Consider the following 50,751-nt stretch of genomic DNA (forward strand, 5'->3'; position numbering starts at 1 on the left):
GTTTAAACATGTCATTAGTAATGTTTGCTAATATTATTTTCTTTACAAATAACTGAATACCTATATTCGAAACTCTTGTATACTATTACATATTATCAATTCATATTTCATTCATATTGTTTCATTGTCTTAAAATATCTGATACTTGAAGTTTCAGATATTTTAATCACTAACCATAATACAACAAATAAAACGAGTGTCTGATAATTAAATGCACCCAACGACCTCTCTGTAAGAGAATACACTGCAAAGTACAAAATATATATACAAATAAAAAATCGTTCTGGTGATGATGACATATTGCGAGTATGTGCACATATTTTGTAGATCATTAATAAAAAAACAACTACACCTACTATTCCAATACTCATCCATAATTCTATTAAACCATTATGACTTCCAACTGGAATTCCACCCAATACCAAATTATATTGCCTGCAAATTTTGAGAAAAATATCATTATTAACATCCCATGCCGTTCCATATCCATAACCAAACCATTTATTTCCTAACATCATTTCACTTGTTATTATATTCCATATTGGTAATCTTCCTGTTAACGTAATATTTCTTCCAAAAGTTTGTAAAACACCATTAAATATACTCAAACAATACACTACAATAGACCCAAACACTACATTAATTAGTAGATACATTTTTCCTAAACTTACTGTTGAATTTCTATGATCAATTACTATCATAATTACAAATGGCAATATCATACAAACAATGGCGCCTACCGCTTTACATAAAATAATTAAATAAAACTGAATTATTATAAACAATACATACTTAAGAATTCCTTTTTGTTTATTAGTCATTAACCAACGAATTTTTGATAATGTTATTAATATGCTAAAAGTTAATTCCCCCGCCATATTATTCTTTGTTGAGAAAATTCCTACTAATGCACCTGAGTTATCATACGCCACCCCTTTAAATGCCAACATCATAATAAATATCAAAATCAATATTATGAATTGTGCATTAATAGTATAATCGAGCAATTTATTAAGGGATAGTTTATTTGCTAAATAATTTGCATATAAAATCGTCACCAATAATTCAAAGCAATTCTTAACTGTAGTTGTATAATCGGATGTAACAGTCAAAGATATAGCCAATAATGCAGAATAAAATATAGCAATATATATAGATTTAGAATATACTTTGTATATAGATTTAGAATATACTTTCAAATTTTCAAACTTATATTGTACCAGAAGTTCAATACCTATAATTGAGTATACAATGATACTAAAGATAGTTTCAGCATGAGCACCCAAAACCACATCTCCAAATCGTCCTACCCCTCCCATAAACTTTACAAGAACTACAATATTCAAAATAGATATGGCATTTAGTTTTGATAAGTTTTTTTTGCAATAATACTCCATAATAATCTATTAACCGCCCCTTTTCTTCAATTTTATTTTTTATCTAGTAACGATTGATATAATACATGATATTGCTGCTTAATAATATCTGGTGCATATTTCTTCATTACATAATTATTTACTTTCTCGCCAATTGAATCAAATCTCTCACGGTCATATAAAAACAGATTATATACATCTTGAATTTTTTGAATTATCATTTTTAAATGTTCCTCATCGTTTTGGTAGTCGTAACCATAAAACAATGACTTATCAGAAATGTCATTAAGTGTTCCTATATTAGGACAAATTACAGTATGTTTATACGAAAATGCCAGAATTGCAACTCCTGAATTTAACGAGGTCTTAACATTATATGGTATTAACAATATATTTGAACTTTTAATTAAAGAAAACATTTCTTCATTTTCAATAAACCTCAAAACTAATTTTATATTATCTAGTTCCTTGCAATCTCTTCTGATGCTATCAAGATATTCTTTCTTACCTCCACCAGCAATTACAAATACAATTTTTTTATCTTTAAAATACTTTGCTGCTTCAATGATTAATTCTATATTTTTATAAGGTCTAATAGCTCCCACAAATAAAATTACAAATGTATCTTTATTAATATTTAATTGCATTCTAAAATCAACTTTTTTATCAATGTATGAACCTTTATAAGTTACATGAGGTATGATATGAAGTTTGTTCTTTAATTCATTATCATTTACATATTCAGATAACACTTGATACGTATCACTAGATAGTCCAACTATAGCGTCACTTTTTTTACAAAGAAATCGAATAAAAAATTTCATTAATCGTTCATTTTTCACTTCATGTGGCATTTTATTGTGACAGGTAAAAATAATTTTAATATGAAGTAATTTTAATAACATTATAAGCATCGTTCTTTTTACAAACATCATATATGGTTCATTATCCAAATTTTCATACCAATTTAAATTTACAACTTTAAGTGCCAACATTGATTTTATCGATTTTAAAGCATCTTGTAAATCGCATACATCATACCCCGCATCTTCAATACACTTTGCAACAATTTTTATATACAAATTTGAATCATTTCTAAGAGGAAATATAGCAGTTTTCATTGCATTCACGCCTTTCCAGAATATTGGTTCACTTATCCTCTCACACAGTTGTTATCTAAGAAATGTTTTTCTGTTTTACTTATATCATTAAACATTTCAATATATTTATCTACTATACTATCCCAGTTAAATTCATCAAAAATCTTCTTATTAGCTAGCTCACCCATATCTTCATTATCTTCTTTCATAATTCTATTAACCCATGTACTACACTCTAAGTTATCTATAATTATGCCATTTACATTATTATCTATAATAAAATTTGGTCCAGGTGCTTTTACTGCAATAACTTTACACTTATTATACATAGCTTCTAGTATACTCATTCCAAATATCTCTCTAGTATTAAAATTTAAAAATATATCACTTGCCCTGTAATAATTATGAATTTTATTGTTTTCTATTTTGTCTATAATCTTTATATTACTAGTTAAATTATATTTGTCTATTCGTTTTATAACTATATCTTTCATTGAGCCTGTTCCAACCATAATTAAATAGTAGTTAGTTGATTTATTATTTAATTCTTTCATGATTTTTATCGCTTGCAGTGGATTTTTATACTCTTCTAGTCTACCTACAAATATTAGTATTTTTTTATCCCTAGGTAACTTTAATTCTTCCCTTAACTCATTTTTATTTTTCTTAATATCTGGTATTATATTCAAATCAAGTCCAACGGAAATTACTCGAACTTTTTCTATACCTTTACTTTTCAAAACATTTTTTACTTCTACAGTTTTAGCTACAACTATATTTCTTTTTAAATATCTTATATTACGTTCTGATATAAGATCTATAATTCTCCTCTTAAATTTATTATTTGTATCACTATATATAGTCCCTACATAATTATATATAGGAATACTTTTTCTTTTACAAAATTTAAGAAAACTTGGAACCATAAACTGATTATCACTTAGCAAATGAACAACATCTATATTATAATCTAATATAAACTTAGGATTTATAATTCCATGATTTCCAAGCTTTATTGCTGGAATATATATAATTCTAATCCCATCACTAATATTATTAATAATAACTTTCTTATTTTTTGACGTATTTAAGAAGAATATATCCGTTTCTATTCCTTTCTTAAGTAACGCCTTTGCCAACCCTAACTCTTGAATATTATAGTATCCTATTTTTCCTGAGTTACCAACATATAATCTAATAATACCCAACTTCATAAAATTACCCCATCTTATAATTTATTTATAAATTTTTGTATATCTTTTCTAACATCCTATAATTTTTATTTACGCTATACTTTCTTTCATATTCATTTAAGGCATTATTAATATACATGTTTAATTTATCTATGTTCTGAAAAGACTTCAGAACTTCTTTTATACTACTATTAGTAAAATCATGAACTATTCCATAAGTTTTATCTTTAAGCAATCCCCCTACATTACCTATATTGCTCCCAATTATAGGAACACCTTGTGATAATGCTTCAATAATTACCATTGGAAATCCCTCATACCATTGTGATGGAATTATCAAAGCTTTTGCCTTTGAAAGAATTTTCATTGCATCTTCTTTCTTCCTTGTTCCTAAGAATTCAATATTACTGATATTGTTATTAGTTATAAACTCTCTTAAATACCCTTCTTCTGTTCCAGCTCCAACAATAACTAGTGTCTCATCTTTTATCTCTTTCCAAGTATTTAACAACAAATGAATTCCTTTAATACTTTCTATTCTACCAAGAAACATAAAATATTCTCTATCTTTTACTGGAATAATGTCTAAATTAGTTTTTTCAGTAAAATTAGACTTAATAACTATTTTATTTTTAGGTATTAACGCTTCAAGTTTTCTCTTATTAAACTTTGTTAAAGCTATATACGTATCCACTTTGTCATAACTACCAATAATCCTATTTATCTTCAACATAAGCACAACTGCTAATGTTTGAATTTTGGAATTTCTATAGCACTTATTTTTAATAGCACACTTAAGACCCTTACTTATACACTCCTCACATATCTTACCATTACAAGTAAAGGTGGCTCCTGGACAAAGTAATCTAAAATTATGAACAGTTTGCACTATTTTGCAACCACAATCTTTTGCTGCTTTATAAACTGAAGGACTTATTAAAGGTAAAGTATTATGCACATGAACTATATCTATCTCATTCTCCCTAATTACTTTTTTTACTTCCCTAACAGTCTTAAAAGAATATATAGTTTCAAATGGTAACTTTATCTTTTCCAAAATCCCACTTTTCTTTATTTCCTCATTATGTCTTGTATACATAAATACTTCATGCCCATTATCCTCAAGCATCTTCTTTTCATTAGCAACTACAGTATCCTCTCCTCCAGAAACTTGATAATAATTATGGACTATTAATACTCTTTCTTTATCCATTATCCATGTAGTCCTTTCACCAAAACTTATTTATTGAACATAGTTAAATAAATAAACTTAATATTTGTAGTAACATACCTTTTTAATAATCTCTTAGGATCTTGCATTAATCTATATAACCATTCTAGGCTACACTTTTGCATCCACATTGGAGCTCTTGCTATTTTTTCAGCATAGTAATCAAATCCAGCTCCCACTCCAACCATTATTGCATTAACCTTTCCTTTATGAGTAAACATCCACTTTTCCTGTTTAGGTGCACCTAAGCCAATCCATAAGAAATCCACATTGCTATTATTTATTTCATTTAAAACCTTATCACTTTCTAAAGATACTTCTGACTTAAATGGAGGTGAATACATTCCTGCTATACTTAATTTGGGATACTTATTCTTAAGCTTATTTTTAAGCAATTCTAGTGTTTCTTTTGTACTACCATAAAAATAATGTTTATATCCTTTCTCCTCTGATTCTTTAAACAACTTACCCATCAAATCTGGACCAGTTACCCTTTCAGCATTTTTTAATCCTCGTTTCTTACTTAAAATAGAAAGTGGTTTTCCATCTGGAAGTGATAATGCACCACTATTTTGTATTTTCCTATATTCCTCATCCTCATAAGCCATTATAGTAGTATGAACATTAGAGATACAGACATAATTCCCTTTAAGCTTCTCTAAATTTTTCTCAATATAATTAACTATCTCATTAAGATTAGTAACGGCTACATTAACACCAAATATATTACAAATTTCCATTACTAAATTCCTTTCTGATTATTGATATAGTTTTCTACAAACCACTTGTAGGTCTTTTTAATTCCTTCTTTAAGTTCAATCTTATAAGTCCATCCTGCTGCCTCAAGTCTGCTTACATCAAGAAGCTTTCTAGGGGTTCCATCTGGTTTACTAAAATCAAATACTAATCTTCCTTCATATCCAATAATTTTCTTAATTAATTCTGCAAGTCCTCTTATACTAATTTCTTTACCTGTACCAATGTTAAAGAACTCATTTTCCTTATAGGTTTCCATTAAGTAAATACAAGCATCTGCCATATCTTCAGAATATAAGAATTCCCTAAGTGGTGTTCCACTTCCCCATACTACAACTTCTGGAACATTGCTATCCTTAGCTTCATGAAATCTTCTAATTAACGCTGGCATTACATGAGAATTTTCTGGATGAAAGTTATCATAAGGTCCATATAAGTTTGTAGGCATTACACTTATATATTTTGTACCATATTGTTTATTAAAGAATTGACACATTTTGAGTCCAGATATTTTAGCTAATGCATAGGCTTCATTTGTTTCTTCTAAATATCCTGAAAGTAAATACTCCTCCTTTATAGGTTGTGGACACATTTTAGGATAAATACATGAACTTCCAAGAAACATTAACTTTTTTACTTCATACTTATAGGCCATTCCTATAACATTATTTTGTATTTGCAAATTTTTATATATAAAATCTGCAGGATAAGTGCTATTTGCAAGTATTCCTCCTACCTTAGCTGCTGCCAAGAATACATACTCAGGTTTTTCTTTTTTAAAAAATTCTTCAACTTCCAGTAAATTCGTTAAGTCAAGTTCACTATGAGTTTTTCCAATTATATTTGTATAATTCTTTTCTTTTAACTTTCTAACTATAGCAGATCCAACTAATCCTCTATGTCCTGCTACATATATTTTGCTGTCATTTTTCACTTTTTTCACCCCTTAAGATTAAAAGCAAACACTTATATTTTTACATTTAGTTAACAATGAATGAATTAATATATTTCTTGGTGCATGTCCAAAATCATGATTAAATACATAAAACACTATCTTCTTCTTCATTGTTTTGTTATTGCTGCTTCATTTTGTATCAAAAATTCTTCAGTACTTAATCCAGTAATTTCTCTCATATCTCCATCCACCATCATCTTCACTAACTCGGGAAAATTAATTTTTCTTTCCCATCCAAGTTCTCTTTCAGCCTTTCTACAATCTCCCCATAGAAGTTCAACTTCTGCAAGTCTAAAATACCTTGGATTTACATCTACAAGAAGTTTGCCAGTATCCTTGTCATATCCTTTTTCTTCTACTCCAGTGCCTTTCCATTCTATCTCAATCCCAACTTCCTTAAAGGATAACTCCACAAACTCTCTTACTGTATGAGTTTCATTTGTAGCTATAACAAAATCCTGTGGCTTTTCTTGCTGTAGTATAAGCCACATTGCCTCTACATAATCTCCTGCAAATCCCCAATCTCTTTTGGCATCTAAATTTCCAAGTGATAGCTTTTCTTGCTTCCCTGCCATCATACTAGCTACAGCCCTTGTAATTTTTCTTGTAACAAAAGTTTCACCTCTTCTTGGAGATTCATGATTGAATAGTATTCCGTTACAAGCATATATCCCATAAGATTCCCTATAATTTACTGTAATCCAATATGCATAGAGCTTTGCTGCTCCATATGGACTCTTTGGATAAAAAGCTGTCTTTTCACTTTGTGGAGCAGTCCGTGGTATCCCTCCAAATAATTCTGAAGTTGATGCCTGATAAAATTTGCAGTTTATCTCATTTTCTCTTATGGCATCTAATATTCTTAACGTACCTATGGCATCGGATTCTGCAGTATATTCTGGTACCTCAAAGGATACCTGAACATGACTTTGGGCTCCAAGATTATAAATTTCCTGTGGTTGTATTTTTGATATCAATCTGTTCAAATTACTTGAATCGCTTAGATCTCCATAATGCAAAAATAATTTTTTGTTTCCTACTTCAGGATTATCATAAAGGTGGTCAATTCTTTTTGTATTTATGGTACTATGTCTTCTTATAATACCGTGTACATCATATCCTTTTTCCAGCAACAATTCTGCTAAATAAGATCCATCTTGTCCAGTTATGCCTGTAATTAATGCCTTTTTATTCATATAAACTCTCCTAACTTATAAACTCTTTAATATTTTTTAGTTATTGATCTTATCCTTATTGATAAAGGCAAAAATCTTGATCTTTTATCTCCCACCATTATCAGAGCACACAACATCGTTAGCAACCTCCAATAAATCAATAAAATAGTACAAATTTGATTTCAACTTGCTTACAGATTGTAAATCACCTACACTTTTTCTACCAATGGAATAATATTCAACCCCTGCTTCCTCAGCTTCCTCAATACTATAGCAATTACGTCCATCAAAAATTACTGGATTTCTCATTAACTCTCTGAACCTTTTAAGTTTAACTGAGGTTATCTCCTTCCATTCAGTAAATATAAAAGCCAAATCTGCATTTTCAAGAGCTATTTCTGAAGATTCTACATATTCTATTCCTTCAGAAAACAACTTTTTGAAATTATTTGTTCCTATAGGATCATAAGCGTATACACTTGCTCCTTCTTCCAAAAGCATTTTTACGTTAGGTTTTGATGGAGCCTCTCTTAAATCATCTGTTCCTGGCTTAAAGGTTAAACCTAATACAGCTACCTTAAGACCCTCAAAACTTTTGAACTTTTTCTTAGCTTTTCTAATAAGTTTAAATTTCTGGTTTTCATTTATTTCAATAGCGGCTTTTACTGTCTTAAATTCATAACCATTATCTGATGCTAGCCAGTGTAGAGCTTTAGTATCTTTTGGGAAACATGAACCTCCATAACCTATTCCTGCCTTTAGAAACTTGTCTCCAATTCTCCTATCATAGCTCATTCCCTTCGCTACATCCTCTACATTCGCCCCAACTATTTCGCAAAGATTTGCAATTTCATTTATAAAAGATATCTTAAGTGCAAGGAAATCATTTGAAGCATATTTTATCATTTCAGCAGACTTCCTATTTGTAATTACAATTGGGATATTAAATCTTTCATAAATATCTCTTAATTTCTTTTCAGCCTGTTTTGACTCAACTCCAATTACAATTCTACTTGCATATAAAGTGTCTTTAACAGCAGTACCTTGAGATAAAAACTCTGGATTTGAAGCTATCTCTATATTTATTTTATGTTTAATTTTTTTCTTTATAAAGAGTTCAACTTCCTCATTTGTACCAATTGGTACTGTAGATTTTATTACTATAAGACAATCCTTTTCTGCAAAATGTGCTATCTGTTCTGCAACTTTATATATATAATTTAGATTTACAGAACCATCTGCCCTCTCAGGTGTGCCTACTCCTATAAATATAATATCTGCATCTTTGTAGGCCTCTTTATATTCGGTTGTAAAGTGAAGCCTACCTGAACTACAGCCTTCTCCCATAATTTCTTCAAGACCTGGCTCATATATAGGCGAAACACCTTGCATCATCAATTCCACTTTATTTTTATCAATATCTACACAAGTTACATTATGTCTCAAGTGTGCAAGACAGGCTCCCGTTACAAGCCCAACATATCCAGTGCCTGCAACTACAATTTTCATCATAAATCTCATCTCCTATATTTCAGAGTTAAAAACTAATTCACCTAGGCACTAGTACTAGTCTTATCATTAATTGCTACTTTATTTTTTCGATTTGTATATTCAATACCAATAAGGTTATTAAATTCCTTATCAAAAATTTTTGTTGTTGTTTTTTCTTTATTTAACACACAACCTAACATCCTGCATCCCATAGTGTCTATATTGTCTTTAATTGATGCAGCTTCTGTTACTTCATTAACACCTTCTTTTAAAACAAATAAACACGCATCGGCAGAACCTGTGATAACTTGTGTATAACTTAAATTAGTAAAAGAAGGTGTATCAATAATTATATAGTCAAATTTTTTCTTTAGAAATTCCATAATAATTTTAAGATATTCTGTTTTAACTATAAAATTATAACCATCTAAATTATAGTTACCTATTGATGCTACTGATAAATATTCACAAGATGTTCTTTTTATACAACCTCTTAATGATATTTCACTAATTTTTTCTCTATCTAACTGTTGATCTTTTAACTTATCAATATCTTTTAATATATCAATTAATTCTCTAGCAGTACCTAAATCAAAACTTTGAATTTTTGAAATTCTACTTAAAGTACAATCAATAAACAATGTTTTTTTACCATATACAGCTAGTGACATTGCTAAATTTTTAGCTATAGTTTCTTTTCCTTCAGTGTCACTATTGCTGATAATGCTTATACATTTAAAACCAATTTTGTTGTAATTTTCCACGAAATTACGTAATAATCTATATTTTTCCACAACATCATTTCTTTTATTAATCTTTTTCACTTTTTTACCACCTTGCTTTTCTATAGTAACTACTACAGGAATATTTAATATGTCTTTAACTTGTTTTTCATTTCTTATCTTTAGACTATTTACATAACTCCTAAAAAGTACTACACCAACTGACAATAATAATCCAAATAATAATCCCCCAACAATGTTCTTAGCTTTATTTGTTGGCATTGGACTAATTGGTGTCTCTGCTTGATCTAGTACCTCAATTTTTCCCACTGGCAATATTCTCATGCTTTGTTCAATAAAATTTTTACTGTATGCATTTGCAATTTTTGCAACCTCATCCCTGTTGCTGCTTACTACATTTAATTGAATTATTTGTGTGTTATCTATACCACCTGTTAAGGAGGACTTTGCCAAAGATATTGGAACAGCTGTTATCATTTCTTTTAATTGTGAGGACGAATAATTTTTCAATTCTTTTGCAGTTTTATCTATGACTAAGTTTGATTGTGCTATTTGCACATAAGTATCTACTACTTTTTCATATAATAAAATGTCATTTTGTGTATACTGTGCTTCACCCTTTGAATTTTGCACAATACTTTTATCACCCTTAACTATTATCGCAGTGGCATGCGCTCCATATATTGGTTTTGATAAAACTAAGACCTTTACTGCCATAATACCTGTACACAATATTGTTATTAATAAAATAAATAATATTCTTTCTTTTAAGATTCTAATAATATCTATTAATGATAGATATTCATAACCGTTTATATTTTCCATATTAATTATTCCTCCTGCTTATTTAACACCCCATATTTATTCCAATAAAGTGCCGCTTCTGTTCTGTCTTTTACATTTAATTTTTTAAATATATGATTAATATGCTTTTTTACTGTATGATCTGTTATAAACAACTCCTCAGAGATTCTTTGATTACTTAATCCTTTTGCAACCTCTTCCAATATTTCTTTTTCTCTATTAGTTAATGTCTCCAGTTTATTCGGTAAATCTTTATTTTCATTTATCATTGAATCAACAAAATAAGAATCAAAATATTTTTTTCCTCTATACACATGATCCATTGCATATAGTATTTCATCTTCACTTGATTTACCTAATATATATCCTTGAACTCCACTTTTTAATGCCTTTATAAAGAAATCTTTATTGCCATAAAAATCTACCACTATAGTTTTCATGGATACTCCCAAGGTCATTAATCGATTAATAGAGTTTAATTCTTCTTCGTTGTCTTTGTTTATATCCAACAATACAATATCAGCTATGTTGCTTTTTATTAAGAACATAGCATCTTTTATCGTTTCACCAACAAACTGTATAGATATGTTCTCATACTTACATATAAGAGATACTATACCTTCTCTTATAACAGAATAATTAGATATAACTATAATTTTCATAACACTTCTCAATTCCTCATTCTACATTAGTCTAATCATATTGAAAATTGATAATCCATCTCAAGTAATTTATCAAAAGTTCATTATGTTTATATACTACCATATGATGTATTGAATTACATTATACTCCAGTTTAATATTTTATTACCATTTTTTTGTACAGTATAATACACCTATAACACCTTAGTTGAATAAAATTCTAATTTAATTAATCATTTTTAGAAACTTAAAATAACGTTTTTTACATTAATAATGCTTAATAAATTAAGATATTAGTTCTTTCGCCAGTTTTATTTCCTGCTCATTATCCTTGGAAGATATAAGTAAATAATCTTCTGTTTCAACAATTATTAAATTTTTAACATTATTTAATAACGTCTTCTTTTTAGTTAACACAATATTACTTGTAGATTTGTAAGTCATACTATTTATACTTTTTACATTCCCTTCTTTGTCCTTAGTATTATATCTTTCAACACTTCTCCAATTTCCTATATCATCCCATCCAAAATCATTAGGAATAACATAAGCACTATTAACCTTCTCCATTATTGCATAGTCAACAGAAACACTTTCTATCTCTCTATACTTTTTATCTAATACACTTTGAAGATCTTCATCTTTAGAAGCGACAATTTCGCTTAATACATCATATGTAGCTTTAATGTACTTCTTTGTAAGCTCCAGTATATAATCCGCTTTCCAAATAAACATTCCACCATTCCATAGATAATTTCCGCTTTTTAAGTAACCTTCTGCTTTTTTTAAATCAGGCTTTTCTACAAAGGATTCCACTTTAACAACATTAAAACCATTCATCTCCCTACCACTGCCAATACACTTTATGTATCCATACCCAGTTTCAGGTCTATTAGGTTTCATTCCAAGAGTTACTACTGATTGTTTATTATTGTTAACAAACTGCTCTGCAGTACTCAATATACTCAAAAATTTGTCTACATCCTTTATCAAATGATCCGAAGGTAACACGGCAATTGTAGCATCCTCGTAATATTTACGTATTATAAAAGCTGAAAGTGCAATACACGGTGCTGTATTCTTTCCTATAGGCTCCACTATTATATTTTTTTCAGGTATATAGGATAATTGCTCCTTTACTAAGGAAACATACTGCTTTGCTGTTACTATAAATATCCTTTCCCTTGGTATTATTTTTTCAATTCTTTTTACTGTCATCTGGATCATTGTGTCTTTATCCAGTAATGTCAAAAATTGTTTAGGCTTTTTTTCTGTTGATAATGGCCAAAACCTTGTCCCTTTGCCACCAGCCATAATTAATGCACATAGCATAAATATCCCTCCTATCTTGCGTTCTTATCTCCAAATAAAACAAAAAATGTTTTTATTATAAGCTTTATATCAATCCACAAATTTCTTTCTTTTAAATATTTAATATCTAATTCCATCCATTCTTCAAATCCGATCTCATTTCTTCCCATAACCTGCCAATAACAAGTTAACCCTGGTTTAACCAACAATTTTTTTCTATGGTAAGGTGAGAATTCAGCAACTTCGTTTGGTAAATTAGGCCTTGGCCCAACTAAAGACATATCTCCTTTTAAAACATTGAAAAGCTGAGGTAACTCATCAATACTAGTTTTTCTGATTGTTTTACCAATTTTTGTAATTCTAGGATCTTCCTTTATTTTAAACATTGGCCCAGACATTTCATTCTTATCTTTTAATTTATCTAACATCTCTTCTGCATTAGCAACCATTGAACGAAACTTGTACATTTTAAATATTTGTCCATTCCTACCAACTCTTTCTTGTGAAAATATTATCAATCCTTTGGAGTCAATTTTTATTAACACCGCTACAATAATCATTAAAGGACTAAGGCATAATATTCCTAATAGTGATGCTAAAATATCTATTAGCCGTTTCACTACTATATAGACTTTGCTTTTTTTATATTCTACCCACTGTTCCTTATACTCTTGTGTCAATTGAAAATTATAATCTTCCATAAATCCCCTCCCAAATCTTTACCATGCAAAACTTTACCTAAATAAGTTTTTATATGACAAAGCAAATTGAATAATAAATCTTACATGTTTATTTTACTGTTTTATTACTTTTTTACCATCATACCCCAGTTTAATTTTTTTTATATTATGTTTAATAACCAATATGATCTACTTGTTCCATTTGAGTATTATAAAAGCTTATTATTCTAGTAGTACAAATCATTCAAATCATAAAAAAAGAACTATAGTTAATAAACAATTTTATGCTTGTTTACCACTATAGTTCTATTGAAAGAGTCAATTATGACTCTAAAACCACTTTAAAAACCAGTATTACATTGTATTTATAACATATATATTTAAGATACATTGGTCTCACTATCTATCATACCCCACTTATTAACATACAAAGCTAATTGAGTTCGATCTCTTATATTGAGTTTGTCAAATATATGATTATTATGTTTTTTTACTGTATTTTCAGAAATGCAAAACTTTTCTGATATCTCACGATTGCTCATACCCTTTCCAATTTCACACAAAATCTCTTTTTCTCTTACAGTAAGTTGTTCTACCATTTTAGGTTCAACGGTATTTTCTCTAACCATACAATCTACAAAGTAGGAGTCAAAATATTTTTTTCCTTTATAAATTTGTTCTATTATATATATAATTTCCTTTTCATCTGATTTTCCCAATATATATCCTTCTACACCACATCTAATTGCTTTAACAAAAATATCTTTATCCTTATTAAAATCTAGTATTATAAATTTACTTTTAACACCACATTCCTTTAATTGTTTAATTAAGAACAATTCATCTTTATTTTGTTCATGTAAATCAATCAATATAATATCGATTTTACTTGATTTAATTAAAGAAATTGATTGTTTGATTGTTTCTGTAACAAGCATTATATCAACGCGATTATATCTTGACATAATTGAATATATACCTTCTCTTATTAAAGCGTAATTTGATATAATAATAATCTTCAAATATATCCCCCCAAAAAACTTAATTTTAATAAATTAATTAGATACCTTTTCGCCTATGCTTTTTATTACCTCTATTACTTTAATAATGTAGTTCCTAATTTTTTACCATTACCTCCTCTTTATATTTAAAAAAAGTAAAATAAATTATTATTGCTATAGTTCAAGTTAATTATAAATTTAAATTTTTATAATTTAATATATAAAAAACCCAATTAAATCGTACAAACGATAAAATCAGGTCGGTTGCATCAATGACTCAGTATACTTTAAGATGCCCAAATATAAATATACTTCATTGTCTCCTTTTTCCATAATTCCTTTAAGCAATTACATATATAAATTATTTATTTTCTTATTTTATTATACAATATATATATATATTGTAAATATAAAGCAATAATATTGCCACATTTTCATAGAAATAGTTTACACCTTTGCAATCAAAATAAAACTAGCTATCCTGATTTTCATTATAATAAATATGTCATAAACCATTATTAAAGAACATTAAAAATTTTTCATTTACAACTTCTGATTATAATATATAAATTATTATTTTCATATACGCTTTTTGAGGTATTTTTTTGTTAAAATGAAAAAAATTTCTAATAAACTTATTAAAGGTTTATATGATATATCTTTTATAGCAACAAAGATATATGATATAATGAAAAAATAATTTCATATTAAGAAATGGGGGCTATTCTATGACAGAAAAAAATTACTACCAAAACTTATATTTAAGTTCAGGAAGCTTACTTATATACAGGAACCTTTTAAATAATCCTGTTATAAGTAAATTAAGAAATCTTTTAAAAGAATTTTCAAAAGATAATCCTGATAAGGAAAGTGTGCTGAATTCATATTATGATATGCAGCACAAATTATTAGAAAGTGCAGAAAGCTTAAATTTAAGTGGAAATGTACTGAAATCTTACATTATAAATCTTTTAGTAAAGGATAAAAACTTTTTTAGCTTAACTTGTGAAAAGTATGGCTGTGATATACAAAAAGATTTATACAATGTTGCTTTAAATGATATAAAAATTATGAGGTCTATAGTTGGGGTGGATTTAAATTCTATAGTTTCCTCATTAGATTTTCCTTGCAATTTCCTAGAAAATTATTCTCCTACAAATAAATCAGAAAAAATATGCCAATTTCAGGATTATGTATCTGCACTTTTTAGTTCTAATTCTGATGAAGCTTTATTAAACGCTTTAATAAATTATTACTCTAATATAGGATGTGCTGAGCTTTCAAATCATATTGCATTTAAATGGCATAACACTAAAGGTCTAATTGGGGTTGAAAACTTTGATAAAGTTAATTTAGATGATATTGTAGGCTATGAATATCAAAAAGAAACTTTAGTAAAGAACACACTGGATTTTGTATCTGGAAAGCCTGCTAATAATGTTCTTATAATAGGATCTGCTGGAACAGGAAAGTCTTCTTCAGTTAAAGCTGTAGTTAATAAATTTTACAGCAAGGGACTTAGATTGGTTCAAATATCAAAGGAACAACTATTGTGTTTATCAGACGTATTAAAGGAATTAAAGTCCAGAGGAAAATACTTCATTATATTTATTGATGATTTATCTTTTGAGGAATTTGAAACAGACTATAAAGAAATGAAATCTGTATTAGATGGTGGAGTTGAAGACATTCCTAAAAACATTTTAATTTATGCTACTTCTAACAGAAGACATTTAATAAAAGAAACCTGGAATGACAGAAGAGCTGATGAAGAACTACATTCATTTGATTCCATGAATGAAAAATTATCTCTTTCTGAGCGTTTTGGAGTTGTTATAACATATGATAGTCCAGACAAAAAACATTATTTAAAAATAGTTCAATCTCTTGCTAAAAAGCAAAATATTGAACTTGATGAAGAAGCTTTAAATCAAGAAGCTTCAAAATGGGAATTAAGGACTCATGGACGATCAGGAAGAACTGCAAAACAATTTATAAACTACATTTCATCTTCCATATAGCTATATTTTTTAATCCCCCTCATATTTAACTATGAGGGGGATTCTTATTGTATACAGTTTTCAAACTTAATTTTTTATCTTAAAGAGTAGTTGTAAAGCCGTTATCTATGCTAATTATCCAACCGTTTATATAATCAAAAGCATGGATTGCAAATTATAAACCTTATTTGTCGATTAATTTGTAAATTGTATTTGCGATGCCTTCTGGGTCCATTCCATAATACTTATAAACCTCCATTGGGTCACCAAGAACGGAAAATTCATCGGGCAATCCAATTCTTTTAAACTTTCCACCAAAGCTTGCCTCTGCAAGTACCTCAGCAACAGCTCCGCCGAGTCCACCGTTGATACTGTGTTCCTCAACTGTAACAACACAACCTGTCTCTCTAGCACACTTAATAATCATTTCCTTGTCAAATGGCTTAATAGTGTGCATATCAATTACACGAGCATTAATACCCTTCTTAGCAAGCTCTTTTGCCCCCATCAATGACCAGTAAACACTACTTCCTGCACTAATAATAGTAAGGTCATTACCTTCCTTAACCTCAATAGCCTTACCAATTTCAAAATCGTAATCACTATCAACATAAACATTAGGTTCAGCTCCACGTGCAATTCGAATAATCATAGGACCTGGATATGTCATTGATGCTCTTACAGCCTTTATACACTGCCCTGCATCTGCTGGAACAACTATGGTAAGATTTGGAATAGCTCTGTATAAAGCTAAATCTGCAATATCATTATGAGTAGGTCCCCCCCCCGCTGTAACACCAGAGTGTGTTCCAATAAGTCTTACAGGAACATCATTATATGCAATATCTGTATGAATTTGATCACCAGCTCTTAATGGCAAGAATGGCCCAAAAACCTGTGCAAATACTATCTGACCTGATAATGCAAGTCCTGCTGATGCTCCAACCTGATTTGGCTCTGCAATTCCAAAGTTAAAGCATCTCTCAGGGTATTTCTGAATAAATTTACCTGTTGATGAGGATGGAGCAACATTGTCACTATAAGTGAATACAAAATCCAATCCCTCATCTGCCATTTTCATTAACTCCTCGCCATATGCCTCACGTGCATTAGACAACATTTGGTCAAAATCAAAAGTGACTTTTACTGCCATAATTATCTCACCTTCCTATTCTTCTCAATGCAATTTAGCGCCTGCTCTAGCTGCTCCTTAGCGATACCACCACCATGCCATTTTATGTTACCTTCCATGAAATCAACACCTTTACCCTTAATGGTATTGGAAATAATAAAAATTGGCTTTCTGCGAACATAAGGATCAGCAGGTGGAAGTGACTGCAAAGCCTCACAAACAGAATACATATCATTACCATCAATTTCGATAACATCCCAACCGAATGCTTCAAGCTTTTTATCAAGTGGATCAAGATTCATAGTGTTAGCTGTAGTACCTGTCATCTGTATTTTGTTCTTGTCGACTATTGCAACAAGGTTTCCGAGCTGATAATGAGCTGCCGCCATTATAGCTTCCCAGTTTGTACCTTCGTCCATCTCTCCGTCACCAACAATAACAAATGTTCTCCAGTTTTTCTTCTGTTTTCTAGCACCAAGCGCCATACCAAGAGCAATTGGCAATCCATGACCTAGTGAACCTGCTGATGCTTCAATTGCAGGAACATATTTTCTGTTACAGTGCATACCAAATTCTGCAGTATCAAGGGTTTCAAAGTGCTCAACCATATAATCCATAGTATACATTCCAAGATCCGAAAAAATTGTATAAAGAGTTTCACTACAATGACCCTTGCTTAAAATTAGTCTGTCACGTTCTTCCCATTTTGGGTTCTTAGGATCATAATTCATGTATTTGTAGTAGAGCGCAACTGCCATTTCAACTAATGAAAGCTCTCCACCTAAATGCCCCATACCTATACGATATATAAAATTAACTAAATTTTTCCTAATTTCTACACATTTTTCATCCAGCTTCCTAACCATTTCTATGTCAATATTGTATTTATACATACTGCTTTCCTCCTTTTTAGCCAATAATCTTTTTTATTTAAAATTCATTACATTTAATAATAATTTCAGGTATACCTCTTGAATTTAATGTATATTGTTGTAAATTTCTTCAATTTCAAAAACACTACACCTCTTTTTTGAGGTAAGCTTTTTATTGTACCTTGTTTATCTCTTCAATCATGTGTATATGTGTTTTCTTATCTATAGTATAGAAATACAATATGACACCTGATCCTACTAACGCAAGGCCACAAACTAAATTCATACTAACATTTATTGCTGTCATAACCTTTATACCCTGAACCTGATTTGCTATATAACCCAAAGCTCCTAGCACCCAGCCAATAACTGCCGTACAGATTGCCATACCTAGTTTAAATGCAAAGTTAATGTATGCAGATAAAAAGCCAGCTGCATGTTGATGATACTTGTATTGAGTATATTCTGTTGTATCTGGTACCATACCAAATAGAGAAGCGATACCAAGGCCTCCTCCAATACCTGTCAAAAAAGTAAGTCCATGATATAAGTTAAGTCCCACAGTAGTGTGCACTGGCAAGTAGTTCATAATAATCATAAGGATACCAGAAAAAGTAAAACCAATCATTGGAAGTGTTCTCTTATTATTTACTTTAGTTACTAGATATGCTAATGAAAATGTTCCTATAATACGTCCTAAGAACACTAATCCAGAATTCAGCATAAATAATTTATCGTTGCCTACATAATATTTAAAATAGTACATTCTTACTGCGCCACCTGCTGCCTCATAAAAGCCCCAACATACAAAAGAAAGCACTAAAATCATTACAGGGTTATTGCCTTTTAACACCTTAATTTCATCTTTCCAACTTACCTTTTCTATCTTTACCTCTACAACCTCTTTAGTTGTTTTAAAACAGAAGATATATAATGGTAACGCTATACACGAGAAAATGACTGCCGCCCAAAAAAATCCTTTTCCTTCATTTCCTCCGCCAACCCATTGAACCACGCGTAGTACAAGCTGTGAGAGAAGCAATGTTGCAATAAATGCACCAGTCATACGATAACTAGAAAGACTAGATCGTGTATCTCCATCTCGGGTTAAAGTTGCTGGCATTGCAGAATAAGGAACATTTACACATGAATAGACAAGTACTAACAGTAAGTAACACGCAAAACAATAAAATGCTCTTATATTTGCAGATTGCGAAGGTAATACGGTAAAGCACGTAATATTTAACAACAACATAGGAACACATGCAAATAGAATCCATGGTCTGTAGCAGCCCCATTTTGATTTAGTTCTATCAGCTATCGCACCTAAAATAGGATCAAACACTGCATCACATAACTTAGAAACCAGCATAAAAGTACCGCAAAGTATAGCAGGTATAAGTGCAACATCTGTCCAAAAATACATCAAATAGGTAGAAACCAATGACCAACTAAAATTATTTGCAACGTCACCAGAAGCATACCCTATTTTTTTGAACTTAGAAAGCTTAATATTTTCGGAATTCATCTTATCAGTAGCAGACATTTCGAAAATTCCTCCTTTTTTATAGAACTTTAGGCTTGATTATAACTATTTCCTTTTTTATTTTAGTTCCTAGCATAACTCAAGATCATTTGCTATGAATTTATCAATTATAGCTGCAAACCCATACCATGTTCTATTGAAATACTTTTCTTCGCATATTTCTGTATTATTTAGAGCAATCAAATAAAATCTTAGGATAAATTGATTTATTAAACAGTTCAAACCCTTTCACTGCATCACTCAGCGGCATCACCTTGCCAATAACCTTATCAAGCTGTAATCTTGGGATAAGATTGATGGTACGAGGCATAATTGAAGTTGTAGTAAATACTGTTTGAATCCTACCTTCCTTCATATATAGTTCATAGAGATTAAGTGGCATTTCATATTTAGGTGGAAATACTGCAAAGTAAACTACTGTACCACATTTGCCCATAATTTTCAGTGCTGGTTCTGCCGCTTTAGGAGAACCTGATGCCTCAAATACGTAATCAAAGCCATTACCATCCGTAATTTCCATTGCACGCTTTTCCATATCTTCATTAAATGGGTCAATCACATACTGTGCTCCCATATTAAGTGCCATTTTACGTTTGGATTCTACAGGATCGATAGCAGTTACCTTTGCACCACCTGCAAGTAAAATCATATTTAAAAGGATAGAACCAATACCACCTACGCCTGAAATTGCAACCGTATCACCATGCTTTATTTTCGCTAAGTCCATAGCGCGTATGGTGCAATTTGCTGGTTCCACTAAACTGTACCATTGTAAATCAGCATCATCTGGAATCTTAAAAACAGCACTGACATCAGTCACCACATATTCTGCAAAAGCACCTGTGTCCTGAGAATTATGACAGTATTGGGGCTGTCCTTTTTTACAGGCTGGACATTTTCCACAACTTGTTACTGGAAAAAGCGAAACCTTATCTCCAATTTTAAATCCAAACTTGTCAGCTCCCTGGCCTAACTCTTCAATAACACCAGATGCTTCATGACCAAGACGCATTGGCGGCTTTGCACCTAATACTCCCATAGTCACCATATGAACGTCTGTTGCACAAAGAGCAGCATATGCAATTTTCACCTTTACCTGATTCGCAGCTACTTTTGGAATTTCCACATCACGAACTTCTACCTTATTTTCATCTGCAAACCATACCTGTTTCATTTTTTCCAATTTCTTTCACCCCTTCTATTAAAATTAGACTTTAAAAAAATATTTGGTTTATCCTTCTATTTATATAAATTCTTTGAATTTGGACAATTATTTCTTAGATTCTTTGTAATTTGTTAAAACGTTTACACCGATCATTCTAATTTTATTCATTGTTTATTCGGATCTTTGCTATAAGTTATAATGTTATTTTCAGTTGTGCTCCTGTAGACGAACGCCACTCTATTGCCTTTTTCTTAAACTTATTTAGTTTATCAATAAAGTAAATAAAATCTTCTTATACACATGTGTTGATTTTATTATATATTCTTTGTTATGGTTGAACAATGAACAAAAGGGACATAAAAATATAGAGACTTGTCTCTTTAGTGTAAACTTTTTCATGAAAATTTACGTTTTTTTCTATTATGTATTTGCAGACATTAAAAATTCTATTTGTGATTTTTATAGCAATCATTACATTGATTTGAAATAAATCACATTTCATGTTAGAATTATTTTGTGAAAATTCACATAATTTTAGATATTCTTAATAGTAATATCTAATATACTCTAATAACCATAATCAAAATTTTATGCAAGCATTTCAATACATAATTACTTTTAATATTTGGAGGAGGATTATGATAAATAACATATATCAGCCCTATATTACAAGAATTCCTCTGTTAACCTCTGAGATTTTAATTCGTCATGTAGAACTACTTGATAACAGAACCTCTGAGTTTCAGCATTCACATAATTCTTATGAAATCTACTACTCAATTGAGGGAAACTTAAGAATAAATGTATCTGGTCATATAATTATTGTGCCAACAGGTCATCTGCTTTTATTGCCTCCACATACCTGGCATGGAACTATATATGAGCCTGATGTACAGCGAAAATATTTTATTATAATTTTTGAGTTTCCTGAAAACCTTACCAAAAATATAGGTACTAATTATGCAGAATTTGAGACATCAGATATTCAAAGCATTTTTTCAAATGTAAAAGAGGGCAAGTATTACGTAGCTCGTGATGACACCAATTGCTGCAACATAATAGAAAAAATATCTACAGAGCTGAATGATAAAAAATTCGGTTGGCAATTAAACATTAGAAGTCTTTATCTCAGCTTTATAATCTTAGCAATGCGAAATCTTATTTCTGAAACCTACGCTGAAGTTGATGAAAACAGCCAAAATGTAAATTTAGCCATAAAAATCTCTAAATATATGCACGCAAATTACAATAAAGACATAAGCCTTCAAAGCGTTGCTAAAGCCATGTATGTAACCACACGCCATATAAACCGTGTTTTTGAAGCCTGCTTTTCCACCACCTTTAGTAAAACCTTAAGTATTTTTCGCCTAAATTATGCTAAGGATTACTTATTTAAAACTGACTATTCTGTGGATAAAATTGCAAATTTAGTCGGCTTTTCTTCCTCCAGAACACTATTAAAGCTATTTCGTGAGGTAGAAGGCATAACAACCACCCAGTATCGCAAAATGGTTCGAAAGTCAAAGATTAATGAGTAATATATTATTGTGTAGTAGTCTCTATGCTGTGTATATTTTAATGGAACATATTTCTTTGAAGTATAACAAATTCCACCAGCATATAGCTAAAAAGATTTGTACAATTCATATCTACAAGAAATGTAGGAAAATGGTTATGCTCAAAAATCTATACAGAATCAAAACTTATGAAAAACAATGGAAAGCTTGATGTTTGCTATAATGTACAAACATCAGTAGACAGCAAAAGCCCTTGAAATCAAGGACTTTCTATTGTATCAAAATTATAGTTTATGTATGTCTAATAAATATAACATTTATACAATTTAGCGACTTTTTCATTAGAGATGGAGATTTTAACATGTTTAAATTGTATGGGGTTTCTGCTAGAATGTGCCTCACTTTAACGCCTCGCATCAACCCCATTTTTTAATTTACCAGAGTTGAAAAATTATAAGAATCTGATTTAAACTTAGCAGACTCAACCCAAAAAGTTGTGTCGCATTGTGCTTATTTTATTCAATGCTAAAGCTAAAGACTTAATTAGCATTTTCTTTTCCATCAGTTTCCTTAATACTTTCTTTCTTGCTTTCATTAGAATTACTTGTAGCCTTATTTAGAAAATCCATAATGTTAACACCAGTCAATGCTTCTACAGTTTCAGGAAGCTGTGACATAATATCACTTACATAGCCTGTAACCTTTGCAGCACCTGTAACTTTTCCTTCACTTGATCCATTATCAACAATGACAATCTTTTCAGTTTTAGATAGTGGATCTGATACAGCTTTTGCAATTTCAGGCAATTTTTCTACAATCATTTGAGCCATTGCAGCATCATTATATTGTTTATATGCTTCTGCCTTTTTCATCATAGCTTCTGCTTCTGCTTTACCTTTTTCTCTAATAATATCAACTTCTGCCATACCTTGAAGTCTTAATGCTTCAGATTTTGCTTTACCTTCTAATTCAATTGATCTTGCCCTTGCTTCTGCATCAGCAATTTCCTTATATTTAACTGCATCTGCTGATTGAACACTCATATATTTATCTGCTTCTGCTTGCTTTTTAACGGTAGCTTCAAGTTCTCTTTCCTTTCTTATTGCTTCTTTTTCTGCAAGTTCAATTTCTCTTTGCTTCCTTGTAATTTCTACTTGAAGTGAAGCATCTGCCAATTCTTTTTCTTTCTCTTTTTTAGTAATTTCTACCTGAACCTCTGTTTCAGTTACTTCTCTCTTAGCCTTATTAGCTTCAATTTCATAAGCCAAATCAGATATAGCCTTAGCTCTTTCTTGTTCTTTCCTATAATCTTGCACTTTTAATTCTTTGTCTTTTGTAGATTCAGCAATTTGCGTTTCTGATAAAAGTTTTGCAGCTTCACCTAATCTAACTGCTTCTGCTGTTTTTATTTTTGTTTCCTTTGCTGCTTCTGCTTCTGCGATTTGTGCATCTCTTTTTACAGCTGCTATTCTTGGTTTACCAAGTGCTTCTAAATAACCATTTTTATCTGAAATATCCTTGATAGTTAAAACCTTTAATTCTAAGCCCATTTGTGCAAGATCTATTGCTGCAACTTCTTGAACATGAGATGCAAACTTTTCTCTATCCCTGTATATTTCTTCGATAGTCATTTTTGATACAATTTCTCTAAGTTTACCTTCCATAACATTCTTTGTGGTATGTTCGATAACATCAAGAGTATGTTGAAGCCCATTTGATGTGTTAAATTGCTCTGCTGCAGATAAAATTGAATCTGTATCTGACTTTACTTTTACAACTGCAACTCCATCTGCAGCAATTCCTACTCCCTGTCCAGTTAATGCCCCTTCTATACGAACATCAATCTGCATATTTTCTAAAGAAATCTTATCTGTTCTTTCTAAAAGTGGAACTACAAATCCACCACCACCAGTGATGACCCTTTTCTTAAGACCTGTTATAACAATAGCCTTATCTTGAGGTACCCTCTTCCACATAGAAAAAATGCTTAAAATGAGAAGTAATATGACTCCTACAATAATTGCAGGAATAAAAATAGTTGACATATCGCTGCCACTCCTTTTCAATAAATTTTAATTTTCTAAAGGTTCTACATAAAATACATTACCTTTAATTGAATATATCATTACATGTTGTCCTTGCGCTACTGATTTTTTATTAACATGCTGTGCTGGAGCATTATACTTACTTCCATTAACCGTATAGGATATAGTTCCAAAGCCATTCTCAAGTATTGGTGATATTACCCTTGCTTTCATTCCTATAAGCTTATTTTGCGAAACTGCACTTGTATTTTGGGCTTTATATAGTGGTATTAATAAAAATCTATATAGCAAAAAAGAAACTACAATTCCTAAAATAGCTGCTGATATAAATATAATCACTGCATTTAATTTATACCTACTCCCTAAAATTCCAATACCACCAAATACAGTAATAAATGAAACTATAGTTATAGGTTTTAAAGGAAAAAGTGAAAATCCATTTAATCCACCATGACCATCAGCGTGTATATCAAAATGACTATCTAAATGAATTGCTCCTAGCAAATCTCCAATTACAAATGTTATTAAAGTATATATTACCCCTACCCAAAATAAGATTGTATAAGCTTTTTCCATATCATATAATCCCCCCTAACTTAATAAAATAACTTAATGTATCCCCATTCATCACCTCCAATAAAACTTTAATTTCAAGCTAAATAAATTAAAGCTTACCTAAATCGCATCGATATATGATTTAATATTATATTAAGAGATATTTAATATCACTTAATATAATATTATTATACTATTATTATACACAAAATGCAATTCCCATTTTAACTATAATTTGTCATAGCAATCTTAAAAATAATAACCTATATGCATAAACATTATAGGTCATCACTTTTACTCTTCCTTATTGTCACATAATATATTAATTAACCCTTCAATTTTTCTTTAACTCCAAGTCCTATTTTCTTTACTGTAGGCAATACTGACTTAAATTCCTTTGGAATATCCTGTGTCAAGCTGTATTCTTTATCTTCTTCAGAATTTACATCATCCTTAAAAGCATACTGCACAATTAGCCTTTCTTCATCTTTACATATTAAAATACCTATAGAAGGTTTATCCTCATTTTTCTTTAACTTATCATCTATCAAAGAAAGATAGAAACTAAGTTTACCTAAATATTCTGGTCTGAAATTACCTATTTTCAATTCAACATTCACATAACATCGTATATCTAAATTATAAAATAGTAATCCTACATAATAATCTTCTTTTTCTACTTCTATATGAAAATTACTTCCTACAAAAGAAAAACCTGCATGAATCTCTAGAAAATATTCAACAACATGCTTTTCAAACTGCTTTTGCAAATCTTTTTCTGTTGCTTCTTCTAAGAAAGTTAAAAAATCAAGCATATATTTATCTTTTATTAATTCAATTGATATATCCTGCTTTAATATCATTTCATCAATATGATCGTCTTTCTCTTCCCAAAGTTCTTTTAATTCAGATTCTGTTTTCTCAACAGTATTTACGAAAGGTTTATCTTCAATAACATCATTGATATCTACCTTACTATGTTGCTTTTCATTAAAATATGTTTCATCAATATCTTTATCACTATTGTCTTCTTCATAATTTTCTTCTTCACTATTTTCAAACTCTATTTCTTTAATAAGTGTAGTTTTTTCCCAAGAATTTTCTATAATTTTATTTATGTAATATACCCTTTTATCGTAATCATCAATTTCATCCATTAAAATTATGTTATGAGACCAACTGATTTTTGAAGCAACTTCTTTAACAAATTCCTCATCTTCATAAGCTTCAGCAAACTTTCGCATACATCTTAAATTTCTCTCTGAAAAGCCCTGCATATTTGGAAATGCTATTTTTAAATCCTTTGATAACTCGTCAATAATTAAATCTTCTAGTATTCCTTCACCTTGTTTATTCAAAATTAAATTTCCAATATTCCAATAAAGCAAAAGTAATTCTTTATTTACTGACATTACAGCCTTTTGCTGAGAATCAATTATTTTATCTTTTAATTTATTTAAAAAAATAACATAACCTTTATCATATTCCTTTAACATTTAAAGTCACCTCATAATTTCTTAATAACTTAAGTTGATTATATCTCAATATACCAAAAAAGTATATGTTTTACCAATTTCGTTTCCTTAAGTTGTATTCTTGAATCCATTTACAAATTCAATCTACTTTTTCATTGAAAGAAACAAAATTTTACATATTGATAGTCCTTGAATAAAATTAACACTATAATAGATTTAAATGTGTTAAAAAAAGATGAAACTTTTTCCTACTTTAAAACATCTAACATATGTAAAAAGAAAAGTGCTGCAGCATTTGAAAGAAGGTATACAATGAACATAGAAACACTTGTGCTTAAAAGCAAAAGCGGAGATATTTCTGCATTTATGGAGCTTTTAAAACAAAAACAAGAATTATTTTATAAAATTTCTTTTACCTATACTAAAAATCCATATGATGCAGAAGATTGCATATCTGAAGCTGCTATAATAGGTTTCGAAAAAATTAAACAGCTAAAAAATCCAAATAAATTTTACAGCTGGTTTACTTCAATACTTATAAACATATGTAGAAAGGCATTTAGAGAAAATAGAGTTATCTCATCAGAAAAAGAAATAGATAAAGTTAGAGATATGTTCTCTTATGATTCTATTGAAGATAAAATTGTAATTGAAGGCTTACTTAATACATTAAAAAATGATGAAAGAGAAATATTGGTTTTAAGATATCTTAAAGATTACTCCATACAAGATGTAGCAGAAATTATGGATATTCCTATTAATACAGTTAAAACAAAAATATATAGAGCTCTTAATTTTCTAAAATCAAAGAGTGGGAGGGCAAAAAATGAGTATTAACAATATTCCTGAAAAATTAATGGAAAATGTTGAAACTAAACTTAGAAAACATGTTGAATATAAAAAGAAGAAGCTGCACTTTTATGCATCGGCTGCTATTTTAATCCTAGCAATTATGCTTCCAATATCAGTTTTTGCATATAGCAAATACTACAACAATATCCCCTTTAAACAAGAAATAGATTTAGCTAGACAAAATAATAATGTTTCTAAAATAAATAAATCATTTAAATATAAAAATGTAGAGTTTACTATAAAGGATATAATGGCAGATGAAACAGGTATAGAAGTTATCTATAACGTATCTAATCCTAAATATTATATAGATGGATTAAGCTTTAAAGATGCAAATAATAAAAATTTCTATATTTTTGGATACTCTCTACCAGATTCAAGTGACAACTCAGACAAAAAAGAAAAAGCTTTTTTCCTTTTTATTGATAGTAAAGAGGCACTAAAATATGTACAAAAAAATCCTATAACTATAAATATAGACAAAATTTCATACAAAAATACTGAATATAATAATAAAATACTAGCTAAAATAAGCTCATTTATTAATCCCAAAAACGATAGTTTTAAAGTAAACTGGAATTTAAAAACACAAATAACTATGCAAAATGTTAAAAATATCCCTATAAATAAAGAATATAGTCTCAATATAGGTACATTAAAACTTAAAAGTTTAAAGGAAGGAATTCTTAAAACTATTCTAGAATATGATTTTACTCCATTAGAGGGAAATATACCTGAAATGCGGCCATTATTCTCAGTTAGGCTAGATAATAACTATACAGATAACATTAATGAAGAAGAAAGACCAGATTACAGATCATCAGGATATGTACATGGTGAAGAATTTAAATCTATATATTACAAAAATGTAAAAGAAATAGGCATACGATTAGTAGGTGCATCTGTTAATTATTGGTACAACAAAGAATATGAAATTTCTAAAGACAAACTTCCAATGCAATTTGATTTTAATGGAGAAAAGTTTAAAATTACATCCATGACACAAAAAGATAATTCTACGGAGTACAACGTTGAATATAATAAGACAAATAGAATTTATGAACGTATTGGAATTATTCCAGTTAGGTTTAGTAATACTGATAATTATGGCTCCGAGTCACATTACAAAAATGAAAAAGTACAATTTAAAGATCAAGCATCTAGAAATACTATTTATAACGCTTTAATAAAAAAATCTCCTAATTTAAATTCTATTTATAATAATGCAGGTTATTCTGGTATGGGAGTAAATAATGCTGTTGTAAGTGAAAATTTTACTTTTAAAGGCCGCAGTGTTCCTAATAAATTTAAAATTGAAAGTGCATCAAGAAGTTTTCTTTATGATACTGATGAAATAATAATTAAAAATAACTCCAATTAATATTAAGCACTAACCTTACTCCAATATAATTTTTTTACTATTACATTATATAAGTAACTGGACTTTCGCAGTTTAAAAACTATGCGACGCAACTTTTTAGGTGGAGTCCGCATTGAATATATGGTGTATAAAAGCCAACCGTTCATCAAGGAGCTCTAATGTCTAAAATTCTCTCAAAAGCTTTTATACACCATATATTCAAAGCTCCCTCCACCTAAAAAGTTGTGTAGTAAATGCAACACTTCTAATTATGATGAATTGCTTATAATTCATTATGATATAGTTCTTCATAAAAAAAGCGTAGCTTTCGTAATACTTTTTACTTATTTATATAGTTACACTCTATTTGCTTTTGATACCAATTTATGGCGTAGCCTATTATAAATGTTGATATGGCCTTGACATTTACACCTGTAGAAAAATAGTTCATCTATTGACTACTAATTGTATAAAGAAATAGTCTAAGAAATCAATCTCTTTCGATATATTTCTATAAAATAAGAAATAACTTGTTTTTTAATTAAATATATTAGTATAATAGTAGGCTTCACCTTAATTTTTAAGCATTATAAGTTAGATTATAAATATAATTTAGATTACTAAAATTATATATTTCAATGTAATTAGGTGCGTACACCTGAACTTACTAGTTTTAATTTTAACTTTTATGCAGTGATATATGATAAGGGTGTCATCACATTAGCTAAATTGTTTTAGTATTATTCTTAGCTTAAAATTTTTGAGAGCTTTAGAATAATTAAAACATTTAGCCGTGATGGCACCGTTACATCGCATTATGCTCATATTAAGTCAAATTTGTATGTGTGAAAGTTGAGTTAAATAAAAACTTGTTATTTTTACTGCACAAATTATTTAACAGACTCTGCAATTTTTATTAATTCATCTTTTCCAAATGCTCCATTACCCAATACTTCATAAAGTACATTATCATATTGCCAGTCAATACATCTATCATCACTTATTGCAGCATCTTTTCCATTAACTTTTACTTTTTCAAGTTTGCCATCTGTTGAACTTACAAATTTAGTATCATTATTTGAAACTCTTTGAGACATAAAAATCTCTTTGCCTGTTTTTTTATTAGTAAAAAATATAAAAATGTATTGATTACTAACTTTTCCATCCTTATTTTTTATAAACTCTGCTCTATCAAATTTATAATCTTTTGGCAAGTAAGAAGGAAGTTTAACTTTGAAACAAGTATATTGATTTAATGTGCTAGAATCTTTAACTATTAGAAATTTCTCTTTCATGCTTTTTTCAGTTTCTATTGTAACATTATTAGGATCTTTTGATGAACTAACAAAGCCAGTAATTTTTTCTCCATTAGCTGTATAAAATTTAGTACCATCAGTAAATCTCGTTATAGGTTTGCCATTTTTGTCAAAAACCTTTCCTTTCAATTTATCCGGTATAGGACGATAAACATTTTTATCCGTTTTAGGAGATTCCTTTTCTTGCATGATCTTGCTGCCATTATCACCAATAAACACTGTACTTATTACTTTTTCTAATACTCCTTTTGCAAAAGATGTTTGACTTAAAGCTCCACATATTATTAAACAGCATGCAGCTGCAGCAGCAATACGCTTAATTTTATTTGAACTTTTCACAGCATTATTTTCTTTATTCTCATTTATATTTTTCAAAGTTCTACTAAAAACAGCTTCCTTATTACTATTTTTACTAAAATCCTTATTTGCTAGGGCTTTTCCAAGATTTAAAATTTTATTGTACTCGCCATTTTGAGGTTTATCTACATTTTCTATACCATTAAAATAAGCATCCATATCTGTTGAAAATTTATCTTCTATACCTTTTTTATTCATAGCTATACCTCTCTTTCCATTTCTGCTTTAAGCTTTTTCATTACCCTATAAAGTATTACTCCCACATTACTTTCTGTAAGCTCTAAAATTTCTGCAATTTCCTTATTCTTTAAATTCCCTCCAAATTTAAACGCCACAATATTTCTCTCTTTGCTGTTTAAAACTTTTAAGGCTTTTAAAAGTTTGTCATTAGCTTCAGCTGTTAATACTATCTCTTCTGGATTATTTTCTTTTGATATTAATTCTTTAATTTTATCTATAGAAAATATTTTATGTTTCTTTAAACTTCTAAAATAGTCATTTATAACATTCCTTGCTATAGCAAACAACCACACTTCAAAGGTCGCCTTATCTTTAGAATAAGTACCTATTTTTAACATCACCTTTTCAAAAACCTGACTTGTCAGATCTTCTGCTTCCTCATTGGAATTAACTCTGTAATATATATAGTTGTATATCCTTTTGTAGTAGGTTTCAAAAATATAGGTTAAATCTAATTCTTTACTTTGATTCTTATCTGAAGAATTAGATAAAGCAAACTGCTCCATATTTTTAAACACCTCCTTTTCCTATTTTTTACTTAGCTAAGTAATCACATATGTTAATACGTATAATTCTTAATTTCATTACAACTTTTTTAAATCTTTAAATAAACATATATAAAATCAATTATAAACCTTATTGTTTATATTTTTAACTTACTCAACTTTTTCAGAGGACAATTGACAGAGGACAGTGAAGGATGATTTTTCTCCACTTTGCTGCGAAAAATCTTTAATTAAACTTTTGACGGCTCGTTTCGCTAAAGCGAAACAGTGCTGACTAATATAAGTTTAAAGCTCATTTTGTGTTAGCAAAACAAGCTTTAAAAATCAATGAATCTTACTTAGTGGGAATTGTTTATCCCACTAAGTTTTAGGTAAATTATCTAGGGGCGTAGCCATCAGATAAATTAGTTTTCTGACGTAAGGAAGAAAACTTACCTTCATTGTCCTCTAAAAATATAGGACTCAACATTAAAACAATTTTAATGTTGAGTCCTTATATGAACTACAAATCTATATTATTAAATTTCATCTATCTTTGTACACTACCAGATGCATTTCCTGCTGCAAGTTCTAATATTTCATTTTCCGTAACAATATTTGCATCTCCATCTATTGTGTGTTTTAATACTGAGGCTGCTACTCCAAACTCTAAGGCTTCTTTATGACTTTTACCTTCCACTAATCCATATATCAATCCAGCAGCAAAAGCATCTCCACCGCCTACTCTATCTTGTATAGTAAAATCGTATCTTTTTGATCTATAAAGTTCTTTTCCATCATAAATTATAGCTGAAAGAGCATTATGTGAAGCTGAAAAATTCTCTCTTAGTGTAGACACTACATATTTTATATTAAATTTTTCTATCATATTTCCAAATATGGATTTAAATCTTTCCTCATCTAATTCTCCCTTTGAAAAATCAGCTACCTTATATTCACTTTGTTTTCCTTCTACACTACTTAGCCATCCAAAGCAAACATCTACACCTTCTAATAGTACTGGCATTACCCTTTCAAATTCTTCAATGTCCCAAAGCTGCTTTCTATAATTTAAATCTATACTTACTGGAACTTTATGTGCTTTAGCTGCTTCTACAGCTTTTTTTGCAAGTCTTATACAATTTTCTCCTAAAGCTGGAGTTATTCCTGAAATATGAAACCAATCTGCATCTTTAAATATTTCATCAAAATCAAAAGCATCAACATTTACCTTTGTAATAGCTGAATTAGCTCTATCATATACAACCTTAGATGGTCTTACAGAATTCCCCTTTTCAAAGAAGTAAATACCTACTCTTTCTCCACCTCTATGAATGTATTCTGTATTAACACCATACTTTTTTAAGTTGTTTATAGCACTTTGTCCTATTGGATTATCAGGCAGTTCAGTGACAAAGCATGAATTTATTCCCCAATTTGCTAAAGATATAGCAACATTGGCTTCAGCACCGCCATAAACTATATCAAAGGATTGTGCTTGAGTAAATCTTTCATATCCTGGTGTGGATAATCTTAGCAATATTTCTCCCATAGTCACTACTTTTTTCATATCTAAGTTATCCTCCTTAACTATTTACTTCTAGCTTCTTTTACTTTTTCTACGAAAAGTCTTGCAACTCTAGTTACTTCATCATAATTACCAGTATTTGCACCAGCAGTTAATTTTCCACCTACTCCTACTGCAATACATCCATTTTTTATCCATTGATCTACATTTTCCAAGCTTACACCACCTGTTGGCATAATAGGTGCTTGTGGAAGAGGTGCTTTAAAATCTTTTACTATGCTTGGACCAAAAGCACTTCCTGGGAATACTTTAATAACAGATGCTCCAGCTTCCATTGCTCTAATTATTTCAGTAATTGTCATACATCCTGGCATATAAGGTATTTGATATCTATTACATAATTTAGCTGTTTCCAAATCAAATCCTGGACTTACTATATATTTTGCACCTGCAAGTATAGCTATTCTCGCTGTTTCGCTGTCAAGTACTGTTCCTGCTCCTACTATTAATTCATCCTCTGTAAATTTTTCTTTTAATGAAGTTATTACTTTATCTGCTCCTGGAACAGTAAATGTTACTTCTATTGCTGGTATTCCACCTTCTATACATGCTTTTGAAATTTTTTCTGCCTTTTCAGCATTTTCAGCTCTAACTACTGCAACTACACCTACTTCAGTGATTTTTCTTAGAGTTTCTAATTTTTCTATCATTATGAATTCCTCCTATTAATCTATTTTTTATTTCTAAAGTTTAGTCAAAATGTAAATTCAAATCTATAATTAAAAAATTACTATAATGTCACTCCATTTTTAAATATAGCTATTTCTCTGAATTCATTTTTTTCGTTATTTACCAATTCTCCACTAGCTACTTTAATTATATATTCAATAAATTCCTCTAATAAGCTGTCTAACGTTTTATCTTCTACCAAAGTTCCCGCATTAAAATCAATCCAATGAGGTTTTAATTTATAAAGCTCTGAATTAGTTGATAATTTCATAGTAGGAACAAAGCTTCCAAAAGGAGTTCCTCTTCCTGTTGTAAATAAAACCATTTGACATCCTGCTGCTGCTAAAGCAGATGCTGCTACTAAATCATTTCCTGGAGCACTCAAAAGGCTTAATCCTTTTGTTTTCAAAGTTTCTCCATATTTAAGCACATTCACTACTGTTTCTGTACCTGCCTTTTGTGTACATCCTAAGGACTTATCTTCAAGTGTTGTTATTCCTCCAGCTTTATTTCCTGGTGAAGGATTTTCATATACTGGTTGATTATAATTCATAAAATACTCTTTAAAATCATTAATTAAGTGAACAGTTTTATCAAATACCTCTTTGTTTTCAGTCCTATCCATTAATAATGTTTCTGCTCCAAACATTTCTGGAACTTCTGTTAAAATTGTGGTTCCACCTTGTGCTATCAACCAATCTGAAAACTTTCCTACAAGAGGATTTGCAGTTATTCCTGAAAATCCATCTGAGCCACCACATTTAAGTCCTATTTTAAGTTCAGATAAAGGTACTTCTTCTCTTTTATCATTTTTCATATTTTCATAAAGTTCTTTTAATAGTTTGACTCCTTCTTCTATTTCATCTGAAACTTCTTGAGCAACTAAGAACTTTACTCTTTTTTCATCATATTCTCCCAATGCCTTTTTAAATTCATCCATATTGTTGTTTTCACATCCAAGCCCCATAACCAATACTCCACCAGCATTAGGATGTTTAACTGCATCTATTAATATAGTTCTAGTATTTTTATGGTCATCTCCAAGTTGAGAGCATCCATAATTATGCTTTAGAACTAAAGTATTATCTATATTCAAATTACCCAACTCAGCTTTAAATTTTTCTATAACTTTATCTGCTATGCCATTTATACATCCAACTGTAGGCACTATCCACAGTTCATTTCTTATACCTACATCTCCATTGTTTCTTTTATATCCTTTAAAAGTTAAGTTTTTATTTTCAAATACATTCTTAATAAGCCTTTGATTAAAATTATAATCTTTTATACCATCTAAATTGGTTTTTGCATTATGTGTATGAACCCATTTACCCTCTGGTATATCACAAATTGCATGGCCTATAGGAAATCCATATTTGATTATATTTTCATTCAATTTAATTTTTCTTACAGCTATCTTATGACCTCTCTTAACAGCTTCTTTAATACTAATTTTTTCATTATCTATTTCTACAATTTCACCTTTTTCTAAATCTGTTAAAGCCACAACTACATTATCATTTTCATTTATTTTAATAACGTTTTTCATGACATTACCTCTCACTTTCTACATAACTTCTTTAATTGCTTCCTTAATTCCTAGCTTTTCAATTTTTGATAAGTAGTTAGTTACTCTGTCTGTTAATCCTTCAATTGCATTTAAATTCATTTTCCAATTCTTTTCATATGATAAAACTGTACTTACTATATTTTTTAATCCTTCTTCAGTTCCATCATAATTTTCCCATAAGGATTTATATAAATTTAAAATATCTTCATTATCTGCTAGTTCTATTTTTTCTTCTCCTCTTTTACCTTTATAGAATTCTATTAATGCAGCCAGTGAGAAACATAGTTTTTTAGGAAGTTTTCCTTTTCTATTTACATACTCTATTAAGGATGGTAAATCTCTTGTTTCAAATTTTGACATTGAATTTAGTGCTATACTCATTAAATAGTGTTTTACGAAAGGATTAGCAAATCTTTCAAGTACTGCACCTGCAAAGTATTTTAATTCTTCTTCTGGCAAATCCAATGTTGGTATTATTTCATCATACACAGTTTCCTTTACATATCTTCCAATAACCTCATGTCCAACTGCTTGTCCTACAGTTTCTAAACCATAAAGATATGCCACTGGTACTAAGGATGTATGTGCTCCATTTAAAATTCTAACCTTTCTTGTTCTATAAGGAGTCATGTCTTCAACAAATTTAACATTTAACCCTGCTTTATCTGCTGGAAACTCATTTTTTATCCATTCAGGTCCTTCAATTACCCATAAGTGAAATTGTTCACTAACATCTACAAGACTATCTTCATAACCTAATTCTTTTGTCACTTCTTCAATTGTATCCTTTGGATATCCTGGAACTATTCTATCTACAAGGCTGCAGCAAAATGTATTGGCCTCATTTAACCAACTTGCAAATTGTTCTTCTAGCTGCCAAAGCTCTGCATACTTCAAAATTATATTTTTAAGCTTTTCACCATTTCTATCTATAAGCTCACAAGGAATTATTATTACCCCTTTATCTTTTTCTCCTTTAAAAGCCTTAAATCTATGATATAAAAATGCAGTTAATTTTCCAGGATAACTGTTCTGTGGCTTATCTTCCATTTTATCGTTTTCATCAAATGTAATTCCTGCTTCAGTAGTATTTGAAAATATAAATCTTATTTCAGGTTGTTCTGCCACTTTTAAATATTCATCATATTGTTTATAACAGTTAATTCCTCTACTTATGCTATTTATTACAAAATGTTCTTTAACAGCTTTTCCCTCTTTTATTCCTTGCAAATATAAGTTAAACAAGCCATCTTGCTCATTTAATTTATCAACTTTTCCATTCTTAGTAGGTGGAATTACTACTACACTTCCATTAAAATCTGCTTCTATATTCATTTTGTCAACTTGCCAATCAACAAAAGCTCTTAGAAAATTACCTTCTCCAAATTGTAAAATCTTTTCTGGATATTTTTTATACTCTTTATAAATTTCTTTATTTAGTTTCATAATGGATCCTCCTAACATTTTTGTTCACGTGTGCAATTAAATTTAATTTTTACCATTCAGTTATATATAAATTTTATATTTATTTCTTTATTTTATTATACTATTTTTTGCACACGTTAACAATAGTTTATATAGAGATTTTTTTATAAATATTTTAATCTAATTTATCATTTGTTTTTCAATAAAAAATTTACATATAAAAAATTTTTTTGATGTAACTATCAATTAAAAATAATCACATCAAAATTTTACTATATTAAATATCATATTAGTTATTTTCATTTAGTTTAAGAACTGAATCTCTTGTTACAAGTTTTGTCTTAAGAAAAATTTTTTCACCTTTATTACTTTCTCCATTTATTATATCGATTATCTTCTTTCCACCCATTATACTTATGTCTTCTATGGGTCTTTTCACAGTTGTAAGCGATGGCGTAGAATATTCTGAAACTGCTATATCATCAAATCCTACTATTGAAATATCTTTCGGAACACTAAGACCATTATCAAAAGCTGCTTTTATAGCACCTATTGCCATATCGTCATTAGAACAAAATACTGCTGTAGGAACTTTATCTAAATTTATAAGCTTATTCATAGCAGAATATCCACTTTTCATATCAAAATTTCCTTTAACAATATATTCTTTACGTACTGATATGTTATAGTGAATCAAAGCTTCCATAAATCCATTCTTTCTGTTTTGAGTAGATTTAAATTCCTTTTTTCCTTCTATTATTGCTATATCTTTATGCCCATTTTTTATCAAATGCTCTACAGCTTTAAAAGTACCTTCCTTATCATCAGATATTATATTTACTAAAGATTCCTCATCTAATTCTCTATTTAAAACTACTAGTGGAATCCCTTTTTGCATTATATCATATACAAAGTAATTATCATTGTCACTTTGACTCATTAAAACTATTCCATCAAATCTCTTTTTATTAATAGCTGTAAAATCCTTATAATTATCAATTCCTCTTACAACTAAATTATAATTTTCTTCTATAGCGCTATTTACTCCTGTTACTGTTTCAAAGAAAAATCCTGAGGATGTACCTCTGCTTATGCTGGAAAAAAATAACCCTATAGTATAAGATTTATCTAACACTAAGCTTTTTGCAATATAATTAGGAACATAATTAAGTTGTTCTGCTATAGCTTTTATTTTACTTTTTGTTTCTTCATTTATTAAAGGACTATTATTAAGTGCTCTTGAAACTGTTGTATGTGACACATTTGCTAATTTTGCTATGTCTTTTATTGTTACGCTCATTAGTTCCACCTTTCTTTTCAAAACAAATATATATTTTTCTTTATGATAATATCATATATTGTATAACTAAACTACATGTAATACAATATAGCCCTTTAAACATTATATACCTTTATACAACAAATTTTTCAACTTGTTCTAAAATTTTCTTCATCATATCCTTTAGTAATATTGCTGCTTTTGCAACTTCATCAGATGACATAGTCATTTTTTCTGTTGAGGAAGAAATTTCTTGAGATGCTTGTGAATTTTCTTCTGCTACTAAAGAAGTTTTTTCAACATTTGATATAATGTGATCCTTCCTACTATTAATTTGTACTATAGATTTGTTCATTTCCTGAATTTCAGGTAATATACTTTCTATAGAAGTTATTATTTCTCTAAAAGAAACTATATTACTACTTATTACTGTAAGTTGTTCTACAAGCTCATTATTAGCATTATCAGTAGTTTTAGTAACCAAATTAGCTTCACCTTCAATGGTACTTAATAAATTACTTATATCCATTGATGAACTTCTTGACTGCTCTGCTAGCTTTCTAATTTCATCTGCTACTACCGAAAATCCTCTTCCTGCTTCTCCAGCCCTAGCTGCCTCAATAGATGCATTCAAAGCAAGCAAATTTGTCTGATCTGATATATTATTAATTAAATTGATTATTTCTGTAATTTTTTCAATACTTTTGGTTAATTCACTTATTCTTTTTCTTGCTTCATCATAAGATGTTGCAATATTATTTATAGAACTTGCAAGTTTACTTAATTCTACATCACTTTTTCTGGACCTGCTACTAATACTTTTAGCATTATTATGAATTCCATTTATAGATTCCATTATTACATCCAATTCTTCACCAAATGAATTCAAATTTGAATTTATTAATACAAGTTCATCAGCTTGACTTGAAGATCCTTTTGTTACTTCTTTAATTGAAGCTGAAACTTCTTCTATATAACGATGCATTTGTTTTGATATATTTGTAAGTGATATAGATTGATTGGTAACATTTGTAGAATCGTTTTTTATTAAAGAAATTGTATCTGAAATAGATATAACTGTTTTTTCTAATGCTTTATTCATTATGCCAAATTCATTAGTAAGCTTAGTATTAAATTTAACTGTAAAGTTTCCTTCAGATAATTTACATAAATTATCAATAAATTCTTTTATAGAATTTTTAATTATAAAAATAACAATAATTGATATTATAGTTAAAATTAAAATAGATATGCTAAAAATAATAATAAATAAAGTCATATTTTTATAATATAAAGTTTTAGACTTTTCATTTTGTTCTTTAGCTTTTTGCTTTTGGTAGTCAATTAGCTGAATATTCTTTTTAGCTAAATCATTTCCATAATTACCCATATATACATTTGTTATTTGTTTATCTGGTACTATATTATTTTTTCTTTGTTCTATAATATTTGGTATAAAAGAGTAATAATGTTCATATGCCTCCTTCATCTGTAAAACCAATTTTATTTCATCTGAATCATTTTTTGATGATATCTCATTTCTAGATATTATAGCTGTTATGTCATTATTTAAGCTAATCATTGTCTTTTCATTTTGTTCTTCAAATGGTCTGTCTATTATTTTAGTTAATGTATTTCTCAAAACCCCCATGTCACCATTAACATCACCCCAATCTTTTAGCTTAGGTATAATATTAACATACATATCATTTATATTATTATGCATTCTAGATGTATTTACATACCCTATTACCCCAATAACAATAGTTGTTATTAAAGATACTAACCACATTACTATTATCCCTTTTGTAATATTTATATTCTTAAAGCTATTAAAATTTATTTTCATAAACTAAATCCTCCTTTCAAAATATACTTTTAATACACTTACCTATAAATAAAATGCAAGTATTCATATTTTAAAAACATAAATACTTGCATTGGCAAAATGAACAAAATTATATTAAGTAAAACTTACATTAGTTATTTTCAAATTTTCCATTTTGTAAATCAGCTACTATATCTCTATATTTATCATCTGACAAATTGTATAACAAACCAATTACAACGGCAGCTATAGCTAATGCAACAGCTGGATATAATGCCATTACTGCTTTCATTCCTAGTAATGTTTTTGCAGTTTGATGTGCATTTGCCACATATCCTGTTAATTGTAAAGCTCCTAATGTAATATACGCTGCTATGGATTGAGCTATTTTTCTTGAGAAGTTAAATGCAGCATAAGTTATACCTTCTTTTCTCTTTCCTGTATGCCATTCACCATAATCAATAGCATCAGAAACAAAAGCCCACGTAACACCATTTGGAATAGCAAGTCCTGCATATCCTATAGTTACAAGTATTGTAAATACATAGAAGTTTGCTGGTAATATAAAGTTCAATCCGTTAGCAACAATACCAATTGCAAAACCTATCATAGCAGTTTTCTTTTTTCCAAACATTTTAACCATTTTAGGAATAGCGGCAATTCCTAGAATAGAACATCCAATCATTATACTGTTTATAACTGGTTGAAGTTTAACATTTCCAAGCGCATATTGACAATAATATATCATCATTTGATTGTTTGCATTCATTGCTGATATTGTAAATAAAGTCATAAGAATTAAACATAATAGCGGTTTATTTGTGAATACTGCTTTAGCATAATCACCCATAGTTGTTTTTTCTTGTACTTTTGCTTTAGATTGAATATGCTCTTTAGTATTTCTAAAACAAATATAAAATGAAATTACACCTATTAAAGCCATAATAGCAGCAGCTACTGGATATCCTATTTTAGGATCTGAAAAATGTATAAGTATAGGTACAAATGCTACACCAGTTATTAATTGTGCTGCTAAAGATCCTGTCTGTCTATATGTTGCCATTTGACTTCTTTCATCAACATCTTGAGTCATAACAGATGCTAATGAGCCGTAAGGAACATTTGTAAATGAATATATAAGTCCCCATACCATATAAGCAGCATATGCATACACTAGCTTACTAGTAACTGTAGTTCCAGGCATCAAAAATGTTACAATTGTTAATATAGCAAGAATTATACTGGAAACCATCATAACTGGTCTAAATTTACCATGTTTACCTGGTTTTCTTGAATCAACGGTTGATCCAGCTATAGGATCCATAAATGCATCAAATATCTTTGTATATACAAAAATATTTTTTGCTGCTGCTGCTGGTATGCCACATACATCTGTAAAGAACTTAGAAAGATACGCCTGTCCTAAATCGAACATAAACCCATTACCAAAGTCACCAAAACCATAAGATATCTTTTCTTTTAAGGTTAACTTTTGGCCAGTTTTTTGAACTTTTTTTTGCTCCATGTTTTTACTCCCCCTATTATATAATATCGTTTACATTTATTAAAATCGTATACATTTATTTTCAATCTTTACTGCGCCATAAACGCAGTAAAGATCAAATTATTTTTTATTAAATTTTACATTCCAAAATATTCTTTTGCATTATTATAAGATATATTCTTTACAATGCATCCCAAAAATTCCATATCATTTGGATATTCTCCATTTTCAACCCATCCACCTATTAAATTACAAAGTATTCTTCTAAAATATTCATGTCTTGTATATGATAAAAAGCTTCTAGAATCAGTCAACATTCCTACAAAACGGCTTAATAAGCCAAGGTTAGCTAAAGATTTCATCTGTTCTATCATTCCATCTTTATGATCATTAAACCACCATGCTGATCCAAATTGTATTTTTCCTGGAGCAGTTGTTCCTTGGAAATTTCCAAGCATAGTTCCAAGAACGAAGTTATCTTTTGGATTCAAAGTATATAAAATTGTTTTTGGAAGTAAATCTTCAGTTTCTAAGAAATTTAAAATCCTTGAAAGAGGATAAGCAATGCTTTCATCATTTATAGAATCAAATCCCGTATCTGGACCTAGTTTATTAAACATTTTAGTATTATTGTCTCTCATGGCTGCAATATGATACTGCATTGTCCATCCTAACTTTGCGTAGTTTTCTCCTAAGAATTTTAAAACATCTGTTTTGTATTTGCTTACTTCTTCTACAGTTAATTTTTCACCTTTTAGTGCTTTTAAGAAAATTTTTCTAATTTCTTCTTTTGATCCTTCTGCATATATCACACTATCTAGTGCATGATCTGACACTCTACATCCTACTGAATGAAAGAAATCAATTCTGCTTTTTAATGCTTCTATAAATTCATCATAACTATTTATAGTTTTACCATATGCTTGTCCAAGTTTTTCAATCCATGGTACAAAAGTCTGCTTATTTATGTTAATTCCTTTATCAGGTCTAAAAGCTGGTAAAACCTTAACATTAAAATCCTTACATTCTTTAAGTTTCAAATGATATTCTAAAGAATCTATCGGATCATCTGTTGTACATATAATCTCTACATTTGATTTTTTAATTAAGTCTCTTGCTCCAAATCCCTCTCCATTTAATAATTCATTTGTCTTATTCCAAATTTCAGGAGCAGTTTTTTCATTTAAAACTTCATATATTCCAAAAAACCTTTGAAGTTCTAAATGTGTCCAATGATAAAGAGGATTTCCTATAGCCATAGGCAACGTTTTCGCCCACGCTATAAATTTTTCATAATCAGTTCCATCTCCAGTAATGTATTTTTCATCTATACCATTACTTCTCATAGCTCTCCACTTATAATGATCGCCATAAAGCCAAACTTCAGTTATGTTTTTAAATTTTTTATTTTCAAAAATTTCTTTTGGATTTAAATGGCAATGATAATCTATAATAGGCATGTCCTTTGCATATTTATGATATAAATTCACTGCAGTATCATTATCCAATAAAAAATTCTCGTCCATAAACTTTTTCACTATAATCACCCTACTTTTCATACTATTTTTCTAATTGTTCACGTGAACAATTTAATTTAATATTATTATAATCGTTTTCTTTTAAAATTACAATAGTTTTTTGTTAACGTGTGCAAAATTATTTAAATAAAAAATTTTTTCAAATAATTTTTACCATATAACCTTACTATTTATCCTATATCCTCAACATATATTCGTGCTTTTTCGCTCCAAGTATCTTTTGGTGCTATTGTTTTAAATCCTGTTATATCTTTATCTAAGCTAACATTAGGAGCATTTATAACACAAGTTTGAGGCTCTATACACACATATTTCTTATCACCCATATCATTCCATATAACTATATGTTTATATTCTTCACCCATTTCATATACAACTCTCATATTTTTAGATGAATCTTCAATTATTGCACCATGAAATTTTGATCCATCAAGCTCTATATTTTCTAGTGTATAATGAGCTTCTATTTTATATCCTAATGGCATTACCCCTTCATTAGCATACTTCTTTTCTGCTTCCGTTAAATCTAATATTTCTCCTGTTGGTAAATTTCTTTCATCTTGTACCCACCTTTTACCTATGGACATTATTACTCTATAATCTTCATCTTTACTTTCTAAATTGTAAGGCACATTAAAAGCTGTATGATATCCTATACCTATTGGCATTTTTTCACTACCTAGATTAATAATACTTGTAGTTTGTTTTAGTCCTTTATTAGAAAGATTATACAGTAATTTAAATTGAAATTCATGAGGTAAATACTTATAAAAACTATGCTCCTTATTAAAATTAAAAATGGCCTCTATTTCAACTTGATCTTCAGAAATAATTTCTTTTTTTGTTATTTCCCATTTATCATTTTTTATAAATCCATGAATATAGTTATGATTTTTAGGCTCATTTATAGGAAACTGATATACCTTATTGCCTAGTTTAAATTTCCCATCTTCTATTCTATTTGGCGGAAATAATAATGGTATCCCATATACTTGAGGTCTTTCTTTAAATTTTTCAAATTCTAAATTATCATTGGGACTTCTAAGTATACTTACTCCCTTAAAAACATTTTTTAATTCTACTATATTTGCTCCTACTTCTGGTACCATAAGCGCCTCATATCCACCTGCGTTAAAACGGATAGCCTTATGATTTTTCCATAAAACTTCTTTTATACTAGCATGTTCATTTTTGTTATTAATCAAACTTATCATCTCCATATTTATTTTTGCACTTAATTATTGTTATCGTTAACAATAATCAAAATATAATTTTATGATTATTAGTTAATACATATGTTTCTTTATTGTTAACGTTAACAATTGTTATGTTATCATTATACAATACTTTTTGAATATTTATCAATAGTGTTTCAATTTTTTTGTTTATAATTAAACTTATAAATATGCCAATTCTTAAAAAAACCTTATTTTAATGTTCAAATACTAGTAAATTTTAATTCTTTGCTATATAATGGTCTTGTTTAATAAGCATCATTGTTAATAGCCTATTTTCTATTCAAATAAGATGCATAAGTATTAATAAATAATCTAGTTAAATTAAGAAAAATTAAATTAAACAAATCATAGATTTTGGGTTACTGCTTATGTTGCCTGTCATATTTATTAATGTGGACTAGCACCTTGTAGTGTTTTAAGTATTTTTTTGCCTTAATTTAACAATAAAATAATTGTAATCATTTTATAACAAAAGGATGTATATTTATGAAAAGACCAACAAGAATAAAAAAATATAAAAAAGCCAGAAAAATTAAATTTCTGATTTCAGCTTTTTTTATTTTACTAGTTTTAGCTGCCTGTTTTTGGGGATTTAAGTTCTACAATTCAAAAAAACTATCTAATAATGTAAAAGTATCAGCTAATAACCCTGAAAAAACTAAGTGTAAAAAAAATAAAACTGCAGATAGTATACCAAAGAGTGTACTAAATTCTAATACTGAGACTAAGGATTCCGAAAATAAAGATATAAGAAAATTTCCATATCCATTTAAATCTATGCTTTCTATATGCTCTGACATAGATGATGCTACCTTAGAAGAATTTCAAACTTACCATAAATTTTTGAACACCAAGGAAAAAACTCCTTATGGTGAAGGTTTAGGCTTAGATATTGGAGATTCATTTTGGATGTATATGGGCGATAATATGAACTCCACAGTTGATACCGAGGGGCATGGAGTAGACCATATAATGACATTTTTTAATGGAACCAGTAAAACAGAAAAACATAATGCTGACGAAATGATTCATTTTATGCGTTCAGGATGGATAGATTCTATTCATACTTTTGGGGACTTTTCAACCAAAAACGAAAAAAATACCCTTTTTAATAGAAATTTAGCCGAAAATGCTTGGAATACTTTAAACTCCCTAGGTTTTAAACCTACAATTTGGATAAACCATGGTAACAAATCTAATAAACAAAATTTTGGTGCTCATGGCACTTCAAATTTTATGAATTACCAACAAGGTGATAATCCTAATTCATCTTACTACCATACAGATTTAACTATGCAAAATGGTATTAAATATGTATGGAATTCTTTAAGTGATTCTAATTTTGGGCATAGTTATCCACTTTATGAGCTATCCTTGAGAGATGGACAAAAAGTTTGGGGATTTTATAGATATACCAATAATATGGTAGATGGTAAAATGGATTGGACATGGACTCCAGAACATATTCATCGTCAGCTTACTAAGGATAACTTGGATAGCATCGTAAATAATAATCAATACAGCATAGTAGCTCAACATTTTGGTGTCAGCACAGAATATTTGTTTAAAACAGAAAATATACAATCTTTGAAATTACTAAAAGAATATGAAACTAATAATAAAATATTGGTAGCCAAAACTTCTAGGCTTCTAAACTATGCTAATGTTCATAAATATCTAATGTTTAATAAGTTGACTGAAGATGGTAAGACTTATATTAATATAAGTTCTATAGATGATCCTATATTCGGGAAGTCCACTCCTACTATTGATAATATACGTGGAATTACTTTTTATTGTGATGATCCAGAAAACACAGTATTGCTGTTAAACAAAACTAAAATAAGCAGTGATGATTTGCAAGTAAATCCTAAAGATGAAGCTGGAAAAGCTAGTATATCTATTAAATGGTTTAACCCAGACTATACGGATTATACAAAGTAACTTAGTACTCTATATAAGCATATTGCGACTCAAGCGTATGTAAGCGAAGTAACTTTCAACTGTATTCCGGCTGATATATGCTGTGAAGGAAAACTCACTTCATTAAGAAGTTCACATCTTCCTTCACAGCATATATCAGTCTCCATACAGTTGAAAGTTACTTCTTAGTGCATTGCGTATACACATAATACATTATTGCATGACTCTCAATAGAAAGCTCAGCTTTCATAATATATTTTATACATTAAATTTCTTCCAAATTATACTCAAAAACGCTTCCACTTTTTATAGAAACAATTTATTAACTAGACAAATTTTTAATCCATTTTTTAGTTTCTTTTAACCTAAAAGAATTACCATTCATATTAATCATGTATGACTTATAAGTAAGTATGTCAGTCATTGCCGCTGTCATTACTGGATCTTGAAATATCTCTCCTCATCTGTCGAAAGACAGGTTAGTTGTAACTATTGTTGATTTTATTTCAGTTGTAGGTTCTTTTTCTGTTCTACCTATAAATTTCTTTACTGCAACTTTCATATTGTCATAAACCATAGTTCTATATACACCTTGAATTTTTTCAAAGAATAGTGCATGTGATTATAAAAAACAGTTGGCATTTTATTTTTTCTACAACCTCCTCAGTTAAAACTTTTCTTTTTTTTACCACCATAATACTTGGGATCTTCTACTATATCTGATATGATATCTGCCTTTTTACATCATCTCCACCAACTTCTCTTACATTAATTTTCCATAAGAGGGTTTATTTTATGTAAAGTGGAAGAGTTTTTTAATAAATTTATGGTATAGTATTAATATGTAAAAATAATAAATCTCTTTTAAAGTATTTCTATAAATGTAGAAAGTAACTTGCTTTTAAATAAAATATATTAGTCTATCAGCAAGCTACGCCTTAATTTTTAAGCATTATAAGTTGCGATTATAAATGTAATTTTGACTTACTAAAACTACTTATAACAATGTAATTATAAACATAAACTTGAAGTTACTAGTTTGGATTTTAACTTTTATGTAGTTATATATGGTAAGTGGTTCATCACATAAGCTAAATTGTTTTAGTATTATTCTTAGCTTGAAGATTTGGAAAGCCTTAGAACTTTAGTCCTGTCTGAGGGAACCGAGTTTGACAAAGTTCTTAGGTTTTCCAAATCTTCAAGCTTTAGAATAATTAAAACATTTAGCAGTGATGAACCACTTACCATATATCACGGAATAAAAGTTAAAATCCAAACTTCCACTGCAACTTTATGAAGCTTCATTTTAATTTAATTATTAAGTTTTTTGTTTATCATATCCCAATAATCAGCATTTTCTAATCCTAATCTCCATATAGCAACTCCAGCTAAATTATAGTTATTTACAAGGTCTAGTTTATAGCCAATGCTTGTACTATTTTCGAACCATACGCTATGGTAGACACCATAGTTATCATTATAATTGAAATATGGGCTTTTAGATGTTGAGTCCCATTTAACTTGGACACCATTCTTGTATGCTTTATTATAAGCTTGATTTATAGTATAAGCATCTGCACTACTGCTATTTGATGACCAATCATATCCATATGATGCTAAACCCAACATTATTTTATCATTAGGAATAACATTAATTGCATAATTAATTATTTTTTCTACCCATCCTATAGATGCAATGGCTCCTGGTGAACCACCTGACCAATGTTCATCATAAGTCATTATCATAACTTTATCTGAAAATTTTCCAATCTCACTGTAATCATATGCTCCAGTTCCAGCTTCTTTAGGATTGTCTACAATTTTTGCTGGAATCGATACTGTTACTTCAAAGCCTTGTGAATGAAGTGTATTATATAAGTCTTTTATAAATTGTGTGAATTCACCCCTGTTATAATAAAATATACCTTCTAAATCTACATTTACCCCTTTATAGTTGTTTTTCTTTAAAACATCCAATATATTATTTATCAAATTTTGCCTATTTTGATCACTTTCTAACAGAACTTTAGTTATATTTCCATTAAAAGAATTTGATATCATAGCATAAGTTGAGATCTTATTTGCATTTGCATATTCTATTTGTTCTTGAGGTGCACTACCAGTTATATTCCCTAATCCATCCACATTATAACTATCCGTTGCAATACCATCGATTAACCCTGAGTAGCTAACCAAAGACTTATATGATAAGTCATCTCCTGAATAGTAAGAAGCTGTATATGCTAGTACACTTTTTGTAGGAAATAAAATTGATTGTACAAGTTTATCAGATATAATTCCACTGCCACCTAACACTTTAAAATAATCTATATCACTTAGTTTTGACTTAATTAAGCTTCTAGCTTTAAAATAATTTGTATTTAACAATACAATTGGTGAATTACTTTTTCCTGCAGCAGCAGAACCACATAATGCATCTGGGAAATCTTCTCCTGAAGTTAAATATGTAGTTTTAAAATTTAAATCTGTTGAAAATTCATTTATAATAGCTAAATTAGTTTCATACCTATCACTTCCATTTAATCTTTTAACATTTGCTATATTTTTTATAGAATTACTACTTACAACTCCAGTACCACCTAATACATAACACTTCTTTATTTCATTGTCATTTATATATTCTTTAACACTATATGGAATAACATCAGTATTGGTAAGAATTATGGGCATAGCTTTCATAGCGGCTACAGGTGCTATAGATAATGCATCCGGAAAATTTTCACCATATGTCAATACAATTTCATCACTTTGTCCTAATTCCTTTGCTACTTTTATACTGGTTTCATACCTATCTTGTCCACCTATTCGAATCGTATTTATATTATTATCATTTAATTCTTTTTCAATGCTAGGAAGTATAACACCTTCCCCACCTACTATAAAAACCTGTTTAGTTTTTAATCTCTTAATTTCATCAAATACTTGAGAATTCAAACTGTTTCCTTTAGTTATCAAGACAGGAGCACTATATTTTTTTGCAAGTGGAACAGCACAAATAGCATCTGGGAAATCCTCACCTGAAGCCAAAATAGCATAATCTGATTGATTCCAACTATCTTGTGAAACCTTTACTGCCGTTTCATATCTATCTACTCCTCCAATTCTTACACTATTTGGAGCTGCAGATACCTTTGTTACTAAAGCAAAAAACAAAACCATAATTGTATAAAATGTTACGTAAGATTTTTTAATTGTAATCATTTTTTCCTCCTAGTATAACTTGTATTTATCCTAATTATAATTATTTATGAAATTAGATTACAATTCAATAAGTATATTTATCCTTATATTCCATAGTTTAAGTTTATTATATTTAACTTAGCTTTCGAACATACAATTTTAACGTAGTACAATTACATTACAATATAGCTTCTTAATCTTATTCTATCAATACTACTAGCAGTACCCCCAATTACTTAAAAGTTTAAACAATGTTTACTATAGTATTGTAAACCTGAAAACATTTTACCACTATTTGCGTATTGCCTATATTACATTGCCCAAATATAATTATATTTGTACTTAATCCCAAAATTAATGATACAAGGAGATTAATTTATGAAGATATTTAAATCTAAGTTATTAGTCACTCTATTTCTAGCTACTTCTATAATTGCTCCTATTCAAAGTGTAAATGCTGCTTCTCAACAATCTATAACTAGGAGCGAATCAGAACAAAGAGCGTTAAATATAATTAATTTAACTTGGAATTACTCTGCTGATAAAAATGGAACTTTGCCTGCTAATTATACCTCGAGTGTCACACAACCTAGCCAATTTAAAGATACAACAACGGTTACAACTACTGGTATTCCCTACAACTGGGGTGGACAAGATTCTCTTGACTCAAATTCCTATGGCTCACCTTGGCTGAACTTTTTAGATGCTGTGAATAAAGGTGCCTTTACCGGAAACGTTAACACCGATGCTGGTTATGGATATATTTCTGGTACTGCTGGTATAGATTGTTCTGGTTTTGTACAAGCTACCTTTAATATAAAAGACTCTAAGTTGTCAACTTCATCTATTTTTGATACTTATTTTACTAAAATCAATCTAAACGATATTAAACATATGGATATACTCGATAAACCTTATGATCATGTAGTTATTTTTGATAAATGGGGTACTTTAAATGGAGTTAATGGCGCTTTTACTTACGAATCCACACCAGATCAAACTTACGGTGGCATACAAGGTACTAAAAAATATTTTATAAGTATGAATGAAATTAATAAAGGGTATATTGCAGGAAGGTATGTAAATATAGTTGAAGATTCTTCTAGCACTAGTAATATTCCTCATCCAGTAAATGCTGGTATATTTGCTAAAATAACAAATGTAACTACTGCAGCAAATTTTAGATCTAAAGCTTCTACAGATTCATATATTATTGGTACTACACCTCGAGACACTATAGTATATTTAATTGATTATTCAGCAGGTTGGTATCAAATAAGTTACAATGGACAAGCCGGTTGGATATGGGGCAACCTAATTACCTCTATTCCCAGTGGTAAATATGTTGCTATAAATAAAGCCTATCAGCTAAATATAAGAAATAATCCATCAACATCAGCTGCTATAGTTGGTTATCTAAACCAAAATCAATATGCTGAAGTAATTGACTACTCAATTGATGGCAAATGGTTAAAAATTCGTATAAATGGAATTGAAGGCTATGCTTCTGGTGCTTATTTAAGATATATATACTAATCAACCCAGCTTTCGGAATTTAAAAATATTATGACGTAAGCATATGTAAGCGAAGTAACTTTCAACTGTATTCCGGCT

39 protein-coding genes and 1 riboswitch are annotated in these 50,751 nt (G+C 29.3%); of the genes, 6 read left to right on the top strand and 33 right to left on the bottom strand.

Features of this window, described 5'->3' with window-relative positions:
* Positions 1-107: 107 nt before the first annotated feature.
* The 13 genes from EG57_RS0210970 to EG57_RS0211030 form a co-directional block, all read right to left on the bottom strand.
* A complete protein-coding gene (locus tag EG57_RS0210970; RefSeq protein WP_032077251.1) occupies positions 108-1,397 on the bottom strand; it encodes an O-antigen ligase family protein in 1,290 nt (429 codons plus the stop codon).
* A gap of 32 nt (positions 1,398-1,429) precedes the next feature.
* Positions 1,430-2,497: a glycosyltransferase family 4 protein gene (locus EG57_RS0210975; RefSeq protein WP_032077252.1), complete on the bottom strand. Its 1,068-nt coding sequence runs from the start codon at positions 2,495-2,497 to the stop codon at positions 1,430-1,432.
* Positions 2,498-2,529: 32 nt separating this feature from the next.
* On the bottom strand, positions 2,530-3,690 hold the full coding sequence (locus EG57_RS0210980; protein ID WP_032077253.1) for a glycosyltransferase family 4 protein: 1,161 nt from the start codon (positions 3,688-3,690) through the stop codon (positions 2,530-2,532).
* A 25-nt stretch (positions 3,691-3,715) separates the two neighbouring features.
* The gene (locus EG57_RS0210985) at positions 3,716-4,882 is read right to left on the bottom strand and encodes a glycosyltransferase family 4 protein (protein ID WP_032077254.1); all 1,167 of its coding nucleotides are present in this window, start codon (positions 4,880-4,882) and stop codon (positions 3,716-3,718) included.
* Between the two features lie 26 nt (positions 4,883-4,908).
* Entirely contained in the window at positions 4,909-5,640 is a 732-nt protein-coding gene (locus tag EG57_RS0210990; protein WP_032077255.1) for a WecB/TagA/CpsF family glycosyltransferase, read from the bottom strand.
* Between the two features lie 2 nt (positions 5,641-5,642).
* Positions 5,643-6,590: a GDP-L-fucose synthase family protein gene (locus tag EG57_RS0210995; protein ID WP_032077256.1), complete on the bottom strand. Its 948-nt coding sequence runs from the start codon at positions 6,588-6,590 to the stop codon at positions 5,643-5,645.
* Between the two features lie 128 nt (positions 6,591-6,718).
* Entirely contained in the window at positions 6,719-7,807 is a 1,089-nt protein-coding gene (gene gmd, locus EG57_RS0211000; protein WP_032077257.1) for a GDP-mannose 4,6-dehydratase, read from the bottom strand.
* 84 nt (positions 7,808-7,891) lie between these two features.
* Positions 7,892-9,295: a UDP-glucose dehydrogenase family protein gene (locus EG57_RS0211005; protein ID WP_084572216.1), complete on the bottom strand. Its 1,404-nt coding sequence runs from the start codon at positions 9,293-9,295 to the stop codon at positions 7,892-7,894.
* Between the two features lie 44 nt (positions 9,296-9,339).
* Positions 9,340-10,845, bottom strand: a complete 1,506-nt coding sequence (locus EG57_RS0211010; RefSeq protein WP_032077258.1) for a Wzz/FepE/Etk N-terminal domain-containing protein — start codon at positions 10,843-10,845, stop codon at positions 9,340-9,342.
* 5 nt (positions 10,846-10,850) lie between these two features.
* Entirely contained in the window at positions 10,851-11,486 is a 636-nt protein-coding gene (locus EG57_RS0211015; RefSeq protein WP_032077259.1) for a LuxR C-terminal-related transcriptional regulator, read from the bottom strand.
* Between the two features lie 264 nt (positions 11,487-11,750).
* Entirely contained in the window at positions 11,751-12,797 is a 1,047-nt protein-coding gene (locus EG57_RS0211020) for a mannose-1-phosphate guanylyltransferase (RefSeq protein ID WP_032077260.1), read from the bottom strand.
* Between the two features lie 11 nt (positions 12,798-12,808).
* On the bottom strand, positions 12,809-13,477 hold the full coding sequence (locus EG57_RS0211025; protein ID WP_032077261.1) for a sugar transferase: 669 nt from the start codon (positions 13,475-13,477) through the stop codon (positions 12,809-12,811).
* A gap of 359 nt (positions 13,478-13,836) precedes the next feature.
* Entirely contained in the window at positions 13,837-14,478 is a 642-nt protein-coding gene (locus EG57_RS0211030; RefSeq protein ID WP_032077262.1) for a LuxR C-terminal-related transcriptional regulator, read from the bottom strand.
* 228 nt (positions 14,479-14,706) lie between these two features.
* A riboswitch (cyclic di-GMP riboswitch) is annotated at positions 14,707-14,790 on the bottom strand.
* Positions 14,791-15,185: 395 nt separating this feature from the next.
* Here EG57_RS0211030 and EG57_RS0211035 point away from each other — a divergent pair.
* Positions 15,186-16,478 (top strand): ATP-binding protein, encoded by a 1,293-nt coding sequence (locus tag EG57_RS0211035; protein ID WP_032077263.1) that lies wholly within the window; start codon positions 15,186-15,188, stop codon positions 16,476-16,478.
* Between the two features lie 163 nt (positions 16,479-16,641).
* Here EG57_RS0211035 and EG57_RS0211040 read toward each other — a convergent pair whose 3' ends face one another.
* The 4 genes from EG57_RS0211040 to EG57_RS0211055 form a co-directional block, all read right to left on the bottom strand.
* Positions 16,642-17,610, bottom strand: a complete 969-nt coding sequence (locus tag EG57_RS0211040) for a transketolase family protein (RefSeq protein ID WP_032077264.1) — start codon at positions 17,608-17,610, stop codon at positions 16,642-16,644.
* Between the two features lie 2 nt (positions 17,611-17,612).
* Positions 17,613-18,482 carry a transketolase gene (locus tag EG57_RS0211045; RefSeq protein WP_032077265.1) on the bottom strand — a complete coding sequence of 290 codons (870 nt, stop codon included), beginning with the start codon at positions 18,480-18,482 and terminating at the stop codon, positions 17,613-17,615.
* Positions 18,483-18,633: 151 nt separating this feature from the next.
* Complete coding sequence (locus EG57_RS0211050; RefSeq protein WP_032077266.1) at positions 18,634-20,007, bottom strand: MFS transporter; 1,374 nt, start codon at positions 20,005-20,007, stop codon at positions 18,634-18,636.
* 166 nt (positions 20,008-20,173) lie between these two features.
* Positions 20,174-21,181 (bottom strand): zinc-dependent alcohol dehydrogenase, encoded by a 1,008-nt coding sequence (locus EG57_RS0211055; RefSeq protein ID WP_032077292.1) that lies wholly within the window; start codon positions 21,179-21,181, stop codon positions 20,174-20,176.
* A gap of 629 nt (positions 21,182-21,810) precedes the next feature.
* Here EG57_RS0211055 and EG57_RS0211060 point away from each other — a divergent pair.
* Positions 21,811-22,710 (top strand): AraC family transcriptional regulator, encoded by a 900-nt coding sequence (locus EG57_RS0211060; RefSeq protein ID WP_032077267.1) that lies wholly within the window; start codon positions 21,811-21,813, stop codon positions 22,708-22,710.
* Positions 22,711-23,228: 518 nt separating this feature from the next.
* On the opposite strand, the gene EG57_RS0211065 is transcribed toward EG57_RS0211060, so the two are convergent.
* The 3 genes from EG57_RS0211065 to EG57_RS0211075 form a co-directional block, all read right to left on the bottom strand.
* Positions 23,229-24,734, bottom strand: a complete 1,506-nt coding sequence (locus EG57_RS0211065; protein ID WP_032077268.1) for a flotillin family protein — start codon at positions 24,732-24,734, stop codon at positions 23,229-23,231.
* Between the two features lie 27 nt (positions 24,735-24,761).
* Entirely contained in the window at positions 24,762-25,310 is a 549-nt protein-coding gene (locus tag EG57_RS0211070) for an NfeD family protein (RefSeq protein ID WP_032077269.1), read from the bottom strand.
* A gap of 305 nt (positions 25,311-25,615) precedes the next feature.
* Positions 25,616-26,785, bottom strand: coding sequence for a PDDEXK nuclease domain-containing protein (locus tag EG57_RS0211075; RefSeq protein WP_032077270.1), 1,170 nt, complete (start codon positions 26,783-26,785; stop codon positions 25,616-25,618).
* 291 nt (positions 26,786-27,076) lie between these two features.
* On the opposite strand from EG57_RS0211075, the gene EG57_RS0211080 reads away from it, so the two are divergent.
* Together EG57_RS0211080 and EG57_RS0211085 are read left to right on the top strand one after the other, a co-directional pair.
* A complete protein-coding gene (locus EG57_RS0211080; RefSeq protein WP_032077293.1) occupies positions 27,077-27,601 on the top strand; it encodes a sigma-70 family RNA polymerase sigma factor in 525 nt (174 codons plus the stop codon).
* The gene (locus tag EG57_RS0211085; protein WP_032077271.1) at positions 27,591-28,997 is read left to right on the top strand and encodes a DUF4179 domain-containing protein; all 1,407 of its coding nucleotides are present in this window, start codon (positions 27,591-27,593) and stop codon (positions 28,995-28,997) included. The genes EG57_RS0211080 and EG57_RS0211085 overlap by 11 nt, the downstream gene beginning before the upstream one ends.
* Positions 28,998-29,866: 869 nt before the next feature.
* On the opposite strand, the gene EG57_RS0211090 is transcribed toward EG57_RS0211085, so the two are convergent.
* From EG57_RS0211090 to EG57_RS0211140, 11 genes are all read right to left on the bottom strand, one after another.
* Entirely contained in the window at positions 29,867-30,847 is a 981-nt protein-coding gene (locus tag EG57_RS0211090; RefSeq protein WP_032077272.1) for a DUF4367 domain-containing protein, read from the bottom strand.
* A 2-nt stretch (positions 30,848-30,849) separates the two neighbouring features.
* Positions 30,850-31,395, bottom strand: coding sequence for a sigma-70 family RNA polymerase sigma factor (locus EG57_RS0211095; RefSeq protein WP_032077273.1), 546 nt, complete (start codon positions 31,393-31,395; stop codon positions 30,850-30,852).
* A gap of 529 nt (positions 31,396-31,924) precedes the next feature.
* The gene (locus EG57_RS0211100) at positions 31,925-32,944 is read right to left on the bottom strand and encodes a sugar kinase (protein ID WP_032077274.1); all 1,020 of its coding nucleotides are present in this window, start codon (positions 32,942-32,944) and stop codon (positions 31,925-31,927) included.
* 20 nt (positions 32,945-32,964) lie between these two features.
* The gene (locus EG57_RS0211105; RefSeq protein ID WP_029162257.1) at positions 32,965-33,612 is read right to left on the bottom strand and encodes a bifunctional 2-keto-4-hydroxyglutarate aldolase/2-keto-3-deoxy-6-phosphogluconate aldolase; all 648 of its coding nucleotides are present in this window, start codon (positions 33,610-33,612) and stop codon (positions 32,965-32,967) included.
* Between the two features lie 80 nt (positions 33,613-33,692).
* Positions 33,693-35,180: a UxaA family hydrolase gene (locus EG57_RS0211110; RefSeq protein WP_032077275.1), complete on the bottom strand. Its 1,488-nt coding sequence runs from the start codon at positions 35,178-35,180 to the stop codon at positions 33,693-33,695.
* 18 nt (positions 35,181-35,198) lie between these two features.
* Positions 35,199-36,647 (bottom strand): tagaturonate reductase, encoded by a 1,449-nt coding sequence (locus EG57_RS0211115; protein WP_032077276.1) that lies wholly within the window; start codon positions 36,645-36,647, stop codon positions 35,199-35,201.
* Between the two features lie 268 nt (positions 36,648-36,915).
* Positions 36,916-37,926, bottom strand: a complete 1,011-nt coding sequence (locus tag EG57_RS0211120) for a LacI family DNA-binding transcriptional regulator (protein ID WP_032077277.1) — start codon at positions 37,924-37,926, stop codon at positions 36,916-36,918.
* A 112-nt stretch (positions 37,927-38,038) separates the two neighbouring features.
* Entirely contained in the window at positions 38,039-39,754 is a 1,716-nt protein-coding gene (locus EG57_RS0211125) for a methyl-accepting chemotaxis protein (RefSeq protein WP_032077278.1), read from the bottom strand.
* A gap of 130 nt (positions 39,755-39,884) precedes the next feature.
* Positions 39,885-41,258 (bottom strand): glycoside-pentoside-hexuronide (GPH):cation symporter, encoded by a 1,374-nt coding sequence (locus EG57_RS0211130; RefSeq protein WP_032077279.1) that lies wholly within the window; start codon positions 41,256-41,258, stop codon positions 39,885-39,887.
* 116 nt (positions 41,259-41,374) lie between these two features.
* Positions 41,375-42,775: a glucuronate isomerase gene (uxaC, locus tag EG57_RS0211135; RefSeq protein ID WP_032077280.1), complete on the bottom strand. Its 1,401-nt coding sequence runs from the start codon at positions 42,773-42,775 to the stop codon at positions 41,375-41,377.
* 170 nt (positions 42,776-42,945) lie between these two features.
* Positions 42,946-43,989: an aldose 1-epimerase gene (locus tag EG57_RS0211140; protein ID WP_108849558.1), complete on the bottom strand. Its 1,044-nt coding sequence runs from the start codon at positions 43,987-43,989 to the stop codon at positions 42,946-42,948.
* A gap of 510 nt (positions 43,990-44,499) precedes the next feature.
* Here EG57_RS0211140 and EG57_RS0211145 point away from each other — a divergent pair.
* On the top strand, positions 44,500-45,957 hold the full coding sequence (locus EG57_RS0211145) for a hypothetical protein (RefSeq protein WP_032077281.1): 1,458 nt from the start codon (positions 44,500-44,502) through the stop codon (positions 45,955-45,957).
* 301 nt (positions 45,958-46,258) lie between these two features.
* Here the strand turns inward: EG57_RS0211145 and EG57_RS27020 are convergent, their stop codons facing one another.
* Positions 46,259-46,390 (bottom strand): ATP-binding protein, encoded by a 132-nt coding sequence (locus EG57_RS27020; RefSeq protein ID WP_278246463.1) that lies wholly within the window; start codon positions 46,388-46,390, stop codon positions 46,259-46,261.
* 857 nt (positions 46,391-47,247) lie between these two features.
* Positions 47,248-49,158, bottom strand: a complete 1,911-nt coding sequence (locus EG57_RS0211150) for a cell wall-binding repeat-containing protein (protein ID WP_032077282.1) — start codon at positions 49,156-49,158, stop codon at positions 47,248-47,250.
* Positions 49,159-49,515: 357 nt separating this feature from the next.
* Between EG57_RS0211150 and EG57_RS0211155 the strand changes: the two genes are divergently transcribed.
* Positions 49,516-50,673: an SH3 domain-containing protein gene (locus EG57_RS0211155; RefSeq protein WP_032077283.1), complete on the top strand. Its 1,158-nt coding sequence runs from the start codon at positions 49,516-49,518 to the stop codon at positions 50,671-50,673.
* Positions 50,674-50,751: the final 78 nt, after the last annotated feature.

The organism is Clostridium drakei (assembly GCF_000633595.2).
GTDB classification, from domain to species: domain Bacteria; phylum Bacillota; class Clostridia; order Clostridiales; family Clostridiaceae; genus Clostridium_AM; species Clostridium_AM drakei.

What these genes read in the sequence shown, in the direction of transcription:
- EG57_RS0211125 (WP_032077278.1), bottom strand. Translation starts at nt 39,754, where the DNA reads ATGAAAATAAATTTTAATAGCTTTAAGAATATAAATATTACAAAAGGG.
- EG57_RS0211095 (WP_032077273.1), bottom strand. Translation starts at nt 31,395, where the DNA reads ATGGAGCAGTTTGCTTTATCTAATTCTTCAGATAAGAATCAAAGTAAA.
- EG57_RS0211045 (WP_032077265.1), bottom strand. Translation starts at nt 18,482, where the DNA reads ATGTATAAATACAATATTGACATAGAAATGGTTAGGAAGCTGGATGAA.
- EG57_RS0211085 (WP_032077271.1), top strand. Translation starts at nt 27,591, where the DNA reads ATGAGTATTAACAATATTCCTGAAAAATTAATGGAAAATGTTGAAACT.
- EG57_RS0211050 (WP_032077266.1), bottom strand. Translation starts at nt 20,007, where the DNA reads ATGTCTGCTACTGATAAGATGAATTCCGAAAATATTAAGCTTTCTAAG.
- EG57_RS0211040 (WP_032077264.1), bottom strand. Translation starts at nt 17,610, where the DNA reads ATGGCAGTAAAAGTCACTTTTGATTTTGACCAAATGTTGTCTAATGCA.
- EG57_RS0211110 (WP_032077275.1), bottom strand. Translation starts at nt 35,180, where the DNA reads ATGAAAAACGTTATTAAAATAAATGAAAATGATAATGTAGTTGTGGCT.
- EG57_RS0211065 (WP_032077268.1), bottom strand. Translation starts at nt 24,734, where the DNA reads ATGTCAACTATTTTTATTCCTGCAATTATTGTAGGAGTCATATTACTT.
- EG57_RS0211115 (WP_032077276.1), bottom strand. Translation starts at nt 36,647, where the DNA reads ATGAAACTAAATAAAGAAATTTATAAAGAGTATAAAAAATATCCAGAA.
- EG57_RS0210990 (WP_032077255.1), bottom strand. Translation starts at nt 5,640, where the DNA reads ATGGAAATTTGTAATATATTTGGTGTTAATGTAGCCGTTACTAATCTT.
- EG57_RS0210985 (WP_032077254.1), bottom strand. Translation starts at nt 4,882, where the DNA reads ATGGATAAAGAAAGAGTATTAATAGTCCATAATTATTATCAAGTTTCT.
- EG57_RS0211060 (WP_032077267.1), top strand. Translation starts at nt 21,811, where the DNA reads ATGATAAATAACATATATCAGCCCTATATTACAAGAATTCCTCTGTTA.
- EG57_RS0211130 (WP_032077279.1), bottom strand. Translation starts at nt 41,258, where the DNA reads ATGGAGCAAAAAAAAGTTCAAAAAACTGGCCAAAAGTTAACCTTAAAA.
- EG57_RS0211025 (WP_032077261.1), bottom strand. Translation starts at nt 13,477, where the DNA reads ATGGAAGATTATAATTTTCAATTGACACAAGAGTATAAGGAACAGTGG.
- EG57_RS0211020 (WP_032077260.1), bottom strand. Translation starts at nt 12,797, where the DNA reads ATGCTATGTGCATTAATTATGGCTGGTGGCAAAGGGACAAGGTTTTGG.
- EG57_RS0211015 (WP_032077259.1), bottom strand. Translation starts at nt 11,486, where the DNA reads ATGAAAATTATAGTTATATCTAATTATTCTGTTATAAGAGAAGGTATA.
- EG57_RS0211155 (WP_032077283.1), top strand. Translation starts at nt 49,516, where the DNA reads ATGAAGATATTTAAATCTAAGTTATTAGTCACTCTATTTCTAGCTACT.
- EG57_RS0211100 (WP_032077274.1), bottom strand. Translation starts at nt 32,944, where the DNA reads ATGAAAAAAGTAGTGACTATGGGAGAAATATTGCTAAGATTATCCACA.
- EG57_RS0210975 (WP_032077252.1), bottom strand. Translation starts at nt 2,497, where the DNA reads ATGAAAACTGCTATATTTCCTCTTAGAAATGATTCAAATTTGTATATA.
- EG57_RS0211005 (WP_084572216.1), bottom strand. Translation starts at nt 9,295, where the DNA reads ATGAAAATTGTAGTTGCAGGCACTGGATATGTTGGGCTTGTAACGGGA.
- EG57_RS0211055 (WP_032077292.1), bottom strand. Translation starts at nt 21,181, where the DNA reads ATGAAACAGGTATGGTTTGCAGATGAAAATAAGGTAGAAGTTCGTGAT.
- EG57_RS0210980 (WP_032077253.1), bottom strand. Translation starts at nt 3,690, where the DNA reads ATGAAGTTGGGTATTATTAGATTATATGTTGGTAACTCAGGAAAAATA.
- EG57_RS0211075 (WP_032077270.1), bottom strand. Translation starts at nt 26,785, where the DNA reads ATGTTAAAGGAATATGATAAAGGTTATGTTATTTTTTTAAATAAATTA.
- EG57_RS0211035 (WP_032077263.1), top strand. Translation starts at nt 15,186, where the DNA reads ATGACAGAAAAAAATTACTACCAAAACTTATATTTAAGTTCAGGAAGC.
- EG57_RS0211150 (WP_032077282.1), bottom strand. Translation starts at nt 49,158, where the DNA reads ATGATTACAATTAAAAAATCTTACGTAACATTTTATACAATTATGGTT.
- EG57_RS0211145 (WP_032077281.1), top strand. Translation starts at nt 44,500, where the DNA reads ATGAAAAGACCAACAAGAATAAAAAAATATAAAAAAGCCAGAAAAATT.
- EG57_RS0211105 (WP_029162257.1), bottom strand. Translation starts at nt 33,612, where the DNA reads ATGATAGAAAAATTAGAAACTCTAAGAAAAATCACTGAAGTAGGTGTA.
- EG57_RS0211080 (WP_032077293.1), top strand. Translation starts at nt 27,077, where the DNA reads ATGAACATAGAAACACTTGTGCTTAAAAGCAAAAGCGGAGATATTTCT.
- EG57_RS0211140 (WP_108849558.1), bottom strand. Translation starts at nt 43,989, where the DNA reads ATGATAAGTTTGATTAATAACAAAAATGAACATGCTAGTATAAAAGAA.
- gmd (WP_032077257.1), bottom strand. Translation starts at nt 7,807, where the DNA reads ATGAATAAAAAGGCATTAATTACAGGCATAACTGGACAAGATGGATCT.
- EG57_RS0211070 (WP_032077269.1), bottom strand. Translation starts at nt 25,310, where the DNA reads ATGGAAAAAGCTTATACAATCTTATTTTGGGTAGGGGTAATATATACT.
- EG57_RS0210970 (WP_032077251.1), bottom strand. Translation starts at nt 1,397, where the DNA reads ATGGAGTATTATTGCAAAAAAAACTTATCAAAACTAAATGCCATATCT.
- EG57_RS0211120 (WP_032077277.1), bottom strand. Translation starts at nt 37,926, where the DNA reads ATGAGCGTAACAATAAAAGACATAGCAAAATTAGCAAATGTGTCACAT.
- EG57_RS0211090 (WP_032077272.1), bottom strand. Translation starts at nt 30,847, where the DNA reads ATGAATAAAAAAGGTATAGAAGATAAATTTTCAACAGATATGGATGCT.
- EG57_RS0211010 (WP_032077258.1), bottom strand. Translation starts at nt 10,845, where the DNA reads ATGGAAAATATAAACGGTTATGAATATCTATCATTAATAGATATTATT.